Below are 56,204 nucleotides of genomic sequence, written 5' to 3' on the forward strand. Positions count from 1 at the left end.
CTCCCACTTGAGGCGAAGGACTTCTTTGATTTTACGCATGGATAACCTCTTCGCTGGCATCTGACCCTCTCCGGATGAAAAGGAGCAGAGTACCGTTAGTTATCCCGCGCCGGACGTTTTGATGGGGGAATCAGGCAGCCTGCCAGGGTGGCAGCTTTGCCGTGGAATCAGTGGCAGCTTTCGCGTGGAATGGGTGGCAGGCTTCGTCTGGAATCAGTGGCAACCTTGGTCTGGAATACGCATGAATGCCTTGGCAAACATTCGTGACACTGACGCAAGTGCAAAAACGCTGCGTGAGATTGCGGGTAGGGCTTTGAGTAATTCAGCGCCAGAAAGTGACGGTTGGGTGAGTAGTTTTGAGCGAGCTCCAACGAAATCAGAGGCGGATTTCAGTGGTCAGGTGATTTGGTGGGAAGCGGCGGACGATACGCTACAGGAGTTCAGGCCTGTCGTTGCCCACTACGATCCCAATTGGTGGGATGGGGGCTACTTTGAGGATTTTAGTAAGGACATCGCCCCAAGCCATCCATTCTGGATGCGCACCGGCCTTAAGCGTCCAAATCCGCCTGAGGGTATGGGGTGAGTAGTGATCGAATTCATTATCTATTTTCACCAGAACGCCAGTGATGAGGAGTTGTTGGCCGTTTATGGGTCGTTGGTGATGTTGGCGTTCACCCTTTTTATTGTTGTTATCGATCCATAGGAGGTGGCCGTGGATGAGGCTTTTGAGTGTCGGGAGTTTGCCAAACTGTACCGCTTTGCCGGGCTTGGCCAGGTTTTAGTTGTGTTGGACACAAGTGGTGGCGAGAAGGCAGATGCCCTGGTCACGTTTCAGTTCTGGCCCGGAGTGGAGGGGCTTGGGGTTTGCTCAACGTATCTGGGGTTTATGGACGGTGAGAGCGGAGCGGCTGCTGATAAGGCTGAGAAGTTCTTTGCTGATTTAACCGCAGAAGCTGCGGAGCGGATCGCTGGCAAGACTGCTCAGAAGATCCGGGACGACTGGAGTCTTGCAGAGGACATGGGCCATGAGTGAGCAAGCTGCGTTCGTCTTCGATACGCCAGCCGTCGAAGCGCCTGCCTACGATCCCGAGTCAGACTTTAAGTGCGCCAGCAGTGAAGTGGTTCTGGCGCTGTCTGCTGGCCCTATGATGTTCGATTGCCTTGTCAAATCAGTCCTCGGCTCGGAATCATTCCGGCACAGGAAAGCGTGGATCGGAATTCTTACTTTCTCCTGGCTGCTCGGTCGCATGGAACGAGAGGGCCGGTTGATCAGCGCCCCGTATTACTACGGGGCAAGGTCGCCAGAGGAAGGTGAATACAAGGGCTACACCAATATCTTCGCGTTACCTGCCCATAAAGCCGCGGCACACCAAGTGACGCTGGGAGGCTGGCATGCGCTCGCAGTGGAATGACGCTGAGGATGAAGCCCTGCAGGGGCTTACGCCTGAAGCGCAGGTGATCTATCTGCGGGGCTTTCGGCGGTATATGGATTACCGCACTGGCGTAGCCGGCGGGGCGGCGCGGAAGCTGTCTTACCGGGCTATGGCGGAGCTGATCGCCGTGGACCCGGATTGGGGCAGTCAGCGCAAGCGGGCGGAAACCCCAACCCTTGGCCGTGTGCGTGCCAGGGTGGCGGAGCTGGAGCGTGCCGGGCTGGTGGTGAACCATGGCTCCAGCCGCAGCCGGGGCCTTGTTTTTAAACTGCCGTTGGCTGACGCGGGATTAGTCCGTCCGGAAAAGGAACAACACAAGGAACAACACAAGGAACAACACAAGGAACCGCACGGCGGGAACGTGGTTAACCTCCCGAAAACACGGGAAATTGTGCCTGTAGAGCAGAGCAGGAACAGCACAGGGAGCAACACAGGGAGCGACACAAGGAACAACACACATCTGTATAACTCTACTGAACTTAACTCTACTAACGCGGGCGCGCGCGATATTGCTGCCTGGCCCGACACCTTTCAGCCCCAAAAGCCAGCTGAGTGGGGATCTTTTCTTGGCCGGGAGCGGGAGTGGGCGTACCACCGGGTTTCCAGGCCAAAGCTGATTGCCGTGTACCAGTGCTGGACCCAGTGGGCCCTGAGTATTGGTGATCTCAGGCAGATCATGGAGTGTGCAGAGGCCAACCTGGGGCGCATTCCAGACGGCCCGGAGTACTACAAGCCCTTTGCTGAAAGCTATGCCCGGGAGCGGGACAGGCTGAGCCAGACCATCCAGAACAACCAACAGCGGAGTACCCATGGCACAGGTGCATCAGATCCAGAGCGTCGTTCAAGGCGTGACGAAAGAGCTGCAGTCCAGAAGCAACTCACAGACCCCCACTACGCACTCGACAACTGGTGACCGGTTTACGCGGGAGCAGAAGGTTAAAACCGTGTTGTTCTTCAACCGGCTGCAGTTGATCTATGGGCACCGGTTTACCGTGCAATGGCCCGATGAGCAAACCGTAAAGCTGGCTCGAAGGGAGTGGGCCCGTGAGATTGATTCCCTGGGCATGGAAGAGCTGGAAAAGGCTTTGGAGCGGGCGAAGGCCAAGCTTGTCGAGGGCGATGGGGATTTCTACTGGCCCGATGTGGGGCGGATTCTGGGGCTTGCCAGGGAAAGCCGGGCTGCATCCCACAAGGTGTTCCCGCAGGCATTGCCGCCCAGCGAGGCGGTGGTAAGTGCCAGGCGCAAGGCGGGCAGGCAGGGACTGGCCAAGGTGTGGCAAGCGCTTGGAGGTGGCCATGCTGAGTGATACCCAGCAACGTTTGACGGCGTGGGGGCACTGGGTGCGCTCTGGCGGTGGGGTGGATTTGGGTTGCTACGGGGTGAAGCTTGCCGTGGGCAGCAGTGTGCCTATGCCCGTTTGCTCGGATGACGATGCAGAGGCGGTAGACAGGGCAGTGGCGCGCCTGAAAAAACGGGACCAGGTGATGGGCCGGATTGTGGTGATGGCGTACTTGGGGCAGATGAGCCTGGCCCGCATCGCACGGGAATCTGGCGTGGGTAGTCGGGAGCGGGCCAGGTACCTGCTGGGCGCTGCTGAGGCGTGGATTGACGGACGTTTGGATAACTAAAAATAAACAATGTTGACATCCTGCATGCAGAAAACTACTCTCTTTCCCGTAAGGTGCAGGAAGTGCATCTGAACAGTGCATGAAACCTCTAGTTGATACTCCTTCATACCCGGCCAGGTGCCGGGTTTTTTTATGGCTGGAATCATGAACAGACAACTCCTCCTGGAACAACTTGAACGCCACGAAGGCCTGCGCCTGAAGCCATACCGGGACACCGTGGGCAAGCTGACAATCGGCTATGGCCGCAACCTGGATGATCGCGGGATCAGTGAGGATGAGGCCGGGTTCATGTTGGATAACGACATTGACCAGGTGGTGGCAGAGTTGGAGCGCCTGCCGTTGTGGCTGAGCCTGAATCCTGTTCGGAAAGTGGTGCTGGCCAACATGGCGTTCAACATGGGCGTGCCCACACTGCTGGAGTTTCGGCGCATGTTGGGTGCCCTGGCTGAGAAGGACTGGGACCGAGCAGCTGCAGAGATGCTGGACAGCAAGTGGGCCCAGCAGGTGGGCAGCCGCGCGAACGAGCTTTCTGAACTGATGAGGCGGGGTGAGGCCCCGCAATGAGTGAAGAGATGAGCGATCGCAGAGGCTGGCATGTTGATAAGGGCATTCCCATCGCGGTGATTATCACTGTGGTGGTGTTGGCTGTGTCCATTTCCCGGGACCAGTCCAAGCAGGATGAGCGCATTTCCCTGGTTGAGACGTCTGTGCACATGCTTCAGCAGGCGAGGCTGAATGATCAGGCTCGTACTGAGAAGAACTTTGATGAACTCAAGGCCGATCTGAAGGCAATGAATGCCAAGCTGGATCGGCTGATTGAGAGTGAATATGGCCGATAGCCACCCGAACCCGGGCCAGTGGTGGTTTCACCGCCGCCTGATGGCCTATGCCAGCTTGCTGGGCCTGTATGTGATTCTGGCCCAGATTCTGTTGGGTGGTATCTCTCCGGAGCTGGTACCGCTGGCACAAACCCTGTGCTGGGTGTTCAGTGCCAATCTTCTGTACTACTACGGCGGCAATGCCGTTGAGTACCTCAAGGACCGCAAATGACTTTCAAGGTGAAGCTTCTGATTGTTGGTGTGGTGCTTGGGGCGGTTGCTTTGGGTAGCTGGACGGCTCGGGGTTGGTTTGAGGATGCCAAGCGCCTGGCTGTGGTTGAAGACAGGCAGGAGCTGGCAGAGCAGATCAGGGGCGATATCTCGGGCATTGCCAAGTCGGTAGAGACTCGGCTTGGTGAGCTTCGGGCCAATGAGCGTGTTATTGATCGGGGAATCATCCGTGAGATTCAGAAGCCTATCTATCAGCGTGTGTGTGCTGAGCCTGATGTTGTCCGCATGCTCAACGCAGCCCTTCGGGGGGAATCTGTCGCCGGACCAGCAGAACCTGCTGGTGAGGTGCCCGCTGGTACCGGCACAGCTCCGGAACGGGCAGGGCGGTGAGATGGTGCTGGTGATCAAGGATGTTGCTGCTGAGTACCACGACTGTGCCACCAGGCATAACGGCCTTGTGGATGCATGGGAGCAGCTGAACTGATGCCGGTTGCAATCCCCAGGCAATGCAGGCAGCACACATGTTCTGCCACTACCACAGCTCGCAATGGATACTGTGATGGGCACCAGGCGTTGGCCAGTGGTTGGATGGATGAGCGCAGAGGCTCCAGTACTGAGCGTGGATATGGCGGCCGGTGGCGCAAGCTGCGTGAGCGGATCATGCGCCGGGATAAGGCGTTGTGCCAGCCATGCCTGGGCAAGGGGCGTGTGATGCCGGCTGTAGCTGTTGACCACATTGTGCCTAAGGCTGAAGGCGGTACCGATGCAGACGAGAACCTGCAGGCCATTTGCAAGCCGTGTCACAAACTGAAAACTGAAAACGAATCCAAGCGGGCGCGGGCGAAGCTGCGGGCCCGGGGGCGGGGTCAAAACTTTTGAGCAAAATTGGGTTCGACCGCTGCCTATCCGTGATTTTTTTCGATGGCAAAATTGAGGTAGGGGGGGTATCCGAAAGGGTGCCCCTTTTTTTATGACTGCAGGACGTAGACCAAAGCCAGCACAGCTGAAGGTTCTGGAAGGAAACTTCCGCAAGGACCGGGACAGCCACGGTGCAAATGAGCAGCGGCCGATCGGCCTGCCGCCATGTCCGACTTGGCTGCCGCGCTCTGCCAAGAAGTATTGGAACCAAGTGGGGCCAGAGCTGGAGAAGGCTGGCTTGATTTCGGTTTTGGATCAGGCTGCATTCGCGGCCCACTGCGATTCCTTCGGTAAGTTCGAGGAAGTCACCAAGGAGTTGAAACGGCTGTCGGACATGGTGGATGAGACTCCGCAGGGGTACGCGGTACAGCACGTGTACTTCCAGATCCGCAACAAGCTTTGGGACCAGGTGATGAAAAGCGCCAACGAGTTTGGCCTTACGCCGGCCGGTGCCAGCAAGGTGAAGGCGCCTCCGCAGGGCCAGCTGGATCTTGGCGGGTTTGAGAGCATCTGATGGCCAGAGACTATGTTGCCATTGCGATGGAGTACATCCGGCAGGTACTTGATGGTGAGATCCCGGCTTGTAAGTGGGTGCACCGGGCGTGCCAGCGCCAGCTCAATGATCTGAAGCGTGAAGGCACGGCGGAGTTTCCATACTGGTTTGAGCCGGCTTTGGCTAACCGGGTATGCCAGTTCATCGAGCTGCTGCCGCACGTTAAGGGTGAATGGGCCCGCGAGCGCAAGCGCCTGGAGCTTTCACCCTGGCAGATCTTCCGGTTGACCACGGTGTTCGGCTGGATCAACCAGGAAGGCTACCGCCGATTCAAGACGGCTTACAACGAGATGCCCCGGAAGCAGGGCAAGTCATCGGAGACATCCGGCGTTGGCCTGTACTTGCTGACGGCAGACGGTGAGCCGGGTGCTGAGGTATACAGCGCCGCCACCACTCGGGACCAGGCGCAGATTACCTGGAAGGACGCCAAGCAGATGGTGGATCGCACCCCGGGCCTTAAGGCGCGGTTTGGTGTGGCGACCAGTTCCCACACGGTTTTCGTGGAGCAGACCAATAGCGTTTTCAGATCGCTGAGCCGTGACCAGGGCGGCAACCATGACGGCCTGAACGTTCACGGTGGCCTGATCGATGAGCTGCATGCTCACAAAACCCGGGAGATCTTCGACGTTATCGATACCGGTACCGGCGCCCGTAAACAGCCGTTGCTCTGGTTGATTACCACTGCAGGTTTTAACCGTGCCGGCATCTGCTATGAGCAGCGGGCCTACGTAACCAAGATTCTTGAGAACGTTGTCCAGGATGAGAGTTACTTCGGGATCATCTACACCATCGACGAGGACGACGACTGGACAGACCCGGCAAGCTGGGCGAAGGCCAACCCGAACTGGGGTGTGTCGGTTAATCCGGAGGACATTGAGCGTAAGGCCCGCAAGGCCATGACCATGGCGGCCGCAACAAACAACTTCCTCACCAAGCATCTGAATGTTTGGGTGAACGCAGACACCGCCTGGATGGATCTGCAGGCGTGGGAGCGCTGCGGCAATCCGGCGCTCACGCTTGAGGGTTGCGCCGGCCGTAAGGCATGGATAGGTCTGGACCTGGCCAGCAAGATCGATATCGCTGCCTTGATGGTTGTGGTGGAAGACGACGATGGCGGTTTCACCACCTTTGGCAAGTACTACATCCCGGAAGATGCGGCGGAGGACGGCCGCAACCAGCACTATGCCGGCTGGGCCCGGCAGGGATTGGTAACGCTGACACCAGGTGCAACAACCGACTTCGCGTTCATTGAGGAAGACCTGCGGGAGTTGGCCAGCCTTCTGGATATCCAAAGCGTGGGGTTTGATCCCTGGCAGGCCACGTATCTGGCTACGCGCATGCTGGAAGAAGGTTTGCCGATGATCGAATACCGGCAGACCGTTCAGAACATGAGTGAGCCGATGAAGACGCTGGAAGCGCTCACGCTGGAAAAGCGAATCCGGCATAACGGTGACCCGGTGCTTACCTGGATGATGTCTAACGTGGTGGCGCACCTGGATGCCAAAGACAACATCTACCCGCGTAAGGAATTCCCTGAAAACAAGATCGACGGGGTTGTGGCGCTGATCATGGCCTTGGGGCGCGCCATTCGCTCTGAGGGCGACCAGGTGCAGCCATCCATTTACGACACTTCGGACGTGACATGCTGATGACCATTATTACTTTCCTGATCGGGCTGGCTGGCGCGCTACTGGTGGCCTTTGGGGCCTGGCTTGTGTTCCCGCCGGCTGGATACATTGTGGGCGGGTTGCTGTGCCTGGCCTGGTCCTTCATGAGTGCCCGGGCTATGGCCGTGCGGGACTTCCAGGCCAGCCATCGGGCGAGGGGTGATAGCTGATGTTTCTCTCCAGCTTTTTTCAGTCCAGCTCTGTCGGTAGCCGGAACTCCGGTGGTGATTGGAGCAACTGGGTTAGCTCCATGTCTTCCCGCAGTGCCTCTGGCGCTATGGTCAACAAAGACACTGCGCTGGCGCTTACCGCTCTGCGGGGCTGTGTAACTCTGCTCGCTGAATCCGTTGCCCAGCTGCCGTGCGAGCTATACCGCCGCACGGGTGATGGCAATCGGGAGAGGGCTACCGATCACCCGCTGTACGACGTGATCCACTCTCAGCCGAACCGCAAGGACACGGCTTTCGAGTACTACGAACAAGCCCAGGGCGCACTTGGGCTGGATGGTAACCATATTGCTTTGATCGACAGGGACGGCGCGGGCTATGTGCGGGAGCTGATCCCGATCAGCAACACCAAGGTGCGGGTGCTGAAGGGTAACGATGGTATGCCGTATTACCATCTGATTGATCAGAACGAGATTCTGCCCTCGCGCATGGTGCATCACATCAAAGGCTTTTCCCTGGATGGCTACGTTGGTGTTTCGCCCATCGAGACTAATGCAGATGCCATTGGCCTGGCGATCGCTACAGAAGAGCACGCATCGGCGGTGTTCTCTCGTGGTACTACGATGTCAGGCGTGATTGAGCGGCCCCGTGAGGCATCGCCTATCACCGACCAGGCAAAGCTGGATCGGTTGCTGAGCAAGTTCGCTGAGCGCCATAGCGGCATTCGCAATATGTTCAGCGTGGCCATGCTCCAGGAGGGCATGACCTATAAGCAGCTGGCCATGGACAACGAGAAGGCCCAGCTGTTGGAAAGCCGGAAGCATTCTTCCGTTACGGTCTGCCAGTTGTACAAAGTGCCGCCGCATATGATCCAGATGATGGACCGGGCCACGTTCAACAACATTGAACATATGGGCCTGCAGTTTGTGATCTACACGCTGCTGCCGTGGATCAAGCGCCATGAGGGCGCCATGATGCGGGATCTGCTGCTGCCTTCCGAGCGCTCTGATCTTTACATCGAATTCAACGTTAGCGGGTTGCTTCGCGGTGATCAGAAGTCCCGCTATGAAGCCTACGCAATCGGCCGTAACTGGGGCTGGCTATCTGCCAATGATGTGCGCCGCCTGGAGAACATGCCGCCGATCTCCGGCGGTGATCGTTATCTTGCTCCGCTGAACATGGCTGAGCCTGGCAATTCTGCCAAGGCGCTGAATGCCACTCCTGACCAAATGAAAGAGATTGAGGCCATCCTATGTCGCGCATGATCAATTATCCGCACGTCGCTTCCATGGTGTTCGGTGTTCCGCTGTTCGCCACGCCGGCCCTGGTAACGGCTGTGAAGTCTGTTCTGGAGCCTCGTTTGCTCGGTAAGGACATTGAATCTGTTGATCGCCTGGCGCCGATGGCGTTGGTTGACGATGAGCAGCGAACGGCGCAGCCCGAGCAAACTGCCACCCAAATGGCGGTGATTCCGGTGCATGGCATTCTGGTACCGCGCCGGGGTGAGATCACCGAAAGCTGTGAAGAACTGGTCTCTTACGAATTGCTCCGGGGCCAGATTGAAGCGGCCCGCCGGAATGACCAGGTGGCAGAGATTGTGTTGGATTTCCACACTGGGGGTGGCTCTGCTCTGGGCTGCAAAGAGGCCGCGGATTATATCCGCATGGTGTCTGCCGAAAAGCCCATTACAGCACTGATCAACTTCGCTGCGTGTTCTGCTGGGTACTTCCTGGCATCGGCCTGTTCAAAGATCATCGCCAGCCCCACGGCCATGGTGGGTTCTATCGGTGTGATCATTGAAACCTACGATGTGAGCCGGGCAGAGGAGGCGGCCGGCATCAAGTTCAATACTTTCTACCGGGGTGGGCACAAGAACGATGCCTCTCCCCATGAACCCATCACCGATCAGGCCGCGCAGGAAATCAGCAAGCGGTTGGATGCGGCCTATGAAATGTTCACCAGTTCTGTTGCGGAGTATCGCGGCCTGGATGTGGAGGCCGTGATTGCGACAGAGGCGCGGGTGTTCTCCGCCAGGGAAGCGCTCAGCCTGAAACTGATTGATGAGATTGCGCCCGCGCAAGATGCGGTAAATGCCATTGCGGCAAGTTACCGGAAAGCCGGGCAGGGCGGTGGCCGACGGATATCGGCACAAGCGCATGCCCTGAATACCCAATGCCAGCTCTAGCCACGCGGCGGAGCAGCAAACCCGGCGGCCAAATGGCCGCTTTTTTTTGTCTGAAATAAAGAGGAATGCGATATGTCTAAGATCGAAGAACTCCGCCGCAAGCGCGCTGAGGTGAACCAGAAGGTTCAGGCCCTGGCGGCGGTAGAGCAGGAAACCGGAGAACTGACAGCGGAGCAGCTGACTGAGTTTGATGCGCTGAAAGCGGAATTTGACCAGATCAGCCAGAAGATGAACCGAGCCGAAGAGGTGGAGCGTATGCAGGCCGCCTCTGCGCAGCCGGTTACTCCGAGTGCTGGTGGTCGCGCTCCGGCGATCCACACCAAACCGGAGCTGAAGCAGTACCCGGGTGCCAGTGCCGCCCGTATGGTGATGTCCATCGCGGCTGGTGGTGGAAACCTGCAGGATGCGGTGAAGTTCGCCCGCACTGAGATCGGTGATATGGACGTGGCCATGGCCATGGAAACCGGCTCTGGCTCCGGTGGCGCGCTGGTACCGGACAACATGCACGATGAGGTTATCGAGCTGTTGCGGCCCCGCACCGTGGTGCGCCAGCTGGGCGCCCGTAACGTTCCGCTGCCCAACGGCAACCTGTCCATGCCTCGCATGAGTTCCGGTGCCACTGCCGGCTACGTGGGTGAAGGCAATGATGTCCTGGCCAGCGAAGGCAGCACCGACGATGTGAACCTGTCTGCGAAGACCATGATCACGCTGGTGCCGATGTCCAACCAGCTGATCGGCCGGGCCGGATTCCGCATTGAGCAGATTGTCCTGAACGACATGATCAACGCCATGGCAGTTCGTGAGGATAAAGCGTTCTTGCGGGACGATGGCACCAGCAACACGCCGAAGGGCTTCAAATCTACCGCCACCGATGCTGGCCGCACCGTTGCCTGGTCTGGTACCGCTGACCTGGCCACCATCGATGCCTACCTCGACAGCATGATCCTTCAGCTGATGAACAGTGACAGCCTGCTGATTCAGCCAGGTTGGGCCCTGTCTCCGCGTAGCTACATGAAGCTGTTCGGTCTGCGTGACGGCAACGGTAACAAGGTTTATCCGGAACTGGCGCAGGGCCAGTTGAAGGGTTACCCGATCAAGCACACCACCACCATTCCGAACAACCTCGGTACCGGCACCAACGAGTCTGAAATCTACTTCGCAGACTGGAACGACGTGGTGATCGGTGAGCAGGAGAACATGAAGGTCGACTTCTCCCGAGAGGCTACCTACAAGGACGCCGGCGGCAACCTGGTGTCTGCGTTCTCCCGCAACCAGTCCGTGGTGCGCGTGGTGGCTGAGCACGATATCGGCTTCCGTCACCTGGAAGGCCTGGTGCTGGGTACCGGCGTTACCTGGTAATCCCGTGGCGGCGTTCTGCCGCCACTCACTTTCTTAATTTCAGGAGTAACAGCCATGGCTGAGCAAACCAAAAAAGCCGAAGACGCACCGAAGACTGACAAGGTGTTGATCACCTTTACCAAGCCCTGGAGCCGTTATAGCCGGGGTGATATTGCGGGCTTCAGCGCTGAGGAAGCGGAGCGCCTGGTAAAAGGCAAGGTTGCCGTTAAGGGCACCAAGTTGCCGGCAACCAAAGCAGACCAGGAACCAGAGCCGAAAGCCTGACGGTATGCCGGCTTCGGCCGGCTGAGGAATTGCCCGAATGATCACAGTTGAAGAGGCGAAAGCCCACTGCAGGATTGAGCACGGCGCTGAGGATGGCTTGATTACGTCCTTGATTGCCGCTGCCTTCCGGCACATCGAGAACCGCACCGGTCAAACCTTTGACAAGGTGGATAACGCGGAAATGGTGCTCGATGCTCTGCCGGCCGGCAGTGCCGCCATTGAACTGCAATGGACGCCCGTTCGCGCCATTCAGGGGCTGGTGTATCTGGACCCGCAGGGGGGTGAGCAAACCCTGTCAGCGGCTGATCTTTCCCTGGACGTGCGGGGTGTTTACCCGATGCTTTACCCGGTTAACGAATGGCCGGAAAGCAAAGTCCAGCGGGCGTCGGTGAAGGTGACTGCTGATATCGGTTATACCGAATTGCCGGCAGATGTTCGGGCGGCCGCTCTACTGATCATCGGCCACTTGTATGAAAACCGGGAGGCGGTTGTGATCGGAACCATTGCGACTGATCTGCCCATGGGCGTTGAGCTTCTGTTGGCGCCTTATGTGATCCATAGGGTGGGGTGATATGCAGGCCGGAAAGCTGAAAGATCGCGTCACTCTCTATGGCGCCAGAACTGAGAACCCGGAACCAGAATGGCCTGTGATTGGCCAGCTCTGGGCCGGGTTCCAGGAGCCGCGCTCGGTTGCAAGGGGCGAGCAGACTGGCATCCGGGCAGTGGGTAGCACCTACATTCAGGCGCGGTACCACCCCGATCTCGCGCACGGCCAGCTTATTCAGCGTGGTGATGACTGGTACATCGTGGAGTCCGTTGAACCAGGCCGTAGCCGCAGTGAGCTGGCAATCTCTGGCCGGCGCATTATCGGCCATGCCGCAACCTATCGGCAGAACGGTGAGGTAATTGATGTGCCGGTATTGGCTTTCCTCACCAGGGAAAACATTTATGTGGGGCCCATGAGTGAGCCCCGGCACCAGATTGAATTGTTTCAGCCGCAGCTGCCGTACCCCTGGGGCCGCCGTGGCGACACCGTCACCCTGCGCGGTACCACCTACACCGTGGATGGTGTGGTGGAGGGGAGTGATGATGGTGTAACGCTCACAGTGATGGTGACCAGCTGATGGCGCGGCCACGGTTAGATTTCGACCACAGGGGGCTTGTGAACTTTGTTGAGAAAACAGAGCAAATGCCCGCTGCTATTCGCAGGGCTTCCCGTCGCTCCCTCAATGATCAGGCAAGGGATAGTAAGCGGGAACTGTCTAGTCAAATTTCAACCGATGGTATTTCCAGAGCCAAAGCGGGTGGCCAGATCGAAGTCCGTCGGGCCACGAACAAAAAGCAAGTTGCGGTGCTTCGCCCAACTAGCCGGCGCATCCCATTCAAGTACTGGAAAACAACCGTAAAGCCAACGGACAGCACTGGTACGCGCGCCAGTGTCTGGATCAGAAAAGATGGCCAGTTAATGCGGGTTTGGGGCTTTGTGAACCCCAAAAGCAAGAAGCGTCGGATTCTGACCCGGTACCGCAAGGCGGGTGAAGATCGAATCAGAGATGCAGCAGGCCACAGTATCAAGCTTCACTTCCAGGCAGCTATTGCCGATGGCCGGTACTTGAGTGCAGTGAAGGATGATCTGTCCAGGCGCTGGATTGACTACTTCAACGAAGAGCTGAAGAAATGACCGACAAAGCCAAAGCCACCCTGGTAATAGATGAGCTGATTGCCCGGCTGAATGAAATCAGCCCTGCCAACGGCTACTTCCATAGTCTGCCGAAGCCGGTGATGGATGATGACCCATCCCTGTATTTCGATCAGCACACTGCGTTGCCCTGCATGGGCATCCGCAATATCAGCGACCGGGTAACCACCCAGTCCCGAACCGCCACCAACCAGACGCGCACGGTAGAAATTGTGGCCTATGTAGAGCGCCAGCCAGATGGCCGCGCCAACCAGGACAAGCTGCTGCAGGATATCTACCGAACCATCTTCAGACCGGAGAGCCTCAAGCTCAATGGTCTGGTAGTCGAGATCGAAGCCGGCGAGGCTCAGCTCGACGATGTTGAACTCGGCACCAAGATCCTCCCGATCTACCTGCCGATCACCCTCACGTACAACACCCTGAACTGGAGATAAACCATGTCCTATAAAGACACTGGCCTGATTTTCGCCGGCAACATCTACATGGCGACTATCGTGGATGGCGTGCCAACAGACTTTGCTGGCCCCATCAACGTTACCCAGTTGGAGCTCACTCCTCCATCACCGGAAACCATCGACCGCACCAGCTACCAGCGCGACACCTACGGGCAAGTATTGGACTCCGTCAACCTGCCAGGCGAAGCGCCGCGCATGGTAATGGCGTTCGACTCGCTCCCGGCTGCACTGCTGGCAGACGCCCTGGCAGGTACCACGGAAGATTACACCACCAGCGTGCAGACCGTGACCGCTGAGGCAATGACACTGAAAGAGGGGGTTTGGCAGAAGCTGCCTTACCCGAACGTGGATGTTGCCAGCCTGGCTGTGACTCTGGAATCAGACGGCACTACCGAACTGGTGCGTGGCACCGATTATGACGTTGAAGCTGTGAGCGGTTTGATTCGCGCGCTCAATTCAAACGGGGCTGCTGCAGTGACTATCGATTTCGATACGGAAGCATCAACGGGCCAGCGCATCCTGGGTGCCACTGAGATCACTAAGAAGCGCCAGATCATCATGGATGGCCAGAACCTGGTTACCGGCAAAGCTGCCAGCGTTACCATCTTCAGCGCATCGTTCAGTGCCAGCCAGGCAGTGGATCTGATGGCGCGTGAGTTCATCACCGGCACCCTGGAAGGAACCATGACCACGCCGGAAGGCAAGAACAGTCCTTATGAAATCGTGATGAAGGACTGACCATCATCCCCGGGCGGGGCTTCCCGCCCAATACAACACCAGTGATACCAGGAGAACGCCATGAGTAAGGCACCAGAGAAAGTTGAAGCCGTGCTGAAAAAGCCGCACCGCCATAAAGGCCTGGAGCATCCTGTCGGTGCAAAGGTTGAGCTCACCAAAGCCCAGGCAGAGCGCCTGACACGGCGCGAAGTTATCTAACCACCTCGTGAGAATGGCACCCCGCTTCGGCGGGGTTTTTCGTATTTGGAGCACCCATGGCAGCCCAGAAGCAAGAAGTTGAACTGCTCATCAAAGCCGGTACCGAGGGCCTGAAGTCTATCGGCCAGCTGGTGAAAGAGCTGGAAGCCCTGGGTGAAGACACTGGTGAGGCGAGTGCTCAGCTTGAAGGCCTGGCAGGGAGCCTGGCAGAGCTGAAAAGCCAGCAGGCTCTGGTTAAGCAGTTTGCTGACCTGAAGAGCGAAACCCGCGATCTGGCGAAGCAGCAAGAAGAGGCGAAGGCCCGGGCAACGGCTTTGGGCAAGGCTCTGGCTGAAACCGAAAACCCGACCAAGGCCCAGCGTAAAGAGTTTGAGCAGGCCAGAAAGGCCTCAAAGACTGCAGGTGATGCCTGGCTGGAGAACCAGCAGCAGCTGAACAAACTGCGTGGCGAGCTGGATGAATCTGGCATCAGCACCAAAGATCTCGCAGGCGAGCAGGTCCGGATTAAAAAGGAAATCTCCGGAGTTAATGGTGAGGCTTCGGCGCTTACTAGCGAGCTGACCGAGATGCGCGATAGTGCCCAGCAGGCAGCCCAGGGCACCAGCGAGGCAGCGGACAGCGCAGAAGACCTCGGCGAAAAAGCCGACAAATCCAGCGGCCTGCTCAGCAAACTCGGCACCGGCCTCAAAACCGTAGCCGCCGGCGCCACCGCCCTTATTGCAGGCATTGGCGCATCCGCGGCAACGATGTCTATCTTCTCTCGCAGCCAGGCCACTGTCGCTGACGACCTCACCAACACCGCAAATGCAATTAACGAAAGCCGTGAGGCCTTGCAGGTTTGGCAAATTGCTGGCGACCGCGTTGGCCTGACCGGCGAGAAAGTCAGTGACATCCTGCGCAGCGTAACTGAGCGCTTGGGCGAATTCTCGGCCACCGGTGGTGGCGAAGCTGCTGAGGTCATGGAAGCCCTGAACCTCAAGATTGAGGACTTCCAAAACCTGCGACCTTCTGAGCAGATGCTCAAGTTCGCCGCGGCCATTGAAAGCTTACCCAAAGATCAACAGGTTGCACTGCTGGAGAAATTGGCCAGCGATGCCAGCCAACTGCAGCCACTTCTGGAAAACAACGCGGCTGGCCTCAAGGCTATCCAAGCCGCTGCCGAGGAAGAAGGCGCTATCTACACCGATGAGGAGCTGGACAAGCTCCTCAAAGCCAACGACATCTATAACGACATCACTCTGAAAATTCAGGGCCTGACCCGCCGGATCGGCGCGGAACTGGCCCCGGTGGTTGCCGATGCCACCGACAAGGTGATGGATCTGTTCGATCAGAACGAAATGGGCGAAAAGCTCATCGATCTGTTCAAGCGCCTGACCAGCTGGGGCGCCGACATGGCGGCCAAACTGGTGGAGAATGCGGACAGCATCTCCGCAGGCTTCGGCACCTTATGGAATACCATCGAGGCCGGCGCGAATGGTGCGATGGCCGTGTTCCGTGGATTGCAGACTATTGTTGCCGGCTGGACCACACTGGTAGCCGGGAGCTTTGCCACTGTCTTGAGCGTTGCCGAGGGTGTGTCCTGGGCAATGAACAAGGTTGGGCTGGTCAGTGATGAGACCATGAACAGCATCAGCGCCAAGGCCGGCGCTGCCCGGGATACGGTTATCGATCTCGGCAAACAAACAGCTGAGTACGGCCGGAAGGCCATCGAGGCCGGAAAAGGTGTTGTTGGCGCATTTGATGACGCTGCCGAGTCCGGAAAGAAGCTGCAGGAAGAGACCGAAAAGGGAGTCGGCACGCTCACAACCCTGGCCCAGAATGTCAAAACGACGATGGATTCTGCTGGCGAGTCCACTGCTGAGGCCCGCCAAAGCGCCAAAGAGCTCGAAAAGGCCTATGAGGAGTTGGGTGTAACCTCCCAGGCCGAGCTGGAAGAAACGGCTGCAAAAGCAAAAGCTGCTTTTCTCGCCATTGAGCAAAATGGAGATGCAACGCAGCGAGAGATTTCCGAAGCCTTCAAAGCATACGCTCAGGCTGTAATCGCAACAGGCAATGAAGCTGAGATCCGGGCGCTGAAAACAGCTGCTGCTGTGCGAGGGTTGCACGACGAGCTGCAGCAGTTGCAGCAGGGTGGGGGTGATGTGCTTGGCGGCGTTTCAGAGGGTATTCGCGCGGGCGGCAATGAAGCCGATGCTGCCACTCCCAAGCTGCGAAACATGGCCAGCACCATAGGCGACAACAGCCAGGCGGCTGATGAGTTCCGGCAGAAATGGCAAGCCGCCTGGGGTGGAGCCTTTGGTAAAGCGATATCCAATGCCCGGGAAAAAGTCACTGCACTGTCAACAGCCGCGCGCAATCTGTTTGAAATGAAGATTGGCGGTAACGCCTTTGTTAAGGAAGCCGAGTCTGCTGCCGAGGCGTTGGAGCGTGCGCAAAAGCGCACAGATGAGCTGGACCGATCCCGCCGGCGATTAATGAGCAGCTCCATTGCAGCCTGGTTTGCAGACACCGCCTTGGCGGCTGCAGAAGTTGAAGAACAGTTCTGGGCCCAGGCTGTGGCCATGGAGAACCTGCAGGGTAAGATCGAATCCGGCACCATGAGTCTTGATCAGCTCAATCGATTAAGCGGCACGGCTGCAAACCGGTTCAACCTGCTCGACAACACCCGGCTGAACAATCTCGAAAGCGCCATCGATGCCGCAAAGCAGAAACTGGAATCCCTAACCTCCACTGCAGACAACACCCTCAGCAGCCTACGCCAACGCCTTGCAGACATCCGTGGCGACACCGAAGAAGCCCAGCGCATCCAGTACGAAACCGAACGCCAACGCCTGCAAGAACAGCTCAAGCTTGCCCAGCAGGCCGGCGCCGATGAAGCCGCCGCCGACTACCAGCAATCGCTGGACACCCTCGAACAGATCTACCAGATCGAACAGCGCAACCGCCGGGAAGAACAGAACGCCCGTGAGCGGGAAGCAGCGGACAGGGCCCGTGAGCAGCAGTTGGCGGAGATTGAAAGACAGCGGGCCGAGCGGGAGCTGAAACAGCCCACCCAGCGCACAACCCAGAACCGCACCGAAACCGTTAAAACCATAACCGTCACCTTGGGCGGCCAGGATTTCCGCGTACTGGCCAGCGACGAAGACGCCCTTCTGCGGGCCCTGGAAAACGCACGGAGTACCGCACTGTGATCACCCTATCCGATGGCACCAGCACCGTAGAGCTGCCAGAAGACCTGGACTGGACAGACCGCTACTGGTCCCCGGTGTCGCAAAGCTTCACCCGCAGCGTCACCGGCAAAGCCATTATTCAGGTGTCTGCGGCGCAGCTTGGCCAGCCGATCACACTGCAGGCGCCGGACCGGGGCGGCTGGATGCTGGCAACGAAAGAGCCCCAGATTCTCGAGTGGCACAACGAGCCCGGCCAAAAGCTCACCCTCGATTTCCATGGCGAGACCCACACCGTTCAGTTCCGCCATCACGATGGCCTTGGCTACGAAAGCACGCCGCTGCGCTTCCAGATCAACCCCGGCCCAGACCACCGGGTAATTCCCACATTCCGATTCATCACCGTGGAGCCGTAATCCATGCCGATTCAAGAACAGAACATCAAATTCCTGGCCAGCCAGGTCATGGACGACGTACCCGAGGGCGGCGGCGCTGCCACCGGTAACGAAATCCCCGACGGGGTGATGAACAACGTATTCGAGGACATCAGCGACCTCGACCGGGCCATGGGCCGGTTCAATCTGCGGAAGTTGTTTCTGGCCGTGCGGACCCTGAGCACCGACCTGTTCGGCGGCGCGAAAACCGTAGTAACCGCCCTGCCGGAAGACCCGGCCATCGGGTACACCCTATTCACCACCAACGACCCGTTTGACACCCGCGCGGAAGCGGCCAACCGCGTGGAAGCGTATCTGTTCAAGGGGCCGATGTGGCATGGCGCGCTTTTTGAGAACCACATCACCGGCATGCGCCAGATTCGGATCATCCAGCGAGACGACACCACCACTCTGCCGCCCCGGGGCAAAACCCTGACCCTGGTACAAAACGAGGGGCAGCCGAATGAAATTGAGCAGTATGTCCGCGTAACCGAAGTCAGCGCCGAAATGCAGACCTTCACCGGCGAAGGCGGCAAGCCGTTCCAGCGCCTGATTGTGTCCCTGGACCTATCGGACGCCCTGCGCCACGACTTTACCGGCCACCAGGTCAGCGAGTACGACACCTATGACTACGACACCGGCGCCCGCCTGCGGGACACTACCGTGGCCGATGCCACCCGGTACTTCGGAGCGCAGCCGCTAACCCAGGCCGCCGCCATCGGAGACGTTCAGCTGAAAGCAGCCAGCATGTTTACCCAGCTGGTCCCGGCCGCCCAAAGCGAGGAACCGCTAACCTATAAGGCCCTGAACCCCGACCTGATCCAGCAAATCGAGGCCGGCACACGGACCGTCGAGGTGGCCCAGCAGGCCCACACCAAGGCCCGCCAGGTGACCGTGGAGAACCGAAGCCAGAACTGGAACGAAACCCTGGCGCCCGCACCCGCCCCCGGCACCCTAAGCGTTTCGTTCATGGCCCAGGGCAACTGGTACACCCTGACCGACAACGGCGAGGGGGCGGTTCTGGGATCAGATCCCGGATTCGGCACCGGCACCGTGGACTATGTAACCGGCACCGTAAGCCTGACCGCCGGCGCCCTGCCGGATGCAGGCAGCCAGATCATTTACACCTACGGCTCCCGGGTACACTACGAAGTTCGGAGCGGAACCGAAGCTATCAACGCCGACGAGGCCCGCGTGCCCTTTACGCTGGAACACAGCCCGGTGATTCCGGCCTCGGTGTCTATGCTCTGGACCACCAACGGCGAAACCAAAACCGCCACCGTGGACGCCACAGGAGCAATCACCGGAGACGCCACCGGCACGCTGGACAGCTTCGAGGGCTCCGGGGAACTGATACTGACCACCCTGCCCGATAGGGGCAGTGACCTGACCATCAGCTACAACTGGTACGAGGCTCAAAACGCCGGCGAGGCCGTAAAGGCGGACGAAACAGTTGCCGCCACCAGCCCCATAGCCCTAAGCGCCGCCGCCAAACCAGACACCCTGCGCTTGGAGCTCTGGCTGATATCCCCCGCAGACCAGCACAGGCAGCACAGGATTATCGCCGTGGATAAGGGCGGCAACTTGGTTGTGCCGAAACAGCGCGCCTCAACAAGCTGGGGTAGCAGCGGCAGTGACAGTGTTGTGACTGAACAGATCATCGGCACCGTCAGCGGCGACACCGTGACCATCACCGAATCGGCGGTTGACGTTGAGTTCTATAAACGGGGCTACGGAATGGCGGCATGGTTCACGCAAAGGGACACCAAAAACCTGAGCATAGATACCAGCAAGGACGCCACCGCCCGCTATGTAGTGGACGGAGTAACCACAAACTCCGTAGCAGCCACCGACATAACGCCCATCGCCAGCGTGACACTGGACCTGCTGCCGAACGTAATCGACCCCATCGTACCTGAGTCGGTGCGGTTCACCCTCGGCGGCAAAACCTACGACGACCGCAGCGGTAGCGTGTTGACCGACATCGACCCCCAGACCGGCAGCGGCTTGGACGCCGGCTCTATCGACTACGACGCCGGCACCGCAGAGGTGACCTTCTGGGAAGACGGCCAGCCCACCGGGTTTGATGTAACCAGCTGCCTGACCGTGTACGGCGAATGGACCGCAAGGGAGGGCTTTTTCAGAACCCCCAGCGCCCCGCTGAAACCGGAAAGCCTGCAGATCATCGGCACCACCGAGGACGGGGAGCAGATCATCGCCCGGGCCAACCAAGATGGCGAGTTCAACCACGAGTGGCTGCAGGGAACCGTCAACTACACCTTCGGCACAGCCGCCGTGACCTTTGGGAAGTGGGTAGACGACGCCAGCCTGACCCCGGAAGAAAAAGAGGAAGACTGGTACGACCCCGCCAACGTTGAAAACGGAGAAATCTACAAACCCAAGCCCATGATAACCAGCACCCTGCGCTATAACGCTGTCGCCTTCAGCTATATACCGCTGGACGCCGGCATCGTGGGCATTGACGCAGTGCGCCTGCCAGCCGATGGCCGAGTACCGATCTACCGCCCCGGCGATGTGGTCATGGTGATGCACCCGCAGGAAACCGCCCCGGAGACCGTGACCACCGGCGGCACCATCGCCACCCGGCCCCGCGTGGCCTGGATACGGGTTATGGATGCCAACGGGGAGCAGGTGACCGAGGGCTACAGCCTGGACCGCGCCACCGGCACCGTGACCTTTGACGACGTAACCGGCATCGCCATGCCCGTGACCGTAAAGCACACCGTCGGCGACCTGCGCCTGGTGACCGACGTACAGATCACCGGGGATATGACCCTGAGCCGCCCCCTGACCCACGACTACCCCGCAGGGGAAACCGTCGTCGCCAGCTGCCTTGTTCACGGAGACCGGCGCGCCCGGGTGTCCGGCACGTGGGATCAGGAAACATGGAACGGAACCTGGACAGACAGCCAACAAGGCGACGAAGCCACCGCCACGCTCAACCTGATTGACCACCCGATCACGGTCACCAACGAGGGCTGCGATACAGACCGCTGGATATTGCGCTGCACCAACGCCAGCACCAACCAGTGGGAGCTGGTCAGCGAAAAGCGGGGCCTGGTATGGCGGGGCACCTACACCCAGACCGGCGACGACGTGGCCCCCATCAACCCCCGTACCCGAGGCGAAGACGGCCAGGGCGGCGTCCCGTACATGACCATCCCGGCAGCCGCCAACGGGGGCGGCTGGAGCAATGGCAACGTGGTACGGATAAACACCGTGGGCGCCATCGCCGATTTCTGGATTGCCCGCGCCATCCAGCAAAGCGACGAGCCGCTGGACGACGGCGCAGACGGCTGCGAAATCTACGCCCTGGGCAACATCGACAGACCGTAACGGAGACAACATGGACATATCACCAGCGCACCAGACCGCCGTGGAGGAAGCCACCCGAGTACCAGCCCTCCATGCCCGCCTGGCCCTGCTACAGCAGACAGACGATCAATCCACCGACCGGGGCAGCATCGCCCTGTTCGGCGGCACCCGACCCGCCCCCGGCGAAGCACCGGCCAGCGGCGCCATCGTCACCATGCTAATGACCGCCACCGCCGGCGCAGTCGATGAGCAGCTATACCAGCTTGCCCTCGACGCGCCCCTCGAGGGCCAGAACACCGGGGCCGATCCAGACACAGGCACCATTCCCACCTGGGCACGAATCTATACCCCCACCGGGGCGTGGTGGGCCGATGTGTCGGTATCTGTGGAGGGCGATGGCGGGGAGATTCAGATGGTCGCCACTGGCACCGAGGGTGATCCGGCAGAGCCCGTGGTACGGCTTTTCAATGGGGCGTTTGCGCGCCTTTCTTCAGCGATTTTTCAGGGGTGATTTATGGCGAATAAAAAAGCCTTTATCTCGGTAGGGGAATACCAGAATTTCAGGGCGTTGATTGGGCCAGACTACAGTTTGTCTCTGGCAGGACCAAGCGTCAGCGGTAACACATCTGGGGCTGCTTTTTCCTCAGACGGCAGCCTGCTTGCAGTTACATGCCGTTCGGCACCTTACCTGAAAGTGTTTAATACTGGCGACTGGAGTGAAGTGACCGGGCCAGGTATGTCAATAGCAGGTAAACGGTGCGCCTTTTCGCCGGATGGCACCCAGATAGCCGTATCACATTGGGGCGACAACAATTTTACGGTATTGGCGACCTCCGACTGGTCCACAATATCTGGATCAGCCAGTGTGCCAGGCAACGGCAATTCCTGTGCTTTTTCGCCGGATGGCGGCCTGCTCGCAGTAACACACTACTCCTCCCCCTATATAACAGTATTCAACACCAGCGACTGGTCGAAAGTGAGCGGTATTGCATCCGTGCCCGGAACAGCGTGGGATTGCGCCTTCTCTCCAGACGGAGCGTTCCTGGCGGTTTGCCATTCTGGATCGCCAAGGGTGACCGTTTATAATACTAGTGACTGGACAAAAGTCGGCGTTTCGGGATTGCCTTTTGATGGTAGAGGCTGCGATTTTTCGCCCAACGGGGCTTGGCTTGCCGTTGCGCACTGGAATTCGCCATATATAACAGTTTACAACACCAGCGACTGGACAAAGGTCTCCGGGCTGTCGGCCTCTATAGGAGATTCCTTTGACTGCAAATTCTCTCACGATAGCAGCCAATTAGCCGTTTTGGGCTACAACGGCCCACGAATAGAAGTGTTTGACACAAGCAACTGGTCTGCGCTGCCAGAAGTGGCATCAATCCCGGAGAACAGCGAAACCTTAGCCGCGTCACCACAAGCTGGCATTACAGTTCCGGCCCGGAAAATTGAAACAAGGCAGAGCGATGGGCAAGATCTTAACGCAACGGTTATCGTGTCGACACGAAGCTTGCAGAAAGTTACAGATATAGCATCATCTGGGGCGGCGGAATTTCAAAGCCTGATTGCCGGTGACTATTGGTTAATTATGCGCGATGACCGGGAGGGCGCCACCAGCGATGCCTTCGCCCGCATCACCCTGGACGCCACCAGCGGCGACCTGCCCCCACTGGTTTTGACTCAGGGCTACATCGGCGACCTGGTCACCATATCCAGCAACCTCACCACCCAAGCCGGCGCCCCAGGTGACGAGGTGGTGATCCGCAACTGGACCACCCGCGAGCTGGTCGCCAAGGTCATCCCAGACGCCAACGGCGATTGGAGTGCAGAGGTACCCCCGGGCACCTACGATGTAAGCTACATCGCCGAAAACTGCGCCCCGGTCATCCACGGCCCCTACACCGTAGAGCTGCCGTGATATGGGCTACCGCCCGCCGGAGTACACAACGCCGGTTTCGCTGACGGTCGGCTATAAAACCCCGGGGCTATACCAGCCTCGCGTGGTGACCGAGCAGTATCAGCCGCCGGCGTTGGGCGATCCGCTGCGCCTGCCCGAACAGTATCAAGCCCCGGGCATTGCCGATGGCCTGACCCTGCTCACGCCCTACCAGCCGCCCGCATTCGCCCCGGTTGCGCTCGATACCCGGTACACCGCCCCGGCCGGTTTTGAGCCGATCACCCTCTATACCCCGTATGAGCCGCTGGCCCTGAGCAAGCCCATCGTCATCACCGAAGGCTACAAGGCGCCCGGATTGGAACAAACGCGGGTACTGTCCACGGACTACACCCCGCCGGCCCTCACTGCCCGGGTAACGATTGCCGACCCTTATGCACCGCCGGAGCTGTCCCACCCGCTGGTACTGACCAACGGCATCACGGATGAAAGCGACGAGCCGGACGCCGAAGGGCAACTGCTGGCAGATCTGCCAACCGCCATCCCGGGGATCACGTTCGCCGCCTTCGGGGCACAAGACACCACGTACAACCCACCGCCGCTATTGAGCGCCGTGGTCCTGCGGGTGGGCTACACCATGCCCCCGTTGGAAAACCGGGTAGAGCTGTCCGAGCAGATAGAGCCGGAAACCTCCATCTACGGCAACCTACGGGCCGATACCCCGGCGCCACAATTTAGCCTGACGGCTACCGGTACCGGCGAAACCCTCCCCGCCGGGGCACTGGCTGCCCAACTGCCAAGCGCCGCCCCGGGGGTATCACTGGCTGCAGTCGTCGAGGCCATCGGCACCGGTAACGCCAGCACCTTGCTTCCACAGCCCCCGCGGCACTCGCTCGGCCTGGCTGCCGAAGCGCTGCAGATACTGGATCTGCCAGACAACGACAGCGCCAGCATCCGCCAACGACACCGCCCCAACTACCCCAAAGCCGAGCTGGGCCTGCTATTCCGGCAAAACCACGGGATGGACATCACCCTGCCGGCCGCATTGGCGCAGCAAGCCGCCCTACAGATACGTAACCGGCTGGAAGCAAATCAGGCCGAGATGATCCGGTGCCAACGACCGATGGGGCAGGCTCACCAGCACGGCGAGGACCTGCGCGGCAACCTGGGCGCGCCCCATGCCGAAGCGGTGCGAACCCGGGAAAGCACCCGGGAGCGGCACCAGCATGGCGTCAAGCGCAAGGGTAGTAGCGGCCTCCCCCACGCCGAAACCATAAAACGCAGGCAGTCGGTCAGGCTGGCGGAACAGCAGGGCCTGAAGTTCGCCAAGGGTCTGGGTGTTGGCAACCACAACGCATGGCCGACCGGCACCCGGCTGGAAGTCCGCTGGACCAAGGCAGACCACCCGGCCCCCGGATACTGGTGGCCCGTCTATAAGCCGCCCGGTCTGGACTTTGTTATGCCGTGCGAGGGTGATTACGAGCCCCGCCCGCTGCACTGCGACGTTATCCTGGGGCCAGGCTACGAACCACAGCCACCCTGCGAGATCGACCCAGAGCCGCCACACGAAACCATCACCATCCCCATCAGGGAGATATACACCGTGATTAACACCCTGACCCTGACCGAGCTGGACGGCACCCCCGTCCCGGCGGAGGACTTCAGCGCCAGCATCGACGCCGACAGCTGGACCTGGAGCTGGAACACCCGCATCCCGGCCGACGCCCTGGCGCAAGTGCGCCCGGACGCCAGCACCCGGGTGGAACTGATCGCCACCATAAACGGGGAGCCCCTGCGGGTACTGGTAGAAAATATCCAGCGGGAGCGCCGATTCGGGCAATCCTGGCTGCGGGTTTCAGGGCGGGGCAGAGCCGCGTTCCTGGCCGACCCCCTGGCACCGGTTACGCAGTACACCAACACCAGCGCCATGACGGCCCAGCAAGCCCTGAACTCGACCCTGACCACCAACGGCGTGCCCATCGGCTGGACCGTAGACTGGCAGATCGAGGACTGGCAGATTCCGGCCGGCATCTGGAGCCATAACGGCACCTGGATCGACGCGGCCAAGCGGATCGCCGAAGCCGGCGGCGCCTATGTCCAGAGCCACGACACCGACCAGACCCTGCAGATTCTGCCCCGGTACCCGGTCGCCCCCTGGAACTGGAGCAGCGCCACCCCCGACATTGCTCTGCCGGAGGACGTAGTGGAGGTGGAAGGCATCGAGTGGCAGGAAAAACCGGACTATAACGCGGTCTGGGTACACGGCGGCGAACAGGGCCGCGCCGATAGAATCATCATCGGCGCCACCGGCGGAACCAACCCCGCCCCGACCATCGTGGACGACCTGGCCACCGACCCAGCCATGACCCGCCAGCGAGGGCTGGCCCTGCTGGGCGACACCGGCAAGCAAGCCCAGATCAGCCTGCGCCTGCCGGTATTGCCCGAAACCGGAATGATACGGCCCGGCACCCTGATCGAATACCAGGAACAGGGCAACACCCGCCGGGGCCTGGTACGCAGCCTGAGCATCAACCACAGCTGGCCGGAGCTATGGCAGACCATCGGAGTAGAGACCCATGAGTAATCTTTATAAGCGCCTGCTCGGATTGCTGCCGAGCGAACCCAGGGACAAGGGGGAGGTAATCGCGACCACCCCGGACGGGGCCATCGTGGAGCTGGTGACCGGCGACCGGGTACGGGTAAGGGGCGCCGCCAGTGTAGGGGATCATGTTTTCATACGGGGCCGGCAGATTGAGGGGCCGGCTCCGGCTTTGGGTGGGGTGGATCAGACTATTTAGCTGCAGCCTCTAGCGCTGCCTTCACCTGAGCACAGGTCCACTCCGGCTCCCCTGTCAGCGTGGGCAGCCCCTCGTTTTTTAACTCTTCTGCGATCTCATCTGGGCCCAGGCCATCGCCATGAAGATGCTTAATCAGCGATCTAATCGATTCGGCCTGGCTGGCCGGCGCTTTCCGGGCTCTGGCTACAGGCTTGATCGCAGGTTTCGGCCGTGCTGCTGGGGCTGGGTTCGCCGGCTCGCTTTTTGGCGTTGGTGATGGCGGAGCCTGAAGCTCAACAAGCTGTTTTAAGTACTCGGCAGACTGGCGCGTATTGTTTTCGGAGTCCAGGAAGAGCTGGATAATCTCCGCAATCGAAACAAAGACCGCAAATGAGACAAGCGCTCCCACGCCCATCAGCATAACGACCCCGGTAATCCCGTCATCCTTCGCAATCACCAAGCCGGCGATAACGAATATGACGCTCACCACATATCCGACCGTTTTATACCATGCCGCAATTATCCGGAGCGCCGGGTACTTTCCTTTTGCTGACTCTTTCATCGCGCCCTCCGATTAGTTGAGCTTGTAGCTTGATGTCGATGAGATGCGACTGTGGGGCGGATGAGCGTGATTAAGAGTAACGTCCTTTTGAGCATGCTAACCTCCTTTGCTCAGAGCTTAGCCTAGTTGTTTAGGCAATTGTGTAAAACACTGTTAAACCGAGCGGGAAGGGGGAGGGCAGGTTTATTGCCGGTGCTCCTATAGTGCTCCATGAGCCCCGGTGTGTTTTTTAATTATATGAATTAGATAGTAAAATCTTATCCGTAGATCCAATCCATCATCGGCGCAACCGAAAACCGGCGAGACAAAACGGGGGCGGGCTGTTGAGAGGTCATGAACATCCGGAGAACAAAGCAAATGAAGGCGCCAATTCTACCACGTTCCCCCCATTCGGAGTCGATTAGGGGACTAGGGGTCTGTCCCTACGTGGACTGACCCCTCTAGGCACCAGGTTTACGTACTGGGGGCTGCCCCCGAGGATTGACTAGGGGTCTGTCCCCACGTGGACTGACCCCTCCAGGCACTATTGCCTGCGGAACCAGTAATCAGGCTCTCTATGGAGGTTCATCACTGCAAGGATGAATATCCCACCGCCTCTTTCAACGTATAGAACGCCGTAGGGAAAACGATTAACAAGGGAGCGCCTGACGGGGTTTCGGATGAAACTCCAGGCCTTCGGATATTTGAGGGCTCTGGTTATTGCACGAAGAACTTCGTCTGCCAGTTCAATGCCCAGGCCGGGTTGGATGGATTCGTAGTAGTCGATCGAATCATTGAACTCCGCTTCCGCTGCGGGGTGAAAACTGTAGTCCATTAGTTTCCGTGCCTGCTCCTGATCTTAGTGAAAACTTCTTCACCCGGGACAGCCTCGACTGCACCTGAATCCAATTCAGCTAATCGTTTCTGGGCCACGTCAGCCCACTTCTCGTCGATGCCTGACTCTGTGGGATTAAGGCTTTTCAGAAGCGACTCGATCACAAGCGCCCGTTCATCGACAGGAAGGGCATTAGCTTCTTCGATTAATTCTTGAATTCGCATTTTCTCATGCCTCTCAGGAAAGCGATTCACTTGGTTCAGCTTACCCCAAACAGTTCAGACTCCCAAATCTCAAACCCCAGCAACCTTAGACCCCTCCGCAGCCGGCGCCACCCCGCCCCCAGCCCAAACCGGGTACGGAATCCCCGCCAGGCGGTTCATCACAAAGGCATGGGCCAGCAGCAGGGCAACCCCGGCCATCAGGATGGGCAGCTGGGCCGGGTTGGGCATCAGGCCCAGGGAGACGATCAGGGCGGTGGCGCCGGCGGGAGGATGGGCTACGCGGAATACCACCATCAGGCAGCTGGTGAGGCCCAGCGACAACGCTGCCGCTCCCACCCGGGACAGGTCAACGCCAGTTGCGAAGGCGGAAGGCTGGCTCTGCAGGCCAAAAATGTACAAGCACAGCAACCCCATCAGCGCGCCAATCAGGTGCCCGCACAAGGTATTGCGGGGCGAAGCCGGCTGGGCCATGGGCACGTAGAACAGGATGAACGCCGTAGCCCCCAGCGACGGAAAGATAAACGCCTCCTGCGTAACCAGCGCCACAAACGACACCAACGCAATGCTGAAGCTACCATTCACCAGGTTGAACACCGCCATCACCGTGGTGCGGCTGTAACGGCTGGCTAACCGCTCCAGGTGCAGTGCATGAATCAGCCCTTTGGCCAGCTGCCAGCGAAGTTGTTCGTTGCGACGTCCCATAACGCGGTAAGGTGCCTCCACACGGTGCCATAAAAAGGGCGCGATACTAGGCACTGACGGATATCAAGGCAAACAAGGATTTTCGATAATGGTTAAGGGCCCGCTCAATAACCGCTCAAGTCCGGACTTGGTGCCTGGAGGGGTCAGTCCACGTAGGGACAGACCCCTGGTCTGGCAGCTGGTGGTGGTTTTTTGGCTGCTGGTAGCCGGGCCGGCGGGTGCGTTGGAGTTTGAGGTGCAGCAGATCCGGTTCGGGCTGGAGGACATTAGTCATCCGGCGCTGAAGCCCCAGGGGTGGTTGTTTACCGGGCGGGTTGGGGGTTCGTTGTCGGATGTGCAGCTGGAGGGGCAGATCAGTAATGATGCGGGGCTGGAAGCGGATATCCGCGTTCGGCATGTGGCCGGTGAGTTCCAGAGCATACGGCTGAGCACCACCATGGCCGGCAGCGAGGCCGTCGGCATCTTCAGGAATACCCTAACCAACTGGCCGGAGCAGCTGAACCTGCTGGAACTCGACAGCGGCGAACTCAGCGCCGAGGTGACCATTCATCTGCAACCCGACACCCCCATGGCTGTGCACAGCCGCGTGGAGTTTCGGAACCTCAGTGGCCTGATGGACCGAACTGCCATCACCAACCTCAGCGGCCACCTGCTGTTCAGCCTTGAAAACAATCAGCTCACCGCCCGCCTTCGGGACACAACCATCGGCCAGATCAACTCCGGCATCGGCATAGGCCCCATCAGCCTGCTGGCGGATTACCGGGCTGCTCAGGCAGAGCCGTTCGCCGGCGAACTCAACATCCAGCAGGCGAATGCCGAATTCCTGGATGGCCGCCTGCGCATCGCCCCGCGCACCATCAACCTGGCTGACCAGCCCGTCAGAATCCCCGTCGATGCCCACGAAATCTCCCTTACCCGTCTGCTGCAGGTATACCCCGCCGAGGGCTTCGAAGGCTCCGGCCTGCTCAGCGGCTCCATCCCCCTGGAAATCTCCGGTACCGGAGTCGAAGTACAGCAAGGCAGCATCGCGGCCCTCAGCCCCGGCGGCATGCTCAAACTGCCGGCCGACCAGTTGCAGGCCATGCTCGGCAGCGGCGGCACGGTAGAAACTGTAACCCGCGCTTTGCAAAACTTTCATTATTCGGTGCTCAGCAGCGCGATAGACTACGGTGAAAAGGGCAAACTCACGCTTGGCCTGCGCCTTGAGGGCAACAACCCGGACATCCGCAACGGCCAGCCCGTGGTGCTCAATGTAAACCTGGAAGAAGACATCCCCGCGCTGCTCACCAGCTTGCAGTTGAGCGGCAAAGTAAACGAAGCCGTTACCGAACGTGTTCGCGAACGGCTGCAACAATCCGGGCAGGAGGCAACACCATGACCATGCTAAAGCGCCTACTGCTGCCAATACTGCCGCTGGTGCTCATCGCCTGCACGCCAACGGTACAAGTGGCCGCACCCAAAGAACCCATCACCGTAAACCTGAACGTAAAAATCCAGCACGAAATCTACGTAAAGGTGGACAAAGAAGTAGACGAACTGTTCAGCGAACAAGGCCTGTTCTGAACAACCCCGGCCACCATCAAACGCTGATCAAGGAGTTCAACATGAAACGAATCATCCAAACCGCCGCCTTCATCCTCGCCCTGGGTGTGGCATTGCCGGCACTGGCTATGAGCCTGGAAGAAGCCAAGCAACAGCTGGAAACCGCAAAACAACAAGGCCTGCTAGGCGAAACCCCCGCCGGCTACCTGGACGTAGTGCGGGCAGAAGGCAACGCCCGGGAAGTGGCCGAAGCCATCAACAACGCCCGCCGGGAGGAGTACACCCGCATTGCTGAAAAGCACAATATTCCGGTAACCCAGGTGGAAACCGTGGCGGGCAAAAAGGCTATAGAGAAAACGCCGGCGGGGCAGTTTGTGCTTGTTGGTGGCCGGTGGATTAAGAAGTGAAGGGGGCTGTCCCAACGCAGACTAGGGGTCTGTCCCAGCTCAGACTAGGGGTCTGTCCCTACGAGGACAGACCCCTCAACGTACCAAGTTGAGTCAGACTAGAACCAGGCTTGGTGCCTAGAGGGGGCTGCTCAGACTAGAACCGGACTTGGTGCCTAGAGGGGTCAGTCCTCGTAGGGACAGACCCCTAGTCAGCCCCCTAATCAGTCCACTTCCCGAGCCCAGCTAACCAGCGCATCCAAAGCCATAGGCCGAGCAAAGTAAAACCCCTGAAAGCGGTGGCAGCCCCAGGCTCTTAGGATATCGAACTGCGCCTCGTCTTCCACGCCTTCGGCAACCACGGTCAGGCCCATTTCGCGGGCCATGGTGATTACGCCTTTGCACACGGCGGCATCTTTGTGGTTGGTGACCACGTTTTCCACGAACGACTTGTCGATTTTGATGCTGCTGGCGGGCAGGTCTTTCAGGTAGCTGAAGCTGGAAAAGCCGGTGCCAAAATCATCAATCGCCGTGGAAATTCCCAGCTCCTGCAGGGAATTCACCAAACTAATAGCGCGGCAGCGGTCTTTCATCAGCACGCCTTCGGTCAAATCCAGCTCCAGCAGATCAGCCGGCAGGCCGGTTTCGGCCAGAATCTTCTTCAGCTTGTCCAGAAACCCCGGGCGGTGGAACTGCAGCGGCGACAGGTTCACCCCCATGCGCCCGGGCAGCAGCCCCATTTCCTTCAGCTGAACGGCATCCTTACAGGCCTGGGTGAAAATCCACTTGCCCAGCGGCACAATCTGGCCGGTTTCCTCTGCCAACGGCAGAAAACGCTCCGGCGCAATCAGCCCGCGAGTAGGGTGCTGCCAGCGCACCAGCGCTTCCACACCGAAAAACTTGCCGTTCTGGTCTACCTGAGGCTGGTAATGCAGGAACAACTGGCCGCTGCGAATGGCCTCTTGCAGATCCTGGCGCAGGGTAACCCGGCGTGAAAGCTTGGCGTCCAGCTCTGCCGAATACACCTGAAACGTATCCCGGCCCTGGCGCTTGGCCTTGTACATCGCCATGTCTGCCTGGCGAATCAGCTTCTCTGGCGACGTTTCGCTGTCATCCAGCAGGCTGATCCCGATACTGGCAGACAAGTACAGCTCATGGCCGCCCACCTGCTGGGGCAGAGCAATCTTCTGCAGAATGCGTTCTGCCACCTCTTCTGCCTGCCGGGCCGATTCCAGGTCTGGCAGCAGCACCACAAACTCGTCGCCACCAAATCGGGCCAGCGTATCGGTAGGGCGAATGCACGCCTCCAGCGCCCGCGCCACCGCCACCAGCAGGCGGTCGCCCACCTTGTGGCCCAGGGTATCGTTAATGGGCTTGAACTCGTCCAGGTCTATAAATAGCACCGCCATCAGCCGGTTGTTCTGGCGGGCCAGGGTAAAATCCTGCTGCAACTTCTCTTCAAACATCGTGCGGTTGGCCAGGCCTGTCAGCGCATCGTGTGAAGCCTGGTACGCCAGCTTCTTCAGCAACAACGCCCGGCCAGACGAACGAAACAGCCAGGCAGACATAACCATGCCACCCACCACCAGCGTGAGCGACCCGGCCCAGGAGAAACGCAGCGGCTCCGGTACCGGCAACTGCGGAAAGGCAGACGCCAGCAAACCGGCAAAACCGGCCAGCAAAGTGCAGGCCAGCAGCAACAATGGCCAGGCCTGCAACCGCAGTGCGTGAGAAACTTGTGGCATAGACGGAGCGCCGCCTCAGAGTGGAAGAAAAAAGCCGGCGCATATTGTTAGGCCAGTTTGTTTTTTGCACAACGGCAGTTGTGTAAATAAAGCGTCAAACACGTAAATTCTTGCAAAATCCGGGGTGGATGGTTGTCCAAAGCACAGCCATAGTGCAGATTGACTACCATGAGCCCGCCAAACTGATAGAAACGTTTAATATGCCGACCTGGTTCTCCCGTCATTCATTGCTGCTTCAAAGTTCCGCTTTGCTGGTCCTTATTGTTGTCGTCATTTTTGTCACTCAATACCCTACCTACCAGAAAGATCGGGAGCTGGAACAAGTCGACATCAACCGTAACCTGGAGCTGATGCAGCTGATGACAGCCGGCTATGTGCAGCAACTGACACGAGATGCCGATGTAATTGCCGCCTCTCCGGTGTTGCAGATGTACATAAGAGACCTGTCCGCAGAGGGCTTGCTATCTTTAGAACAGGCGTTTCTGAACATCGCAGGTCTGAGGCCAAGTTATGACCAGCTACGTTATATAGATCGTTCCGGAGTTGAACAGGTTCGGGTTAACAACTACAACGGTGAGCCACAACTGGTCACGCAGGGCTTACAGCTTAAAATCCATCGTGACTACGTGAAAGCGGGGCTGGCAGGAGAGGCGGGGAGCGTCTTTGTGTCCCGCTTTGACCTAAATGTTGAAAATGGCCGCATTCAAGTTCCCTTTGTGCCCACGGTTCGGGTAGTCGCCAGCGTACACGTGGATGGTGAACAGGGTGGCATGGTGGTGCTCAATGCCAAGGCGAATGAATTGCTGCAACACCTGCGCACAGCGTTGCCGGACGGTACTGACCTGGTCGTGCTTGACGACGCCGGCGGTTGGATAGCCGGTGGTGGTGTTGCCGACTGGGCGTTTGCTGATGATTCCGCCAGTCGGTTTTCGGCTAGCTATCCGGCATTGTGGCAACAAGTGCGTGGCGCTCAGCAGGGACAGTTCGAGTTGGAAGACGAGTGCTATAACTACCGCTGGCACCGTTATTCGGATCCTCGCGTTGAGTCTCCCGAACTGTTGCTGGCCCAGCGAACGGCAGGGGAGCCCTGTTCGGCCGTCGGGATGGATTCGGTCAAAAAAGCGGGCGTTCGGCTGATTTCCGGACTGCTGGTAACCTACCCCTTGCTCTTGCTATGGCGACGCGCTAACACGCATAAGTGGCAAATGCAGCGGGTGCTGGCAGAAAACTACCATCAGTTGCAGGTGGTTACGCAAATGTCCGGGCACGGGTTGTTGATGGTAGACCAACAATGCCGGGTGCAGTGGATTAATCCGGAAGGTGAACGGCTTTTGGGCTGGACAGAAGCGGAGCTGATTGGCCGCGACCTGCACCAAACCTGCCACGTTACCCCGGATGGCCATAGCCTGCATGACGGGCCTTGCCCGACACTGCACACCCTGGCTACAGGCGAGGACAGCCGCGCAGACAAAGAGCGCATGGTAGGCAGGAATGGCCGCATCGTGCACCTGAGTATGAGTGTTCGGGCGTTTGGTGATCCTGAAAACAGGGGTGCCATCCTGGCCATTGCAGACGTAAGTCGCCATGTTGAGACAGAGCGTAACCTGACCCAGCTGGCCCGCACAGATGCCTTAACCGGAGTATTAAACCGGGGCGCATGGTTGTCGGTGGTCAGCAGCTGGGTGGACAACGATAATGCCGCGCTCTATGTCATCATGTTGGATCTCGACCACTTCAAACGTGTGAACGATACCTTCGGCCATGGCGCGGGTGATACAGTACTAAAAACCTTTGTAAAGACCGTCAGTCACCTTCTGAGAAGGGATGATGTGTTTGGTCGCCTGGGGGGAGAGGAATTTGCCTTGGCCGTGCGCCACCTGACCAAGGAGCAAGTGTTGGTCCTGGCTGAGCGGATTCGCGTGGCGGTGGGTGACATGCTGTGCACCCTGGACGACGGCCAGGAAATTACCATAACCACCAGTTGTGGTGTGGCACAGTATAGTGGCGAGGAAAGCTTAAAACAGTTGCTGGAAAAGGCAGACAAAGCCCTTTACCTTGCAAAGCACGCAGGCCGGAACCAGATTCAGTTTTACCAGCCGATAACGGGTAACGGTTCAGAATAACCGGGCTGCGGCACAGGGAAACGTATGCAAAACTGGCTAACAGGCATAGACCTGGGCGGGACCAAAACCGAAGTGATCCTGCTGGATAACCAATCCAACGAACACTTCCGCAAACGGGTAGCCACCCCAGCAGGCGACTACCCACCCTGAACACCATCCACGCTCTGGTACAACAGGCCGAAGCCCACGCCGGCACCACCGGCATACCGGTAGGCGTAGGCATACCCGGCAGCGTTTCCCGCAAAACCGGCCGCATCAAAAATGCCAACTCCACCTGGCTGAACGGCCAGCCCATGCAGCAACACCTGCAAGAATTGCTGCAACGGCCCGTTACCCTGACCAACGACGCCAACTGCCTGGCGCTCTCCGAAGCCACAGACGGAGCAGGGCGAAACCACCACAACGTATTCGCCGCCATACTGGGCACCGGCTGCGGCGCCGGCATAAGCGTGAACGGCCAGCTGCTTACCGGCCCCAACGGCGTAGCCGGCGAATGGGGCCACAACCCCCTGCCATGGACCCCGGAAGCCGAACTGCAACAGCGCCCCTGCTTCTGCGGCCGCCACGGTTGCAACGAAACCTTCCTGTCCGGAACCGGGCTTTCACTCACCCACAAACTGCGCACCGGCCAGCAACTGCCCGCCCATGCCATTGTCGAACATGCCGGGCATGGCGACCCGCAAACCACCGAAACCCTGCACCAATACCTGGAACACCTGGCCCGAGGCCTGGCTGCCATCATCAACGTAATCGACCCGGACATCATCATCCTGGGCGGAGGCATGAGTAACGCCGAACAGCTCTACCAGGAACTCCCCGCCCGCCTGCCCGGCTACGTATTCGGCGGCGAATGCGACACACCCATCGTAAAAGCCGCCCACGGCGACTCCAGCGGCGTGCGCGGAGCGGCCTGGCTGGCCAATACCTGAACCCACTCACAAAAAATCCACCGCACGACGCTACCTGTCGCCCCCGTGACTACACTGGAACAAAGGCAACGCCAGAGGAGGGCACACCATGCGAGCGAATACCATGGCGAAACACCTGATGATCGCCCTGGCCATAGCACTGCTTGTGCTGGCATCCGGCTGGCTGCCCGCACAGGAAAACTGCACCTACCGTAAAGACGCCCTGGGCAACATGCGCTACCAGTGCGACAGCGGCGAACAGGGCACACTACGCAAAGACGCATTCGGGCACTGGAATGACAACCGAACCGGCAACCGTTACCGCAAAGACAGCCTTGGAAACTATCGGTCTTCTGATGGTGAAGAGGTTTGGCGCAAGGATTCGCTGGGGAACTGGCGGGACCGGGAGGGGCGGCGGTGCAGGGAGGATGCGTTGGGGAATCTGGTGTGTGAGTAGGGTAAGTGGTTCGTAAACAAATGCAAAATTCAGACGAGCCGGAGAGAAAGTCTTAAGATTTCCTTGGAAACCGGGACGTTGAACGCTACGGTTCTTGCCAGATGTGCCATCAACATGGAACGTAGGTAATGCAACAAACCGGAATCTACGAGCAGCTAATCACCAAGCTCATCGAAAGCCGTCTCGACAGAGACAAGTTCTACGTTGGTGAACGCCAGCTCAACAGCGCCGAAGCCTCGGTGTGGCTGTCACGATTCCTGTCCAACATTCTGGAATTTGCCATTGAAGCCGTGCCGTCGGGAGACGACCGGCTTCAGGAGCAAATCGAACTCTCCAACCAGCTGCTGATGTGGCTCAAGAGCCAGATTTCAGAAGAGGGCTTTCTGGAAGAGAACCTGCTCGATAGCCAAGGTAAAATCCTCACAGCGCTCTACGAGTTGGAAAACCCGGTTGCAGCCAACCTGAAACAGTACGTTGAAGATATCTTCCCTCTAACGGGCTTAACCCAAAGCGAGCTGTTCTCAGGCAGCAATGCCGGCCTGTCGCTGGAATCCGAACTGAAACGCGAAATTCTGTCAGCAGACAAAATCTACTGGCTGGTGTCGTTCATCAAATGGGCCGGCATCCGCATTTTCCGGAAAGAGCTGGAAGCCTTCACCGCCAGTGGCCGTGAGCTTAAAATCATCACCACCTCCTACATGGGGGCAACGGATGCCAAAGCCGTTGAGTACCTGGCGAGTCTGCCGAACACGGAAGTAAAGCTAAGCTACAACACCGAGCGTGAAAGGCTGCACGCCAAAAGCTATTTGTTTCTCCGGAATACAGGCTTTCACACCGGTTACATCGGTTCATCCAACCTGTCCCGATCGGCGCTGACCAACGGCCTTGAGTGGAACCTGAAAATCACATCTCAGGAAATTCCCCACATCATCAACAAATCTCTCAGCACTTTTGAAACCTATTGGGCTTCGGAAGACTTTGAGCGGTTCGATGGTCAGGCTGAGAGTACCGAAAAGCTCAATCGAGCCCTGAAGCAGCAAAAAGGCTTGGATGCACCAGGCGTCTCCCACTATTTCGAAATTACGCCGTTCCCCCACCAGAAGGACATTCTGGAGCAGCTCTCCGTGGAAAGGGACGTTCACCAGCGTTTCCGTAACCTTGTGGTGGCCGCCACTGGTACTGGCAAAACGCTGATTTCGGCGTTTGATTTCCAGCGGTTCCTGAAAGAAAAGCCAAACGCCCATTTCCTGTTTGTGGCGCACCGGGAAGAAATTCTGCGCCAAGCCCGCGAAGCCTATCGGGGCGTGCTGCGAAACAATGCCTTTGGCGAACTCTGGGTAGGCGGCCAGTTGCCGGAACACTACCGCCAGTTGTTCGTGTCGATTCAGACCCTGAATAACCAGCTGGACCAGCTGAAACTGACCGAAGACTATTACGACTACATCGTAATTGATGAAGTGCACCACATTGCCGCCTCCAGTTACCGGGCGGTACTGGAACACTTCTCGCCTGAGATACTGCTGGGCCTGACCGCCACACCAGAACGGCATGATGGTAGTGATATCCTAAGCGACTTTGGCGGCGTGATTGCCTCCGAACTCCGGTTGCCGGAGGCCATCAACCGACGCCACCTTTGCCCTTTCCAATACTTCGGCATAGATGACGATACCGACCTGCGCACCATTCCCTGGAATCGTGGCCGTTACGATGTGGTTCAGCTCACCAACCTCTACACCCACAACCAGAGCCGGGTAGATAAGATCCTGCGCAGCCTGCGGGAAATCGTCACCGACATAACCAGCATGAAAGCTCTCGCTTTCTGTGTGAGCCGTGAACACGCGACCTTCATGGTGGAGCAGCTCTTGTTACATGGCATCAAGGCCGATGTGCTCACCAGTGACAACAGCCACGAACGCCAACAAAAGCAGCAAGCCATTCGCTCCGGGCAAATCAATGTTCTGTGTGTGGTCGACATCTTCAACGAAGGCGTCGATATTCCAGAAGTGGATACCTTGCTGTTCCTGCGCCCCACCGAGAGTCTGACCATCTTCCTGCAGCAACTCGGCCGTGGACTGCGTTTGGCAGACGACAAAGACTGCTGCACGGTTCTGGATTTCGTGGGCAACTCCCGGCCTGAGTATGATTTCGCCAATAAATTCCGGGCACTGGTGGGTAAGTCAGAACGCTCGATTACGGATGAACTGAAGCAGGGCTTTCCCCATGCACCACTGGGTTGCCGAATTGAGCTCACCAAGAAAACCCAGGAAATGGTGCTGAGCAACATCCGGCAAGCCACGCTGACCATGAAGCGGCTGGTGACACTTGTTCGGCAGTTCCCGCAGCACTCCACGCAGCCACTCACGCTGAAGAATTTTATAACCCATCATCCCCACATCGACCTGAACGAGCTCTACAAACGGGGTAGCTGGGCCGAACTGGTGAGCAAAGCGAAAGACGAAGACGTCGCCGATGACTCGCCGTTCAAACTAGCGAAGAAGGCCATCTACAACCGGATTTTGATCTGCGACGATCACCACTACCTGCTGTTCCTCAAGGAGCTATGCCTGGCCGGATTTAGCTGGGACGACACCAGCAATCGCCAAGCGCTGATGTGCCATTACGACTTCTGGCAGAAAGCCGGGCCGGAGCTGGAGTTTGATTCGCTGGCACAAAGCCTGGCAGAACTCAGCAAGTTGGGGCTGGAACAAGAGCTGGCGGACGTGCTCGACTGGAAACTGTCGAAAACCAAGCACGAACAGCCGGCCATGCCGGAGTTACAGGAAGTCCCGCTGCGATTGCACGCCCGCTATTCCCGAGAGCAGATTCTGGTTGGTTTTGGTGCCATGACGTTCGAGCACCAGCCACCATCGAGGGAAGGTGTGTATGTCATTCAGGATCAGAATATCGAGCTGCTGTTTGTCACCCTGGATAAAAACGAAAAGCAGTTCTCACCAACCACCATGTACCACGACTACGCGATCAACGAGCAGTTGTTTCACTGGCAGTCGCAAAACAGCGCGCGGCCTGACCGTGGCAAAGGTAAGGACTATATTCAACACCAAGCCATCAACAAACGTTTGTTCCTGTTTGTGAGAGAGCAAGCGAAAGACGAATATGGCCGCACGATGGGGTTTGTGAATTACGGAGAGGTTAATTACGTGTCTCACACCGGCTCTCAACCCATGAGTATTACCTGGAAACTCCGAACGCCGATGCCGAACTTTATGTGGCAGCAGGCGGCTAAGCTGGCGGTGGCATGAGTTACGGTCCTTACAACAAAAACGCCCAAAAATTCTTCACCCAATACCAGTCCCTGACCTTCGAACAGGTCCACAGCGACTGGCTCCCCCAGCTGGACAAGAAAACCGGTCTCGCGCTCGATGTAGGTGCCGGCAGCGGCCGCGATGCGTTGGCACTGGCGGAGCGTGGCTGGGATGTGGTGGCGGTGGAGCCGGCGGCGGAGTTGCGTCGGCTGGGTGAGGCGGCAACGGCCCATCGTAGTATCCAGTGGGTGGATGACTCTCTGCCGGATCTGAGCGAGATCCGAAAACTCAGTTACCGGTTTGATCTGGTGCTGGTGTCTGCGGTTTGGATGCACCTGCCCCCTACTTACCGGGAGCGGGCGTTCCGGATTTTGACTGAGCTGCTGGCACCGTCCGGCATGTTGGTCATCACGCTGCGCCATGGGCCGGGGGATGGTGAGCGCCAGTTCTACGAAGTCTCGAAGGCCGAGCTGGACAGCTTTGCCCGCCACCGGGCGGTTATGCCGGTGCCTTTGCCGGATATGCCGCGAGCGGATCAGCTGAAACGCGAGGATGTGTGGTGGGAAACCGCCGTATACCGTCTGCCGGATGATGGCACCGGGGCGTTGCCCACGCTGCGGCATATCATCATCAATGACAACAAATCCTCCACGTACAAACTGGGCTTGCTGCGAACCCTGGTGCGCATGGCAGACAGCGCGCCGGGGTTGGTACTGAACCGCTCCGATGATTGGGTAGAGCTGCCACTTGGGGCAGTGGGGCTGTTCTGGATCATGCTGTACCACCCGCTGGTGCTGAAGCATCACTTGCGGCAGGCGCCGGGTTCCCGGGGGCTGGGTTTTGCCGGGGATGATTTCTTCGAGCTGGGCAAACTGTCGCCGTTGGATTTCCGGGTTGGTTTGTCACTATCGGCGGAGTTTGCGCCTGTGGTTATGCGGGCGATCAAACTGGCGGCTTCGAACATTCTCAAGAACCCTGCCCACTTCACCACCTGGCCGGGCACCAATCGCCAGGTTTTCGAGGGTGGCACCAGTCGACTGACTATTCGTAACGAGGCGGTTCATCTGGATAAGGAAACCCTGGCCCGGTTCGGGCGTTTCCGGGTGCCTGCCATGCTCTGGGACACATTCAGCCGTTACGCCTGCTGGGTTGAGCCGGCCATTGTGAATGAATGGATCAACCTTATGGGGAGCTGGGAAGCCCGTTATTCAACGGAAACCTATCATCAGGCGTTGCAGTGGGTAGAAGGGCGGCGAGATACCACGGTCGTGCGCAAGCTGGTAGAGCAACAGCTTTCCGCTGGCCCGGTGGAGTGTGTCTGGACTGCCAGAAATCTTGCCCGTACCCGCTACGATATTGACCACTGTTTTCCCTGGTCCCGCTGGAACAACAACGATCTCTGGAACCTGTTGCCGGCTTCTCATACCGCCAATGCGGCGAAGTCTGAAAAGCTGCCGGCGGATTCGTTACTGAAACAGGCCCGGCCTCGGGTGATGGAGTGGTGGGGGCACGCCATCATAGGCACCGAGCGTGAACAGCAGTTTTTTTCAGAAGCGGAAGCTGCGTTGCCGTTGTTGGGCCAGAGTTGCACGGTCGACAGCGTGTTTGAAGGGATGTTGCAGCAGCGCTTGCGGTTGAAGACCAATCTGCAGTTGGCGGAGTGGCTTGGGGTTTAGCCATTCGCCTTGCCTTCCCCCGAACCCCAATTACAATGAAATTAGCTTTCAACCGAAAGCGAATGACGAGCAGGAGGCCATCATGTCCAAGAAAGAAGCGAAAAACCTGAAGAAAAAGATCAACGCCCGTAAAGCCAAGATCGAAAAGCATGAAGCCAAGATCAAGTCGCTGAAGAAAAAGCTGAAGAAAGCTGCCTGATGCGATAGCGGGCCGCCCTGTGCGGCCCGTTGCTACGCTAGCTATGTAGTTGTCCAGTTAACCTACCGTCACAAACAAACGCGTTTTTGTCACAGTCTCCCCGCCGCTAACAATTTAAAATTCTGCAAAATTTCTCCCTCTGCGGTGTTGTTTCCTATGCCCAATTTTTTGCAGAAATTCCCCCTGTACCTGATTGTTGTCTTGTTTGGTGTGCTGCTGGCCGGTTGTGGTGGCGGTGGCTCTGGTGATGAAGTGGGCGACTCCCAGGCGGGCGGCTCTTCTGTGCCATCGGGGCAGGAGTCTGCTGTGGGCAGCGAGTCGGTTTCTGAGCGCAAGGCGGTACTCAGCTGGACCGCACCCCGCAGTCGTGAGGACGGTTCTGGCTTGTCGCTGAGTGAGTTGGAAAGCTACGTTATCCGCTATGGCCAGGACAAAGACAACCTTACTGAACAGGTTGTTGTTCCAGACGCTGCGGCCGAAGATTCGCAAAGTTACCCGTCTTACACCATCACCGGCCTTAAGCCGGGCACCTGGTATTTTACGGTGCAGGCGCAGGACCAGGCCGGTCTGCTCAGCGCGCCGTCCGAGATGGTTAGCAAAAACATTTCTTCCTGATGACAATCGGTAGGAATTGTCGGCATTTCGGCTATAGTGAAACACATATGGACGTTGCCCGAACGGATTCACTATGAAGCGCAGAATGGCCGAGCTGGCAGACCAGCAAAAAATTCAGGACATGATTGCCCACCAGGTCCCGTTCGAGGAAATCCTGGGCGCCATTACCGACATGGTCGCGCGCCAGATGCCGGAGTGCGTGGTGTCTTTCATGCTGTACGACCCCTCCGACAACACCCTTAGCCTGGTTGCAGGGCAGGGCGTGTCTGAAACCTACCGCCAGGCCATGCAGCGGGTTGTGATCGGCCCGAATGTGGCCAGTTGCGGAAAAACAGCTTTCACCCGCGAAGTTGTTATTACCCCGAATATAGAGCACGAGCCGGACTGGGCGCCCTTCGCCCACCTGGCCCGGGCCGAGGGGCTGAAGTCTTGCTGGTCTGTGCCGGTGCTTACCCCGGGCAATGATCTGTTGGGCACCTTTGCGGTGTATGGCCGCTATCCTTCTGAACCGGCAAGTGATGACCTGGTGTTGATGTACCGGGCGTCTGGCCTGTTGGCGTTGGCGACCGCCCGGGAGCGCGACAGAAAAGCGCTGCAGGATCACGAGCAGCGTTATCGCAGGTTACTGTACCAGCATGAAAACACGCTGTCTGAACTGCGTTTTCAGGAAACCCACGATCCGCTAACCCGCTTGCCCAACCGCACCAGTTTTGAGGCGTTGCTGAACGAGCATTGCTGTTCGAATGGCGACCGGCTGGTGGGTTTGCTGGTGAACCTGGACGGCTTTACCACCATTAACGAAGGCCTGGGCCACACGGTGGGCGACCAACTGTTGCAGGCGGTGGCCGGGCGATTGCGGGCAGAGTTACCGAAAGAAGCGTTTCTGGCGCGCCTTGGTGGCGATGAGTTTGGCATTCTGCTGGGCACGCGTAGCGAGTACACCGATGAGTTGCCTCTGAAGACAGCAGATACGGTGCTTGCGTTGTTGTCCCGGCCGTTTGTGGTGGGCGAGCACACGGTGCATATCAGTGTCAGCATCGGGATTGCGTCTGGCTCCGATGGCTGTGAGGGCAATTGCGTGCTGATGGCCCACGCCCATACTGCGGTGCGCGAGGCCAAGAACCAGGGGCGAAATACCTGGGAGTGGTACGCTGGCGAGCAAGATAGTTCCATTCGCGAGCATGTGGCCATTCGCCGGGAACTGCTGGAGGCGATCGAGGGTGATCAGTTTGTGGTGCATTACCAGCCGCTGGTAGATGCCGCCACCACCGAGATTCGCGGGGTAGAGGCGCTGGTGCGCTGGCAGCATCCGGAACGCGGCCTGGTGCCGCCGGGGCTGTTTATTCCGGTGGCGGAAGCAACCGGGCAGATTATCGACATCGGCCGGTGCGTGCTGCGCCAGGCCTGCCACGATATGAAGCAGATTGTTGAGCGCCTGGGCAGGCCCATTACTTTGGCTGTGAACATTTCACCGGTGCATTTTCGTCGGTCCAGCTTTTTCAGTGAAATTCAGGGTGTGCTGGAAGACAGCGGCTTGAGCCCGTCTTGCCTGGAGCTGGAAGTCACCGAAGGCGTGTTAATGAGCGCGGCGGAAAAGGCCCTGGAACAGGTTCAGGCACTGCGTAACCTGGGCGTGAAGGTGGCTATCGACGATTTCGGCACCGGCTTCTCCAGCCTCAGTTACCTGCGGGACTTGCCCATCAACAAGGTGAAGATAGACCGCAGTTTCATCAACGATATCGACACCAGCCGCCACAACGCCGCCATTGTGAAAGGCGTGATCACCATGACCCACCACCTGGGCCTGGAAGTGGTTGCCGAGGGTGTGGAAACCGAAGCCCAATACGAATACCTGCGCGCCCACGGCTGCGACTTGCTGCAGGGCTTCTACTTCTCCCGCCCCGTGCCCCTGAAAGAACTCCTCCAGTAACACGCAGGCTACAAAGGGGTCGTACCCCCACCGGGGGTACGACCCCTCCCTTCTGGTAAGTACTTGCCCGTAACAAATTGTAGACCCGTCCCACAAACTGACCGATATCAAATTCCCGCAAGCCTGCTTTGCTACTGTCCAACCTAGATAGCAACCGACTCATCATACAGGTGATTCCATGGACAAAATCCGCCGGGCCTTGCTCGGGCAGATCGCAAAGCTGACCGCCGGAGCAGCGCTGGTTCCTTTGAGCAGCATTGCTTCTGCCGGTATTAACGATCAACCCCCGCGCCGTGAAGGTGATCCCTCCAAGCGCTACGCCATGCTGATTGACTTGCGGGCGTGTATTGGCTGCCAGGCCTGTACGGTGTCTTGCCATATCGAGAACGAGGCGCCGCTGGGCAGTTTCCGTACGATTGTTTCCCAGTACGAGGTGGAGCATGAGGAAACCGGCGACATTGCTACGTTCATGCTGCCGCGCCTGTGTAACCACTGCGACAACCCGCCTTGTGTGCCGGTTTGCCCGGTAGAAGCCACCTTCCAGCGCCAGGACGGCATTGTGGTGGTGGATAACGATGTGTGCGTGGGCTGTGCCTATTGTGTGCAGGCCTGCCCGTACGATGCCCGCTTCATTAACGAACACACCCAGACAGCCGACAAGTGCACTTTTTGTGCGCACCGCCTGGACGTAGGCCTGCTGCCGGCCTGTGTGGAGTCCTGTGTGGGCGGCGCGCGGATCATTGGCGACCTGAACGATCCGGACAGTCAGATCAGCCGCATGATGAAAGAGCACTATGAAGACCTGATGGTGCTGAAGCCGGAGATGGGAACATCGCCCCATGTGTTCTATCTGGGCATGGAAGAGCGGTTTATGTCTCGCCCACAGGCCAAGCCGGCCATTTGGGATGTGCGTACTCAGGAAGGTGAGGAGATCGGTTATGAATTCGATGGCCATTGAGGTTCTTACCCCTCGCTATGGCATTGCCTGGTACCCTTGGGCGGTGCAGTACTTTTTCATGATTGCGGTCTCTTACTCGGCGCTGTTGCTGACGGTGCCTGGGCTGATTTTCGGTAACAAGAACTATCAGCCGCTGGCGAAGGTGGCGTTGCTGGTAACGGTTACCTGCACCCTGGTAGGCCCGGTGGCACTGCTGGCTGATTTGCACCAGCCGCTTCGCTTTTGGCACTTCTACGCCAATCTGAACACCCAGTCCTGGATGTCTATCGGTAGTTTGTTGCTGCCGCTGTACCTGGTGATGGTGCTGGCCTATGCCTGGCTGGCGTGGCGCCCGGCCATGCAGGAGCAGGCACAGGAGCCCGGCTGGATTGGCAAGCTGTCTGGCTGGATCAGCATGGGTAGCTGGCAGGCACCACGCTGGATGCTGGTGCTGGCGGGCCTGGGTGCCCTGGCGTTTGCCTTCGGCATCATGCTGTACACCGGGGCGGAAGTCGCCATTCTGAAATCCCGCCCGCTGTGGCACACCAACTGGCTGCCGGTGATGTTTGTGCTGACTGGCCTGGTGGCGGCTTCTGGGCTGGTGGTTCTGATCAACCGCTTGATGACCGGTAACGATGAAGAGATCAACCGGCAAGGTCTGAAAGTGATCTTTGTGAGCATGGCGCTTGCGGCGATTGTGGCGGCGCTTTGGGTATCTGAAGGCATTACCGGTTTCAGCCCGTCTGTTGAGGCTGCGTTTGAGTCTTTGCAGGGCAACGCGGAGTGGCGCCTGGTGGCTATTTACGGCCTGGCGGTAGGCATTGTGCTGACCCTGGCCACCATCGCCATGCTGCGCCGCCCGGGCTGGATGACCCGTGCCTGGATTGCCGGCCTGCTGGCGGTACACATCGGCTGGACCTTCCGCTGGATGGTGCTGATGGAAGTGCAAACCGTGGCCAAGAACACCGCAGGTTATTACCAATACGCCGTTGAGGCAGGCTCCAGTGGCTTGCTTGGAATTGTCGGCACCTTCGGGTTGTGGCTGGCAGCGTTACTGATTATCGACATCCTGGTGCCCTGGAAGAAAGGCCTCCAGGCTGGCAGCCACTGATTAAGGGCGGAGCATAGTTATGGACAAGAATCGTCGTAATTTTCTGAAAGGAGCAGCGGCCGCTGGTGGTGCTGCTACCTTCGCGGCGGGCTACTACGACCCGCTGGAAAAAATGGCCAAGGGCCTGGTGAACGGCACCTCTGGCAAACAGACTAACGACCGGCTGCACGCCAACAGCCTGGCGCCGGAGTATTCCGTAGACCCCACCACCGGTGAGGTAACACTGAACCCGGACCAGCGCATTGCCTTCACCGTGTGCTATGGCTGCACCACCAAGTGTGGCGTGCGGGTGCGGATTGATAAAGAGCAGGGCAAGGTTCTGCGGGTGTCTGGTAACCCTTACCACCCGCTGTCTTCTGACGAGCACCTGGACGAGAACACGCCGGTAATGGATGCGTTCCGCCAGATGAGTAACTTCAAGGACCAGGGCCAGCTGAACCGTTCTACCGCCTGTGCCCGTGGCAACGCTGCCATGGCCCAGCTCACCAGCGACCAGCGTGTACTCACCTGCCTGAAGCGGGTAGGGCCGCGGGGCAGCAACCAGTGGGAATCTGTCCCGTTCGAGCAGCTGCTGGATGAAATTGTGGAAGGCGGCGACCTGTTCGGCGAAGGTGAAGTAGAGGGCCTGCGTGCCATTCGCGATCTCGAAACTCCGCTGGACCCGGAAAACCCGGAATACGGCCCCAAGGCCAACCAGCTGATGGTAATGGAAGCCACCGATTATGGCCGCTCTGCGCTGCTGAAGCGCTTTGCTTTCAATGCCTTTGGTACCCGTAACTATGGCCACCACGGTGCCTACTGTGGCCTGGCGTTCCGTATGGGTTCCGGCGCGGTGATGAACGACCTCGCCAAGAACGCCCACGTTAAGCCGGATTTCGCCAACACCAAATTCGCGCTGTTCATTGGCACTGCACCCAGCCAGGCCGGTAACCCGTTCAAGCGCCAGGGCCGTTTGCTGGCCCAGGCCCGTACCACGGGTGACCTGGAATACGTGGTGGTCGACCCGGCTTTGACTGCGGCTGCGTCTCACGCGGCGGGCGAGCGCAATAACTGGATTTCCATTCTGCCGGGCACAGACCCCGCGCTGACCATGGGCCTGATGCGCTGGATGCTGGAGAACGATGGCTACGCTAAGGATTACCTGGCCATTCCGGGTAATGCGGCGGCTCAGGCGGCCGGTGAAAAAGGCCACTCCAACGCCACGCACCTGGTGATTGAAGACGAGGCCCACCCGCGGGCGGGTTACTTCCTGCGTATGAGCGATATCGGCCGCGCCACTGAGGGCGCTGCAGACGATGTGCCTGTGGTGGTGGATGCCAATGGCGAGCTGGCAAGCTCCGAAGTGGCCAGCAGTGCCGAGCTGTTTGTGGAGCGTACCGTAGAAACCGGCAACGGCCCGGTTGTGGTGCGCAGCTCCCTGTTCAAGCTGCGTGCAGAAGCGCAGAAGTACAGCATTGAAGAGTACGCCGATATCTGCGGTATTGATGCGGAAATCATCCGCCGGCTGGCGAAGAAGTTTGCCAGCCATGGCCGGCAGTCCGCCGCCGATGCCCACGGTGGCATGATGTCTGGTGCGGGCTTCTACGCCTCTTTCAGCGTGAACATGCTGAACGTGCTGGCGGGCAGCTTTAACCATAAAGGTGGTGTGGCCAAGGGCGGTGGCTCCTTCAATGGTGTGGGTAAAGGCCCCCGGTACGACCTGGCAGATTTCCCCGGCAAGGTCGGCCCCAAGGGTATTTTCCTGAGCCGTTCACGGTTCCCGTACGAGAAGTCTTCCGAGTACAAGCGCAAGGTGGCCAGTGGCCAGTCTCCGTACCCGGCTGAAGGCCCATGGCGCAAGCTGGCGCCGCCGATTCTGACCGAGCATTTGATGTCTGGCCTGGATGGCTATCCGTACCGCATCAAGGCGATGATCGGTGCCATGGCCAACCCGCTGTATGGCCAGGCTGGCCTGACTTCCGTCATCGAAGAGAAGCTGAAAGACCCGAAGAACATCGGCCTGTTTGTGGCGGTGGATGGTTTCATCAACGAAACCAACCGCTTTGCCGACTACATTGTGCCGGATTCGGTGATGTATGAAGTGTGGGGCTTTACCGGTGCCTGGAGCGGCACGCTCACCAAGATGACGACCGCCTGCTGGCCGGTGGTGGAGCCTCGCCAGGTGAAAACCGCCGGTGGCGAGCCAGTAAGCCTGGATAGCTTCTTCATTGAGCTGGGTAAAAAGCTGAACCTGCCGGGCTTTGGTGATGGGGTGATTGCCGGTGCCGACGGCACTATGCATCCGCTCAACCGCGCTGAAGACTTCTATCTGCGGGCGGCGGCGAACATTGCGATGACCGGCAAGCCGCTGTCTGCGCCCAGCGAGGAGGACATTGTGGCTGGCGGTATTGAGCCGCTGATGGATCGTATCAAGTCTACCGTGGCGGAAGACGAAGTGGGCCCGGTGGCGCACCTGTATTCCCGCGGTGGCCGGTTCGAGACCATGGAAAAGGCCTACGACGGTGACAATCTGGGCCACGCCTGGAGCCGCCCGCTGTGTGTCTACAATGAAGATGTGGGCACAGCCATCGACAGCTACACTGGCAAGCGCCTGACCGGTACCCCCATGTACCATCCGCCGCGCTTCTGGGATGGCTCGCTGATGCGGGAGCACTTCCCGGAAAACGAATGGCCGCTGCTGGCGTTCTCGTTCAAGAGCAACCTGATGAACTCCTACGCCATCGGCCTTGAGCGCCTGCGTATGATCAAGCCCTACAACCCGGTGCTGATCAACCGCAAAGATGCCGAGAAGTTTGGTGTGCAACACGGCGACACCATCAGCATCGAAAGCCCGGGCGGCAAGGTGCTGGCACTGGCGCTGGTGGGTGACGGCGTGCACGAAGGCGCTATCGGCATCGAACACGGCTACGGCCACCGCGAACTCGGTGCCGCCGGCCACGTGATCGATGGCGAAGAACGCCCCGGCAACCCCTACCTGGGTGCCGGCGTAAACATCAACGACCTCGGCTTCGCCGACCCCACCCGCACAGACCAGGTTGCCACCTGGCTGGAAAACGTCTCCGGCGCCGCCGTGCGCCAGGGCCTCCCGGTGCGAATCCGCACCGTTTGATAAGGCGGGGTCAGACCCCCGGTACATTTCGAGTGGTGAAATGTACCGGGGGTCTGACCCCGTTCATTAGCCTGCCAGTTCTTCTACCAACACTCCCGCCGGTACCTCCTGACAACCGCTGGCATTCTGCCCGGACCACAACGGTGAGAAATCCCCGGTGCCAGCCGCTTCCCCGGCTGCCCGCAGCGGTGCAATGGCATTCGTTGCCAGGGGAAACGCCGGTGCCTGATCGCAAACCGGACCCAGTTCCCGCATTACCCGGTTAACAATGCCCCGCGCCGGGCCGCCGGAGAACAGGTTGGTGATGGCCGTATGCCGCGCCGCCGGGCTTTTCAGGGCCTCGCGATGCAGGGGCTTGGTGGTGGCTTCCGGGCAGAGCATGAACGCGGTGCCGATTTGTGCAGCCACGGCGCCCAGGTCCAGGGCTGCCCGCACACCTGCGGCCGTGGCAATGCCGCCGGCAGCGATGACCGGAATCTTCACTGCAGCCACAATCTGCGGCAGCAGGGCGAACGTGCCCATCTGGGTGGTCATGTCCGTGTTGAGGAAAATGCCCCGGTGCCCGCCGGCTTCCAGGCCCTGGGCGATGATGGCATCGGCGCCGTGCTGTTCCAGCCAGAGGGCTTCGTCTACGGTGGTGGCAGTGGACAGCACCTTCGCACCGGCTTTTTTGACGCGCTCCAGAAGTTCCGGCTTCGGCAGGCCAAAGTGAAAACTCACCACGGCGGGGCGAAACTCTTCCACAATCGCTGCGGACTCTTCATTAAACGGCATACGCCCCGGGCCGGCTGTGATGCTGGCAGGATCGATGCCGAACTCCTTGTAATAGGGCGCTAGCGCCTGCTGCCAGTTGGCTTCTTGTTGCTCGTTGGGCTCGGGCGGAGTGTGCGCAAAAAAGTTCAGGTTGTAGGGCTGCTGGGTGGCTTCATTCAACGCCTTAAGCTCCTCCCGCAAAGCCTCCGCCCCCAGCATCGCACAAGGCAAAGACCCGAGCCCGCCGGCATTCGAAACCGCCGCCGCCAGCCGATAATCCTGAACCCCCGCCATCGGCGCCTGAATGATGGGCTTCTCGACGTTAAACAGGGCTGTCAGTGCGTTACTCATACTCTCTCCTCCAATTCGGGGTCAGACCCCCAGTACATTTCGTGTGGCTGAATGTATCGGGGGTCTGACCCCGCTGGTTGATTTTTAGTCGATCCGGAAGTCTGGGTGTAGGTTTTGCCAGTGTTGGAATGTATCGGGGGTCTGACCCCGTTGGTTGATTTTTAGTCGATCCGGAAGTCTGGGTGTAGGTTTTGCCAGTGTTGCGACATCAGTCGTCTTCGTCTAACAGGCCTTGCCAGGGGTTGTCTGCGATGGGGTTGGAGTTGGGGATTAGTTCTGCCTTGCCTTCCAGAAAAGCCGCAACAGCCCTCGCTTTCTCTTCTGGTATTAGCATAACTCGCATCTTCAGTCCTTTGGCTACTAGTTCAAGGGTTTCTAGTCGTGAATTACCCCCAGACTCAAGCCGCTGATACTGCTGGCGAGGCATGCCGATGCGCATCTCCATATCCTGCTGGCGCAGTTCAAGAGATTTGCGGCGATCTTTCAACTGTTCGTGGACTTTGCTCATGGGTCCTTTCTGGCAACGTATAAGTTTCAAAATATTATAATAGAATCATATTAGTTTCATTTTCGCCGAATGCAACCAATTCGGGGTCAGACCCCCAGTACATTTCGTGTGGCCAAATGTATCGGGGGTCTGACCCCCGCAGTGTGTCGGTTGGGCCAAGGTTTGTGGCGGGGTGGGTTGGTAAGTTTACCGGAATAACAAGTTCAATGAGCGGAGTGTGGGTTTTATGAGTCGACAGGTTTTTATTACCGGCGGGGCCAGTGGTATCGGGTTGCAGCTGGCGCGGAGTTATTTGCGCACGGGCGCAGCGGTGACTTTGTTTGATGTGCAGCCGGCGGAGCAGGCGGTGGCGGAGCTTTCGGCGCTTGCCGGGGCGCACAAGGTGCGGGCGTTTGTGGTGGATGTCACCCGGCCGGAGCAGGTGCGGGAGGTGCTTGCAGAGGCCGCAAGGGATGCACAGCCGGATGTAATGATTCACTGCGCCGGCATTTGCGTGGCGGCGGATTTCGAGGCCATTGATGACGACACCTACGCCCGGGTGATCAACATTAACCTGGTTGGCACCCGCAATGTGGTGGCGGGTGCGTTGCCGCATCTGAAATCTGGCTCGCAGTTGGTGCTGATTGCCTCCATGGCCGGGCTGGTGGGCTGTTACGGGTATGCGGCTTACTGCGCTTCGAAATACGGGGTGGTTGGGCTGGCGGAGGTGTTGCGGATTGAGCTGGCGCAGAAGGGCATTGATGTAACCGTGGTGTGCCCGCCAGAGGTGGAAACGCCGATGGTGGAAGCGGAGCGGCTGAACCGGCCGAAGCAAACGGAAGCCCTGAAACTGATGGCGGGTACGCTGCCGCTGGATTATGCGGTGCGGCAGATTCGAAAGGGCATTGATGCCCGGCGCTTTATGGTGATCCCGGGCTGGCGGGCCCGGGGGTTGTGGTTCACCAACAAGTTGTTGCCGGGGTTTATGACGCGCCGGTTGGCGGATTTTTTGGTTAGCCGGTGATCGGTGGCGGGTCTGACCCGCCGATAAAAATCCGCTCTGGAGGATAATTTATCGGGGGTCTGACCCCGCATCAGGAAAGGGCCTGGTTGAGGTCGGCGATCAGGTCTTCGGCGTCTTCCAGACCTACGGATAGGCGCAGCATGCCATCGCCGATGCCGCGTTTGAGGCGTTCTTCTCGACTCAGGCCGTGGTGGCTGGTGGCGCTGGGTTGGCTGACCAGGCTTTCGACGCCGCCCAGGCTGGTGGCGAGCAGGAAGATTTTCAGGGAATCTGCCACCTTTTCGGCTGCTTGCTGGCCGCCTTCCACTTCAATGCTGAGCATGCCGCCGAAGCCGGTCATCTGCTGTTGGGCCAGGTCGTGGCCTTCGAAGGAGGGCAGGCCGGGGTAGTGGACCTTGGTGATTTTCGGGTGCTGTTCCATGGCCTCAGCTACCGCCATGGCGTTTTCGTTGTGCTGGCGGATTCGCACCGGCAGGGTTCGGAGGCTGCGGGAGAGCAGGGCGGCGGTTTCCGGGGCGATCAGCTGGCCCAGGTTTTTGCGCCAGGCGGCTACCGGTTTGGCCAGTTCGACTGAGGTCATCAGGGCGCCGGCGGTGATGTCGCTGTGGCCGCTCAGGTATTTGGTGGCGCTGTGCAGTACCAGATCTGCCCCCAGTACCAGCGGTTGCTGGTTGATTGGGCTGGCGAAGGTGTTGTCTACCGCCACCAGGGCGCCGTGTTGGTGGGCGGTTTCTGCGATGGCGTGAATGTCCAGAATGGCCATGTTCGGGTTGGCCGGGGTTTCGAAATACACCAGCTTGCCCGGTTCGCCCAGCTCGTCGGCCAGCCGGTTCTGTTCTTCACGGAACAGGAAGGTGACCGGAATGCCCAGGGCCATGCAGTGATTTTTCAGCAGCTCCTGGGTGCCGCCGTAAAGGTCCCCCACACAGACAATGCCCTTGCGGCCGTGGGCCAGCAAGGTGGCAGAGATTGCTGCCATGCCCGAGCCAAACGCCAGCGCCGCTTCTGCCCGCTCCAGCCCGGCCAGCCCTTGCTCCAGTTCCCGGATGCTCGGGTTGGTGCCCCAGCGGGTGTACAGGTTGCCTTCGCTGCGCCCTTCAATCACATCCAGCAACGCGGCGGTGTTCTCGAACCGGTAGGTGGTGGTGTTGTACACCGGCGAGTAGGGGCTGCCGAACTGATCCTTGTGGCGGCGGTTGTGGATGATGCGGGTGGCGGGGCCTTTGTGGTTCATGGTGGTTCCTGTTTGTGCGGAGGAGATTCGGCTTATCCGTTGAAAGGGATAAAATGATCGGGGTCAGACCCCACTTTCTGGGCTTGTGCTCGAAGGCCGGTGAGAATCGGGTCAGCTACTTTCGCCGGAAATCCATTGGGTAGCCGCGCGTTGACGGATTCGATGACGGCTTCGGTTTGAGCCACCGTTTCTTCCATTATGGCGGCGGCCCGCGTCGGCGAAAAGCCCATGGCCTTTGCAGTTGAGAGAAAGTGCCGGGGAAGCATTCTGGCCCAGTGATAATGCCGGTTTCGGCCTTTAAGAGACATGGCCATCTTAGTGCGTGCCGGTGCCAGGCTTCCTTGAGTCATCAGCGGATAGGCTGAAATGACGTCGTACAGTGGCGTCATGCGGTAAGCCGAGCCGGGTTCAAGGAACAGACTGAAGTTCTTGGCGTGGCCGTCGATGGCCGCCAGAAGCCAGAACACCAGCTGGGTTTTGAAAAGCGTGTCCCGGTCCTGGCTGGCATTCTGCGAGCCTTCAAGAATCTTCATGCATTGGCGAAGACCCGGCCCGCCATCGCTTTCGTATTTCAGCGCGGGCGAAATGCCCAGTGCCTGGCAGAAGTCTTCCTGGGGCAGACGCATCAGCCAGGAACCATCGCTTGACCATTTCCGGTCAAAACGTTCGACAATCAGGATGCTTTGGTTCCCGAAACGCGCCAGGTCTGCGTTGGCGGTTGGCAGGCCGAAGGCTTTGAGAATCTGAAGGCAGAGCCATTCGTTCTCGCTGCTTTCGCGCAGGTCAATGTTGCTGTGTTCGAGAAAACCAATCGGTAGTTTGAAGATGTGGCTGGTGGGCGTCGAACCCAGAGGAAGTTGCCATTGATTCTGGTGCCACAGCAGTGCGGTTTTCTCCTGAGCGCCGGCCAGTGATATGCGGAAATCGTGATCTTTGGCCATACCCAGCGGCGCATCCTGATAGCCTGCCAGAAGGTTCTCGATGTCCCGGTTGTTCAGCGGCCTGGCCCTGGTTTGTGTAACGTCAGGCAGCACCATGCCATTGGGGTATAGCTGAATGGCCCCAATGCAGTCCCTGCCCACGCTGGCAAGGAGATCGAAGGCGTGACTGCTGGCAACACGAAAGCGAGCTTGCATGCGGGCTCGAAGGGTATCGGAATCCGGCAGCAGGTTGTCGAAGAAGTTATAGACTTTCTCACCCTTGTAGGGTGCAAGTGTGAGCTGCAAGGATAACGAGATAGCCCGCGCGCCAGGCCGGTTTACCCAATCTTTCAGGTACTGAAAAGTCATCGCGCCGGAGCGGGCCTTTTTAAGAATGCCAACCTCAATTCCGTTGAGCGCTACCAGGAGTTGTGACATCTCACCACTCCTGGTCCCAGCCAGCCTCGGCATTTTTTGTATCGCGCTCGCTCAGGTGCAGCTCCAGATCGAGGGAGGTAAGCAGCTTGAACAGCGTTTCAACCCGAGACGCCTCCGGCTTGTTCTCGAAGCCAGATAGGGTCGCCTGCTTCAGGCCAACGTTATCAGCAACCACGCTCTGGCTGAGCTGACGCTCCTTCCTGATGTTCTTCAATGCCTGCGCCAGCATTTCAGGTGATGTGATTCTCACACTTATCCCCTTAAGCGGATTTTCTCAACCATATACCCTGTAGGGGATAAAGTCCATTTATCCTCTTGTCGGGATAAAAAGTTCGGGGTCAGACCCCGATGGCGAGGATTATCCGCTTTGGCGGATAAAATTTGAGGGGTCTGACCCCGGTGGTTTTATTGGCCGGGGAGTAGGCCGCATTGTAGACTGTTGCGTATTGAGAGGATAACCAAGTTGCTTCAACCCAAAGAAGGAAGACGCTTTGTCTATCAAGTTGACTGAATTCAGCCACGGCGCGGGCTGTGGTTGCAAGATTGCGCCGGATGTTCTGGACCGGATTCTGCACACCGATATGCCGGATTTTCATGATCCGAAACTGCTGGTGGGTAACAGCAGCCGGGATGATGCCGCGGTGGCGGATATCGGTAACGGGATTGGCGTGATCAGTACCACCGATTTCTTTATGCCGGTGGTGGATGATCCGTACGATTTCGGCCGGATTGCGGCGGCGAATGCCATCAGTGATGTGTACGCCATGGGCGGTAAGCCGGTGATGGCGATTGCGATTCTGGGCTGGCCGGTGAATGAGCTGGCGCCGGAGATTGCCGCGCAGGTGATTGATGGCGGCCGTGCCGTGTGCGCCGAGGCAGGCATTGCACTGGCCGGTGGCCACAGTATTGATTCGCCAGAGCCGATTTTCGGGCTGGCGGTGACCGGCCAGGTGGCGGTAGACCGCATTATCCGCAACGACACCGCCAAGGCGGGTGACCTGCTGTATCTGACCAAGCCGCTGGGCGTGGGCATTCTGACCAGTGCCTCCAAGAAGGGCAAGGTAACGCCGGAAGACCTGGCCGTCGCGGTGCAGAACATGTCGACCCTGAACAAGGTGGGCGAGGTGTTCGCACAGCTTGATGGCGTGAATGCGATGACCGACGTAACCGGTTTCGGCCTGGCTGGCCACCTGCTGGAAATCTGCCGGGGCAGTGGCCTGAAGGCTACCGTCAGCCGCAAGGCGATTCCGACCCTGCCAAACCTGCAGCCGTACATTGATGCCGACTGCATTCCGGGCGGCACCCACCGCAACGCGGCAGCGTTCGGCAAGGCGATCTCCGGCATGACCGAGGCCGACAAGCTGCTGTTCTGCGATCCGCAAACCAGTGGCGGTCTGATGGTGAGCGTGGCGGAAAGCAGCCGCGAAGCCTTCGAAGCCAAGGCTCGCGAGCAGGGGCTGGAGCTTCAGCCGCTGGGTCGCCTGGAAGCGACCGGTTCCGAAGAGAGCCTGGTGTTCATCGAAGACTGATCGCACCCGCAATCAAAAAGCCGCGCCTGGTACCAAACCCGGCGCGGCTTTTTTGTATTCGGGGTCAGACCCCGAATACATTTGGTGGGTCAAAATGTACCGGGGGTCTGACCCCCATGGAAGATCAGGGGCAGGTGGTTGAAGCCGCCGGTGGGGAACATGGCGCGTTCTGGTTGTTCGCCTTCTGTGCTGTCCACGGCGGCTATCTGTTTCAGGAATTCTTCCATGAATACCTGCAGCTCCATGCGGGCCAGGGGGGCGCCGGGGCATACGTGGATGCCGGCGCCGTAGAGCAGGTTTTTGCTGGCGTTCTGGTGCGGGCAGTAGCTGTCCGGGTTGCCGAATTCGGCTTCGTCCCGGTTGGCGGAGGCCCAGAGGATGGTGATTTTCTCGCCGGCCGGAATGGTGCGGCCGCCGATTTCGACTTCGCGGGTGGTTACCCGGCGGTTGGAGATCAGCGGGGCATCCATGCGCAGGATTTCGTCGATGGCTTCGGGCAGCAGCTCCGGTGCGGCTTTCAGGTCGGCCATTAAAGCCGGGTGCCGGGCCAGGTAGTTCAGCAGTATGGAGACGGAGGCCGAGATAGTGGCCAGTTCGCCCACGGTCCAGTTGCGCATCAGACTGACCAGTTCGTCATCGGTCATGGGCTTGCCGTTTACCTGTTCACGCATCAGCGAGGTGGTGACGTCGTCCGGAGCCTGGTCGCCGGCCTGGCGGCGGGTTTCAAGCATGTCGGTAATGTAGCCGTCGAATTCCTGGGCCACAGCGGCCATAGCATCGCGGTCCCGGGCGAGGGTGGCGCGGTGGTTCTTGCGTACCCATTCCGCCAGGGGTTCGTGCAGGCGCTCGGGCCAGCCCATGAAGGCGCACTGGATATGCAGGGCGAAGGGGCGGCTGAGGGCATCGACCACATCCACGGTTTCCCCCTTGGCCAACTGGCTTACCAGCCCACGGGCAATCTCACGGCAAATTGGTTCGAACCGGGCCATGGGTTCCGGGGCGAAGTAGGGTTCGATCACTTTGCGATAGGGGGTGTGCTCGGGCGGGTCCATGCCGTTGGGAACGGACAGGTGGGCAGACACGGCGTTGCTGAAGGTGTCGTGGTCTTCCAGTACGGCCATCACGTCTGCATGGCGGAACAGCGTCCATTGCTGGTAATCGCTCCAGGCCACGGGGCAGCGTTCGCGCATGTCGTCGTACGCGCGGATCTGGTCTTTCTGTACGCTGGCGGCTCTTGGGTCCCAGT

The 56,204-nt window shown here is 59.0% G+C and carries 58 protein-coding genes (1 of these 58 running past the window's edge); 47 read left to right on the forward strand and 11 right to left on the reverse strand.

The genetic code is table 11. The features are described from left to right. Window positions 1-241: 241 nt before the first annotated feature. The 31 genes from LWH94_RS08360 to LWH94_RS08510 all read left to right on the forward strand — a co-directional run bounded on the left by LWH94_RS08360 (window position 242) and on the right by LWH94_RS08510 (window position 25,940). On the forward strand, window positions 242-583 hold the full coding sequence (locus tag LWH94_RS08360) for a hypothetical protein (protein ID WP_232901864.1): 342 nt from the start codon (window positions 242-244) through the stop codon (window positions 581-583). A gap of 129 nt (window positions 584-712) precedes the next feature. After that, on the forward strand, window positions 713-1,033 hold the full coding sequence (locus LWH94_RS08365; RefSeq protein ID WP_232901865.1) for a hypothetical protein: 321 nt from the start codon (window positions 713-715) through the stop codon (window positions 1,031-1,033). Further along, the gene (locus tag LWH94_RS08370) at window positions 1,026-1,412 is read left to right on the forward strand and encodes a hypothetical protein (protein WP_232901866.1); all 387 of its coding nucleotides are present in this window, start codon (window positions 1,026-1,028) and stop codon (window positions 1,410-1,412) included. The genes LWH94_RS08365 and LWH94_RS08370 overlap by 8 nt, the downstream gene beginning before the upstream one ends. Then, on the forward strand, window positions 1,393-2,346 hold the full coding sequence (locus tag LWH94_RS08375; protein WP_232901867.1) for a hypothetical protein: 954 nt from the start codon (window positions 1,393-1,395) through the stop codon (window positions 2,344-2,346). Before LWH94_RS08370 ends, LWH94_RS08375 begins: the two co-directional genes overlap by 20 nt. Before the next feature lie 31 nt (window positions 2,347-2,377). Continuing rightward, the gene (locus LWH94_RS08380) at window positions 2,378-2,740 is read left to right on the forward strand and encodes a hypothetical protein (RefSeq protein ID WP_232901868.1); all 363 of its coding nucleotides are present in this window, start codon (window positions 2,378-2,380) and stop codon (window positions 2,738-2,740) included. Then, the gene (locus tag LWH94_RS08385) at window positions 2,730-3,062 is read left to right on the forward strand and encodes an antiterminator Q family protein (RefSeq protein WP_138436534.1); all 333 of its coding nucleotides are present in this window, start codon (window positions 2,730-2,732) and stop codon (window positions 3,060-3,062) included. Before LWH94_RS08380 ends, LWH94_RS08385 begins: the two co-directional genes overlap by 11 nt. Before the next feature lie 144 nt (window positions 3,063-3,206). Further along, entirely contained in the window at window positions 3,207-3,626 is a 420-nt protein-coding gene (locus LWH94_RS08390; protein ID WP_232901869.1) for a glycoside hydrolase family protein, read from the forward strand. Window positions 3,627-3,634: 8 nt separating this feature from the next. Then, the gene (locus LWH94_RS08395) at window positions 3,635-3,901 is read left to right on the forward strand and encodes a hypothetical protein (protein ID WP_232901870.1); all 267 of its coding nucleotides are present in this window, start codon (window positions 3,635-3,637) and stop codon (window positions 3,899-3,901) included. Continuing rightward, entirely contained in the window at window positions 3,891-4,112 is a 222-nt protein-coding gene (locus LWH94_RS08400) for a hypothetical protein (protein WP_206851525.1), read from the forward strand. Before LWH94_RS08395 ends, LWH94_RS08400 begins: the two co-directional genes overlap by 11 nt. Then, window positions 4,109-4,501: a hypothetical protein gene (locus tag LWH94_RS08405; RefSeq protein WP_232901871.1), complete on the forward strand. Its 393-nt coding sequence runs from the start codon at window positions 4,109-4,111 to the stop codon at window positions 4,499-4,501. The genes LWH94_RS08400 and LWH94_RS08405 overlap by 4 nt, the downstream gene beginning before the upstream one ends. Window positions 4,502-4,699: 198 nt before the next feature. Further along, entirely contained in the window at window positions 4,700-4,990 is a 291-nt protein-coding gene (locus tag LWH94_RS08410; RefSeq protein WP_232901872.1) for an HNH endonuclease, read from the forward strand. A gap of 91 nt (window positions 4,991-5,081) precedes the next feature. Then, entirely contained in the window at window positions 5,082-5,543 is a 462-nt protein-coding gene (locus LWH94_RS08415) for a phage terminase small subunit P27 family (RefSeq protein WP_232901873.1), read from the forward strand. After that, window positions 5,543-7,231: a terminase large subunit gene (locus tag LWH94_RS08420; RefSeq protein ID WP_232901874.1), complete on the forward strand. Its 1,689-nt coding sequence runs from the start codon at window positions 5,543-5,545 to the stop codon at window positions 7,229-7,231. Before LWH94_RS08415 ends, LWH94_RS08420 begins: the two co-directional genes overlap by 1 nt. Beyond that, window positions 7,231-7,419, forward strand: a complete 189-nt coding sequence (locus LWH94_RS08425; RefSeq protein ID WP_232901875.1) for a hypothetical protein — start codon at window positions 7,231-7,233, stop codon at window positions 7,417-7,419. The genes LWH94_RS08420 and LWH94_RS08425 overlap by 1 nt, the downstream gene beginning before the upstream one ends. Further along, window positions 7,419-8,681: a phage portal protein gene (locus tag LWH94_RS08430; RefSeq protein ID WP_232901876.1), complete on the forward strand. Its 1,263-nt coding sequence runs from the start codon at window positions 7,419-7,421 to the stop codon at window positions 8,679-8,681. The genes LWH94_RS08425 and LWH94_RS08430 overlap by 1 nt, the downstream gene beginning before the upstream one ends. Then, window positions 8,669-9,601, forward strand: coding sequence for a S49 family peptidase (locus tag LWH94_RS08435; RefSeq protein ID WP_232901877.1), 933 nt, complete (start codon window positions 8,669-8,671; stop codon window positions 9,599-9,601). Before LWH94_RS08430 ends, LWH94_RS08435 begins: the two co-directional genes overlap by 13 nt. A 72-nt stretch (window positions 9,602-9,673) precedes the next feature. Then, window positions 9,674-10,960 (forward strand): phage major capsid protein, encoded by a 1,287-nt coding sequence (locus tag LWH94_RS08440; protein ID WP_232901878.1) that lies wholly within the window; start codon window positions 9,674-9,676, stop codon window positions 10,958-10,960. Between the two features lie 54 nt (window positions 10,961-11,014). After that, the gene (locus LWH94_RS08445) at window positions 11,015-11,224 is read left to right on the forward strand and encodes a hypothetical protein (protein WP_138436521.1); all 210 of its coding nucleotides are present in this window, start codon (window positions 11,015-11,017) and stop codon (window positions 11,222-11,224) included. Between the two features lie 37 nt (window positions 11,225-11,261). Continuing rightward, window positions 11,262-11,795: a head-tail connector protein gene (locus LWH94_RS08450; protein WP_232901879.1), complete on the forward strand. Its 534-nt coding sequence runs from the start codon at window positions 11,262-11,264 to the stop codon at window positions 11,793-11,795. Between the two features lies 1 nt (window position 11,796). Continuing rightward, the gene (locus LWH94_RS08455; protein ID WP_232901880.1) at window positions 11,797-12,348 is read left to right on the forward strand and encodes a phage head completion protein; all 552 of its coding nucleotides are present in this window, start codon (window positions 11,797-11,799) and stop codon (window positions 12,346-12,348) included. A 38-nt stretch (window positions 12,349-12,386) separates the two neighbouring features. Continuing rightward, a complete protein-coding gene (locus tag LWH94_RS08460) occupies window positions 12,387-12,905 on the forward strand; it encodes a hypothetical protein (protein ID WP_232901881.1) in 519 nt (172 codons plus the stop codon). Beyond that, on the forward strand, window positions 12,902-13,357 hold the full coding sequence (locus tag LWH94_RS08465) for a hypothetical protein (RefSeq protein ID WP_232901882.1): 456 nt from the start codon (window positions 12,902-12,904) through the stop codon (window positions 13,355-13,357). Before LWH94_RS08460 ends, LWH94_RS08465 begins: the two co-directional genes overlap by 4 nt. Before the next feature lie 3 nt (window positions 13,358-13,360). Further along, window positions 13,361-14,116, forward strand: coding sequence for a hypothetical protein (locus LWH94_RS08470; RefSeq protein ID WP_232901883.1), 756 nt, complete (start codon window positions 13,361-13,363; stop codon window positions 14,114-14,116). Between the two features lie 60 nt (window positions 14,117-14,176). Beyond that, a complete protein-coding gene (locus LWH94_RS08475; protein WP_232901884.1) occupies window positions 14,177-14,314 on the forward strand; it encodes a DUF7210 family protein in 138 nt (45 codons plus the stop codon). 56 nt (window positions 14,315-14,370) lie between these two features. Further along, a complete protein-coding gene (locus LWH94_RS08480) occupies window positions 14,371-17,505 on the forward strand; it encodes a hypothetical protein (RefSeq protein WP_232901885.1) in 3,135 nt (1,044 codons plus the stop codon). Beyond that, a complete protein-coding gene (locus LWH94_RS08485; protein WP_232901886.1) occupies window positions 17,502-17,897 on the forward strand; it encodes a hypothetical protein in 396 nt (131 codons plus the stop codon). The genes LWH94_RS08480 and LWH94_RS08485 overlap by 4 nt, the downstream gene beginning before the upstream one ends. 3 nt (window positions 17,898-17,900) lie before the next feature. After that, the gene (locus LWH94_RS08490) at window positions 17,901-21,272 is read left to right on the forward strand and encodes a hypothetical protein (protein WP_232901887.1); all 3,372 of its coding nucleotides are present in this window, start codon (window positions 17,901-17,903) and stop codon (window positions 21,270-21,272) included. Between the two features lie 10 nt (window positions 21,273-21,282). Then, window positions 21,283-21,762, forward strand: coding sequence for a hypothetical protein (locus LWH94_RS08495; RefSeq protein WP_232901888.1), 480 nt, complete (start codon window positions 21,283-21,285; stop codon window positions 21,760-21,762). Window positions 21,763-21,765: 3 nt separating this feature from the next. Continuing rightward, entirely contained in the window at window positions 21,766-23,166 is a 1,401-nt protein-coding gene (locus LWH94_RS08500) for a WD40 repeat domain-containing protein (RefSeq protein ID WP_232901889.1), read from the forward strand. 1 nt (window position 23,167) lies between these two features. Next, on the forward strand, window positions 23,168-25,726 hold the full coding sequence (locus LWH94_RS08505; RefSeq protein WP_232901890.1) for a hypothetical protein: 2,559 nt from the start codon (window positions 23,168-23,170) through the stop codon (window positions 25,724-25,726). Next, complete coding sequence (locus LWH94_RS08510) at window positions 25,719-25,940, forward strand: hypothetical protein (protein ID WP_232901891.1); 222 nt, start codon at window positions 25,719-25,721, stop codon at window positions 25,938-25,940. The genes LWH94_RS08505 and LWH94_RS08510 overlap by 8 nt, the downstream gene beginning before the upstream one ends. Here LWH94_RS08510 and LWH94_RS08515 read toward each other — a convergent pair. The 4 genes from LWH94_RS08515 to LWH94_RS08530 all read right to left on the reverse strand — a co-directional run bounded on the left by LWH94_RS08515 (window position 25,933) and on the right by LWH94_RS08530 (window position 28,221). Further along, on the reverse strand, window positions 25,933-26,481 hold the full coding sequence (locus LWH94_RS08515) for a hypothetical protein (protein WP_232901892.1): 549 nt from the start codon (window positions 26,479-26,481) through the stop codon (window positions 25,933-25,935). The genes LWH94_RS08510 and LWH94_RS08515 overlap by 8 nt on opposite strands. 523 nt (window positions 26,482-27,004) lie before the next feature. Next, a complete protein-coding gene (locus LWH94_RS08520) occupies window positions 27,005-27,295 on the reverse strand; it encodes a type II toxin-antitoxin system RelE/ParE family toxin (protein WP_232901893.1) in 291 nt (96 codons plus the stop codon). After that, entirely contained in the window at window positions 27,295-27,519 is a 225-nt protein-coding gene (locus tag LWH94_RS08525) for an addiction module protein (protein ID WP_232901894.1), read from the reverse strand. Before LWH94_RS08525 ends, LWH94_RS08520 begins: the two co-directional genes overlap by 1 nt. Window positions 27,520-27,588: 69 nt before the next feature. Continuing rightward, entirely contained in the window at window positions 27,589-28,221 is a 633-nt protein-coding gene (locus LWH94_RS08530) for an HPP family protein (protein WP_232901895.1), read from the reverse strand. A 181-nt stretch (window positions 28,222-28,402) separates the two neighbouring features. Here LWH94_RS08530 and LWH94_RS19520 point away from each other — a divergent pair, with 181 nt between their 5' ends. Genes LWH94_RS19520 through LWH94_RS08545 form a run of 3 tightly spaced genes read left to right on the forward strand, consistent with a single transcriptional unit; the run spans window position 28,403 to window position 30,170 of the window. After that, complete coding sequence (locus tag LWH94_RS19520) at window positions 28,403-29,599, forward strand: YdbH domain-containing protein (protein WP_232901896.1); 1,197 nt, start codon at window positions 28,403-28,405, stop codon at window positions 29,597-29,599. Between the two features lie 2 nt (window positions 29,600-29,601). Next, window positions 29,602-29,784 carry a YnbE family lipoprotein gene (locus tag LWH94_RS08540; RefSeq protein WP_232901944.1) on the forward strand — a complete coding sequence of 61 codons (183 nt, stop codon included), beginning with the start codon at window positions 29,602-29,604 and terminating at the stop codon, window positions 29,782-29,784. A 41-nt stretch (window positions 29,785-29,825) separates the two neighbouring features. After that, the gene (locus LWH94_RS08545) at window positions 29,826-30,170 is read left to right on the forward strand and encodes a YdbL family protein (protein WP_232901897.1); all 345 of its coding nucleotides are present in this window, start codon (window positions 29,826-29,828) and stop codon (window positions 30,168-30,170) included. Window positions 30,171-30,373: 203 nt separating this feature from the next. Here LWH94_RS08545 and LWH94_RS08550 read toward each other — a convergent pair whose 3' ends face one another. Further along, window positions 30,374-31,894 carry a putative bifunctional diguanylate cyclase/phosphodiesterase gene (locus LWH94_RS08550; protein WP_232901898.1) on the reverse strand — a complete coding sequence of 507 codons (1,521 nt, stop codon included), beginning with the start codon at window positions 31,892-31,894 and terminating at the stop codon, window positions 30,374-30,376. Between the two features lie 200 nt (window positions 31,895-32,094). On the opposite strand from LWH94_RS08550, the gene LWH94_RS08555 reads away from it, so the two are divergent. From LWH94_RS08555 to LWH94_RS08600, 11 genes are all read left to right on the forward strand, one after another. Next, on the forward strand, window positions 32,095-34,017 hold the full coding sequence (locus tag LWH94_RS08555) for a sensor domain-containing diguanylate cyclase (RefSeq protein ID WP_232901899.1): 1,923 nt from the start codon (window positions 32,095-32,097) through the stop codon (window positions 34,015-34,017). 24 nt (window positions 34,018-34,041) lie between these two features. Beyond that, a complete protein-coding gene (locus LWH94_RS19410) occupies window positions 34,042-34,167 on the forward strand; it encodes a hypothetical protein (RefSeq protein ID WP_269802530.1) in 126 nt (41 codons plus the stop codon). Window positions 34,168-34,220: 53 nt separating this feature from the next. Continuing rightward, window positions 34,221-34,946, forward strand: coding sequence for an ROK family protein (locus LWH94_RS08560; RefSeq protein ID WP_232901945.1), 726 nt, complete (start codon window positions 34,221-34,223; stop codon window positions 34,944-34,946). 88 nt (window positions 34,947-35,034) lie between these two features. Next, complete coding sequence (locus LWH94_RS08565; protein ID WP_232901900.1) at window positions 35,035-35,382, forward strand: hypothetical protein; 348 nt, start codon at window positions 35,035-35,037, stop codon at window positions 35,380-35,382. A 128-nt stretch (window positions 35,383-35,510) separates the two neighbouring features. Further along, window positions 35,511-38,642 carry a DUF3427 domain-containing protein gene (locus LWH94_RS08570; RefSeq protein ID WP_232901901.1) on the forward strand — a complete coding sequence of 1,044 codons (3,132 nt, stop codon included), beginning with the start codon at window positions 35,511-35,513 and terminating at the stop codon, window positions 38,640-38,642. Beyond that, entirely contained in the window at window positions 38,639-40,321 is a 1,683-nt protein-coding gene (locus LWH94_RS08575; protein WP_232901902.1) for a class I SAM-dependent methyltransferase, read from the forward strand. Before LWH94_RS08570 ends, LWH94_RS08575 begins: the two co-directional genes overlap by 4 nt. 355 nt (window positions 40,322-40,676) lie before the next feature. Beyond that, on the forward strand, window positions 40,677-41,135 hold the full coding sequence (locus LWH94_RS08580) for a fibronectin type III domain-containing protein (RefSeq protein WP_232901903.1): 459 nt from the start codon (window positions 40,677-40,679) through the stop codon (window positions 41,133-41,135). Between the two features lie 73 nt (window positions 41,136-41,208). Then, entirely contained in the window at window positions 41,209-43,065 is a 1,857-nt protein-coding gene (locus tag LWH94_RS08585; RefSeq protein WP_232901904.1) for a bifunctional diguanylate cyclase/phosphodiesterase, read from the forward strand. A gap of 178 nt (window positions 43,066-43,243) precedes the next feature. After that, a complete protein-coding gene (gene dsrO / locus LWH94_RS08590; protein WP_232901905.1) occupies window positions 43,244-44,023 on the forward strand; it encodes a sulfate reduction electron transfer complex DsrMKJOP subunit DsrO in 780 nt (259 codons plus the stop codon). Next, entirely contained in the window at window positions 44,004-45,113 is a 1,110-nt protein-coding gene (gene nrfD / locus LWH94_RS08595) for an NrfD/PsrC family molybdoenzyme membrane anchor subunit (protein WP_232901906.1), read from the forward strand. Before dsrO ends, nrfD begins: the two co-directional genes overlap by 20 nt. Before the next feature lie 19 nt (window positions 45,114-45,132). Then, window positions 45,133-48,222, forward strand: a complete 3,090-nt coding sequence (locus LWH94_RS08600) for a molybdopterin-dependent oxidoreductase (protein WP_232901907.1) — start codon at window positions 45,133-45,135, stop codon at window positions 48,220-48,222. Between the two features lie 66 nt (window positions 48,223-48,288). On the opposite strand, the gene LWH94_RS08605 is transcribed toward LWH94_RS08600, so the two are convergent. Together LWH94_RS08605 and LWH94_RS08610 are read right to left on the reverse strand one after the other, a co-directional pair. Beyond that, window positions 48,289-49,326 (reverse strand): NAD(P)H-dependent flavin oxidoreductase, encoded by a 1,038-nt coding sequence (locus tag LWH94_RS08605; protein WP_232901908.1) that lies wholly within the window; start codon window positions 49,324-49,326, stop codon window positions 48,289-48,291. A 208-nt stretch (window positions 49,327-49,534) separates the two neighbouring features. Continuing rightward, window positions 49,535-49,834, reverse strand: a complete 300-nt coding sequence (locus tag LWH94_RS08610) for a helix-turn-helix domain-containing protein (RefSeq protein ID WP_022988103.1) — start codon at window positions 49,832-49,834, stop codon at window positions 49,535-49,537. A gap of 226 nt (window positions 49,835-50,060) precedes the next feature. On the opposite strand from LWH94_RS08610, the gene LWH94_RS08615 reads away from it, so the two are divergent. Continuing rightward, entirely contained in the window at window positions 50,061-50,837 is a 777-nt protein-coding gene (locus tag LWH94_RS08615) for an SDR family oxidoreductase (protein ID WP_232901909.1), read from the forward strand. 70 nt (window positions 50,838-50,907) lie between these two features. Here the strand turns inward: LWH94_RS08615 and LWH94_RS08620 are convergent, their stop codons facing one another. Genes LWH94_RS08620 through LWH94_RS08630 form a run of 3 tightly spaced genes read right to left on the reverse strand, consistent with a single transcriptional unit; the run spans window position 50,908 to window position 53,679 of the window. Continuing rightward, a complete protein-coding gene (locus tag LWH94_RS08620) occupies window positions 50,908-52,071 on the reverse strand; it encodes a trans-sulfuration enzyme family protein (RefSeq protein WP_232901910.1) in 1,164 nt (387 codons plus the stop codon). A gap of 32 nt (window positions 52,072-52,103) precedes the next feature. After that, entirely contained in the window at window positions 52,104-53,429 is a 1,326-nt protein-coding gene (locus LWH94_RS08625; protein ID WP_232901911.1) for a type II toxin-antitoxin system HipA family toxin, read from the reverse strand. 1 nt (window position 53,430) lies between these two features. Continuing rightward, a complete protein-coding gene (locus LWH94_RS08630) occupies window positions 53,431-53,679 on the reverse strand; it encodes a helix-turn-helix domain-containing protein (RefSeq protein ID WP_058340113.1) in 249 nt (82 codons plus the stop codon). A gap of 241 nt (window positions 53,680-53,920) precedes the next feature. Between LWH94_RS08630 and selD the strand changes: the two genes are divergently transcribed. Further along, complete coding sequence (gene selD, locus LWH94_RS08635) at window positions 53,921-54,958, forward strand: selenide, water dikinase SelD (protein WP_232901912.1); 1,038 nt, start codon at window positions 53,921-53,923, stop codon at window positions 54,956-54,958. Between the two features lie 89 nt (window positions 54,959-55,047). Here the strand turns inward: selD and LWH94_RS08640 are convergent, their stop codons facing one another. Then, window positions 55,048-56,204 carry the 3' portion of a cytochrome P450 gene (locus LWH94_RS08640; protein WP_232901913.1) on the reverse strand. Its footprint extends 22 nt past the window's final position, so only the last 1,157 of its 1,179 coding nucleotides appear in the window; its start codon lies off the right edge, out of view; the stop codon is at window positions 55,048-55,050.

The sequence above is a fragment of the Marinobacter sp. G11 genome, from assembly GCF_021282325.1.
GTDB classification, from domain to species: Bacteria; Pseudomonadota; Gammaproteobacteria; order Pseudomonadales; family Oleiphilaceae; genus Marinobacter; species Marinobacter vinifirmus.

Bases quoted from the DNA above. Each gene is read 5' to 3' on its own strand.
- LWH94_RS08360 (WP_232901864.1), top strand. From the start codon at position 242: ATGAATGCCTTGGCAAACATTCGTGACACTGACGCAAGTGCAAAAACG.
- LWH94_RS08370 (WP_232901866.1), top strand. From the start codon at position 1,026: ATGAGTGAGCAAGCTGCGTTCGTCTTCGATACGCCAGCCGTCGAAGCG.
- LWH94_RS08375 (WP_232901867.1), top strand. From the start codon at position 1,393: ATGCGCTCGCAGTGGAATGACGCTGAGGATGAAGCCCTGCAGGGGCTT.
- LWH94_RS08385 (WP_138436534.1), top strand. From the start codon at position 2,730: ATGCTGAGTGATACCCAGCAACGTTTGACGGCGTGGGGGCACTGGGTG.
- LWH94_RS08390 (WP_232901869.1), top strand. From the start codon at position 3,207: ATGAACAGACAACTCCTCCTGGAACAACTTGAACGCCACGAAGGCCTG.
- LWH94_RS08395 (WP_232901870.1), top strand. From the start codon at position 3,635: ATGAGCGATCGCAGAGGCTGGCATGTTGATAAGGGCATTCCCATCGCG.
- LWH94_RS08400 (WP_206851525.1), top strand. From the start codon at position 3,891: ATGGCCGATAGCCACCCGAACCCGGGCCAGTGGTGGTTTCACCGCCGC.
- LWH94_RS08405 (WP_232901871.1), top strand. From the start codon at position 4,109: ATGACTTTCAAGGTGAAGCTTCTGATTGTTGGTGTGGTGCTTGGGGCG.
- LWH94_RS08410 (WP_232901872.1), top strand. From the start codon at position 4,700: ATGGATGAGCGCAGAGGCTCCAGTACTGAGCGTGGATATGGCGGCCGG.
- LWH94_RS08415 (WP_232901873.1), top strand. From the start codon at position 5,082: ATGACTGCAGGACGTAGACCAAAGCCAGCACAGCTGAAGGTTCTGGAA.
- LWH94_RS08420 (WP_232901874.1), top strand. From the start codon at position 5,543: ATGGCCAGAGACTATGTTGCCATTGCGATGGAGTACATCCGGCAGGTA.
- LWH94_RS08425 (WP_232901875.1), top strand. From the start codon at position 7,231: ATGACCATTATTACTTTCCTGATCGGGCTGGCTGGCGCGCTACTGGTG.
- LWH94_RS08430 (WP_232901876.1), top strand. From the start codon at position 7,419: ATGTTTCTCTCCAGCTTTTTTCAGTCCAGCTCTGTCGGTAGCCGGAAC.
- LWH94_RS08435 (WP_232901877.1), top strand. From the start codon at position 8,669: ATGTCGCGCATGATCAATTATCCGCACGTCGCTTCCATGGTGTTCGGT.
- LWH94_RS08440 (WP_232901878.1), top strand. From the start codon at position 9,674: ATGTCTAAGATCGAAGAACTCCGCCGCAAGCGCGCTGAGGTGAACCAG.
- LWH94_RS08445 (WP_138436521.1), top strand. From the start codon at position 11,015: ATGGCTGAGCAAACCAAAAAAGCCGAAGACGCACCGAAGACTGACAAG.
- LWH94_RS08450 (WP_232901879.1), top strand. From the start codon at position 11,262: ATGATCACAGTTGAAGAGGCGAAAGCCCACTGCAGGATTGAGCACGGC.
- LWH94_RS08455 (WP_232901880.1), top strand. From the start codon at position 11,797: ATGCAGGCCGGAAAGCTGAAAGATCGCGTCACTCTCTATGGCGCCAGA.
- LWH94_RS08465 (WP_232901882.1), top strand. From the start codon at position 12,902: ATGACCGACAAAGCCAAAGCCACCCTGGTAATAGATGAGCTGATTGCC.
- LWH94_RS08470 (WP_232901883.1), top strand. From the start codon at position 13,361: ATGTCCTATAAAGACACTGGCCTGATTTTCGCCGGCAACATCTACATG.
- LWH94_RS08475 (WP_232901884.1), top strand. From the start codon at position 14,177: ATGAGTAAGGCACCAGAGAAAGTTGAAGCCGTGCTGAAAAAGCCGCAC.
- LWH94_RS08480 (WP_232901885.1), top strand. From the start codon at position 14,371: ATGGCAGCCCAGAAGCAAGAAGTTGAACTGCTCATCAAAGCCGGTACC.
- LWH94_RS08490 (WP_232901887.1), top strand. From the start codon at position 17,901: ATGCCGATTCAAGAACAGAACATCAAATTCCTGGCCAGCCAGGTCATG.
- LWH94_RS08495 (WP_232901888.1), top strand. From the start codon at position 21,283: ATGGACATATCACCAGCGCACCAGACCGCCGTGGAGGAAGCCACCCGA.
- LWH94_RS08500 (WP_232901889.1), top strand. From the start codon at position 21,766: ATGGCGAATAAAAAAGCCTTTATCTCGGTAGGGGAATACCAGAATTTC.
- LWH94_RS08505 (WP_232901890.1), top strand. From the start codon at position 23,168: ATGGGCTACCGCCCGCCGGAGTACACAACGCCGGTTTCGCTGACGGTC.
- LWH94_RS08510 (WP_232901891.1), top strand. From the start codon at position 25,719: ATGAGTAATCTTTATAAGCGCCTGCTCGGATTGCTGCCGAGCGAACCC.
- LWH94_RS08515 (WP_232901892.1), bottom strand. From the start codon at position 26,481: ATGAAAGAGTCAGCAAAAGGAAAGTACCCGGCGCTCCGGATAATTGCG.
- LWH94_RS08520 (WP_232901893.1), bottom strand. From the start codon at position 27,295: ATGGACTACAGTTTTCACCCCGCAGCGGAAGCGGAGTTCAATGATTCG.
- LWH94_RS08525 (WP_232901894.1), bottom strand. From the start codon at position 27,519: ATGCGAATTCAAGAATTAATCGAAGAAGCTAATGCCCTTCCTGTCGAT.
- LWH94_RS08530 (WP_232901895.1), bottom strand. From the start codon at position 28,221: ATGGGACGTCGCAACGAACAACTTCGCTGGCAGCTGGCCAAAGGGCTG.
- LWH94_RS08540 (WP_232901944.1), top strand. From the start codon at position 29,602: ATGCTAAAGCGCCTACTGCTGCCAATACTGCCGCTGGTGCTCATCGCC.
- LWH94_RS08545 (WP_232901897.1), top strand. From the start codon at position 29,826: ATGAAACGAATCATCCAAACCGCCGCCTTCATCCTCGCCCTGGGTGTG.
- LWH94_RS08550 (WP_232901898.1), bottom strand. From the start codon at position 31,894: ATGCCACAAGTTTCTCACGCACTGCGGTTGCAGGCCTGGCCATTGTTG.
- LWH94_RS08555 (WP_232901899.1), top strand. From the start codon at position 32,095: ATGCCGACCTGGTTCTCCCGTCATTCATTGCTGCTTCAAAGTTCCGCT.
- LWH94_RS19410 (WP_269802530.1), top strand. From the start codon at position 34,042: ATGCAAAACTGGCTAACAGGCATAGACCTGGGCGGGACCAAAACCGAA.
- LWH94_RS08565 (WP_232901900.1), top strand. From the start codon at position 35,035: ATGCGAGCGAATACCATGGCGAAACACCTGATGATCGCCCTGGCCATA.
- LWH94_RS08570 (WP_232901901.1), top strand. From the start codon at position 35,511: ATGCAACAAACCGGAATCTACGAGCAGCTAATCACCAAGCTCATCGAA.
- LWH94_RS08575 (WP_232901902.1), top strand. From the start codon at position 38,639: ATGAGTTACGGTCCTTACAACAAAAACGCCCAAAAATTCTTCACCCAA.
- LWH94_RS08580 (WP_232901903.1), top strand. From the start codon at position 40,677: ATGCCCAATTTTTTGCAGAAATTCCCCCTGTACCTGATTGTTGTCTTG.
- LWH94_RS08585 (WP_232901904.1), top strand. From the start codon at position 41,209: ATGAAGCGCAGAATGGCCGAGCTGGCAGACCAGCAAAAAATTCAGGAC.
- dsrO (WP_232901905.1), top strand. From the start codon at position 43,244: ATGGACAAAATCCGCCGGGCCTTGCTCGGGCAGATCGCAAAGCTGACC.
- nrfD (WP_232901906.1), top strand. From the start codon at position 44,004: ATGAATTCGATGGCCATTGAGGTTCTTACCCCTCGCTATGGCATTGCC.
- LWH94_RS08600 (WP_232901907.1), top strand. From the start codon at position 45,133: ATGGACAAGAATCGTCGTAATTTTCTGAAAGGAGCAGCGGCCGCTGGT.
- LWH94_RS08605 (WP_232901908.1), bottom strand. From the start codon at position 49,326: ATGAGTAACGCACTGACAGCCCTGTTTAACGTCGAGAAGCCCATCATT.
- LWH94_RS08610 (WP_022988103.1), bottom strand. From the start codon at position 49,834: ATGAGCAAAGTCCACGAACAGTTGAAAGATCGCCGCAAATCTCTTGAA.
- LWH94_RS08615 (WP_232901909.1), top strand. From the start codon at position 50,061: ATGAGTCGACAGGTTTTTATTACCGGCGGGGCCAGTGGTATCGGGTTG.
- LWH94_RS08620 (WP_232901910.1), bottom strand. From the start codon at position 52,071: ATGAACCACAAAGGCCCCGCCACCCGCATCATCCACAACCGCCGCCAC.
- LWH94_RS08625 (WP_232901911.1), bottom strand. From the start codon at position 53,429: ATGTCACAACTCCTGGTAGCGCTCAACGGAATTGAGGTTGGCATTCTT.